Annotated in this window: 43 protein-coding genes and 1 pseudogene; 19 read left to right on the top strand and 25 right to left on the bottom strand. The window is 70.4% G+C overall.

The window, feature by feature from the left end; genetic code table 11:
* Positions 1-110 precede the first annotated feature (110 nt).
* The 5 genes from rbsD to EAO75_RS36415 all read right to left on the bottom strand — a co-directional run bounded on the left by rbsD (position 111) and on the right by EAO75_RS36415 (position 6,035).
* Positions 111-500 (bottom strand): D-ribose pyranase, encoded by a 390-nt coding sequence (gene rbsD / locus EAO75_RS36435; protein WP_147999409.1) that lies wholly within the window; start codon positions 498-500, stop codon positions 111-113.
* Positions 497-1,399 carry a ribokinase gene (locus EAO75_RS36430; protein ID WP_147999408.1) on the bottom strand — a complete coding sequence of 301 codons (903 nt, stop codon included), beginning with the start codon at positions 1,397-1,399 and terminating at the stop codon, positions 497-499. The genes rbsD and EAO75_RS36430 overlap by 4 nt, the downstream gene beginning before the upstream one ends.
* A gap of 133 nt (positions 1,400-1,532) precedes the next feature.
* Complete coding sequence (locus EAO75_RS36425; RefSeq protein WP_147999407.1) at positions 1,533-3,485, bottom strand: substrate-binding domain-containing protein; 1,953 nt, start codon at positions 3,483-3,485, stop codon at positions 1,533-1,535.
* Complete coding sequence (locus EAO75_RS36420) at positions 3,475-5,019, bottom strand: sugar ABC transporter ATP-binding protein (RefSeq protein ID WP_147999406.1); 1,545 nt, start codon at positions 5,017-5,019, stop codon at positions 3,475-3,477. The genes EAO75_RS36425 and EAO75_RS36420 overlap by 11 nt, the downstream gene beginning before the upstream one ends.
* The gene (locus tag EAO75_RS36415) at positions 5,016-6,035 is read right to left on the bottom strand and encodes a LacI family DNA-binding transcriptional regulator (protein WP_147999405.1); all 1,020 of its coding nucleotides are present in this window, start codon (positions 6,033-6,035) and stop codon (positions 5,016-5,018) included. The genes EAO75_RS36420 and EAO75_RS36415 overlap by 4 nt, the downstream gene beginning before the upstream one ends.
* A 231-nt stretch (positions 6,036-6,266) precedes the next feature.
* Between EAO75_RS36415 and EAO75_RS36410 the strand changes: the two genes are divergently transcribed.
* The 3 genes from EAO75_RS36410 to EAO75_RS36400 all read left to right on the top strand — a co-directional run bounded on the left by EAO75_RS36410 (position 6,267) and on the right by EAO75_RS36400 (position 10,508).
* Entirely contained in the window at positions 6,267-6,632 is a 366-nt protein-coding gene (locus EAO75_RS36410) for a hypothetical protein (RefSeq protein ID WP_147999404.1), read from the top strand.
* A gap of 64 nt (positions 6,633-6,696) precedes the next feature.
* The gene (locus EAO75_RS36405) at positions 6,697-8,952 is read left to right on the top strand and encodes an ATP-dependent RecD-like DNA helicase (protein WP_147999403.1); all 2,256 of its coding nucleotides are present in this window, start codon (positions 6,697-6,699) and stop codon (positions 8,950-8,952) included.
* Positions 8,953-9,218: 266 nt separating this feature from the next.
* Positions 9,219-10,508: a citrate synthase gene (locus EAO75_RS36400; protein ID WP_147999402.1), complete on the top strand. Its 1,290-nt coding sequence runs from the start codon at positions 9,219-9,221 to the stop codon at positions 10,506-10,508.
* 878 nt (positions 10,509-11,386) lie between these two features.
* On the opposite strand, the gene EAO75_RS36395 is transcribed toward EAO75_RS36400, so the two are convergent.
* From EAO75_RS36395 to EAO75_RS36385, 3 genes are all read right to left on the bottom strand, one after another.
* On the bottom strand, positions 11,387-13,687 hold the full coding sequence (locus EAO75_RS36395) for a heavy metal translocating P-type ATPase (RefSeq protein ID WP_147999401.1): 2,301 nt from the start codon (positions 13,685-13,687) through the stop codon (positions 11,387-11,389).
* 8 nt (positions 13,688-13,695) lie between these two features.
* A complete protein-coding gene (locus EAO75_RS36390) occupies positions 13,696-13,935 on the bottom strand; it encodes a heavy-metal-associated domain-containing protein (RefSeq protein WP_147999400.1) in 240 nt (79 codons plus the stop codon).
* Between the two features lie 240 nt (positions 13,936-14,175).
* The gene (locus EAO75_RS36385) at positions 14,176-14,868 is read right to left on the bottom strand and encodes a TetR/AcrR family transcriptional regulator (RefSeq protein ID WP_147999399.1); all 693 of its coding nucleotides are present in this window, start codon (positions 14,866-14,868) and stop codon (positions 14,176-14,178) included.
* A 160-nt stretch (positions 14,869-15,028) separates the two neighbouring features.
* On the opposite strand from EAO75_RS36385, the gene EAO75_RS36380 reads away from it, so the two are divergent.
* The gene (locus EAO75_RS36380) at positions 15,029-17,272 is read left to right on the top strand and encodes an MMPL family transporter (protein ID WP_147999398.1); all 2,244 of its coding nucleotides are present in this window, start codon (positions 15,029-15,031) and stop codon (positions 17,270-17,272) included.
* Between the two features lie 121 nt (positions 17,273-17,393).
* On the top strand, positions 17,394-18,437 hold the full coding sequence (locus EAO75_RS36375) for a zinc-dependent alcohol dehydrogenase family protein (RefSeq protein ID WP_147999397.1): 1,044 nt from the start codon (positions 17,394-17,396) through the stop codon (positions 18,435-18,437).
* Here the strand turns inward: EAO75_RS36375 and EAO75_RS36370 are convergent.
* Positions 18,418-18,984: a GNAT family N-acetyltransferase gene (locus EAO75_RS36370; RefSeq protein ID WP_147999396.1), complete on the bottom strand. Its 567-nt coding sequence runs from the start codon at positions 18,982-18,984 to the stop codon at positions 18,418-18,420. The two genes, EAO75_RS36375 and EAO75_RS36370, sit on opposite strands and share 20 nt — an antisense overlap.
* A 52-nt stretch (positions 18,985-19,036) precedes the next feature.
* Positions 19,037-19,237 (bottom strand): helix-turn-helix transcriptional regulator, encoded by a 201-nt coding sequence (locus EAO75_RS36365; RefSeq protein WP_147999395.1) that lies wholly within the window; start codon positions 19,235-19,237, stop codon positions 19,037-19,039.
* Positions 19,238-19,983: 746 nt separating this feature from the next.
* Here EAO75_RS36365 and iolC (EAO75_RS36360) point away from each other — a divergent pair.
* From iolC (EAO75_RS36360) to EAO75_RS36335, 6 genes are all read left to right on the top strand, one after another.
* Positions 19,984-20,934, top strand: coding sequence for a 5-dehydro-2-deoxygluconokinase (gene iolC / locus EAO75_RS36360; RefSeq protein ID WP_147999394.1), 951 nt, complete (start codon positions 19,984-19,986; stop codon positions 20,932-20,934).
* Entirely contained in the window at positions 20,931-21,812 is an 882-nt protein-coding gene (locus EAO75_RS36355) for a deoxyribose-phosphate aldolase (protein ID WP_147999393.1), read from the top strand. The genes iolC (EAO75_RS36360) and EAO75_RS36355 overlap by 4 nt, the downstream gene beginning before the upstream one ends.
* Before the next feature lie 7 nt (positions 21,813-21,819).
* Complete coding sequence (gene iolB / locus EAO75_RS36350) at positions 21,820-22,668, top strand: 5-deoxy-glucuronate isomerase (protein ID WP_147999392.1); 849 nt, start codon at positions 21,820-21,822, stop codon at positions 22,666-22,668.
* Positions 22,665-24,548: a 3D-(3,5/4)-trihydroxycyclohexane-1,2-dione acylhydrolase (decyclizing) gene (gene iolD, locus EAO75_RS36345; RefSeq protein ID WP_147999391.1), complete on the top strand. Its 1,884-nt coding sequence runs from the start codon at positions 22,665-22,667 to the stop codon at positions 24,546-24,548. The genes iolB (EAO75_RS36350) and iolD (EAO75_RS36345) overlap by 4 nt, the downstream gene beginning before the upstream one ends.
* Positions 24,549-24,562: 14 nt before the next feature.
* Positions 24,563-26,065 (top strand): CoA-acylating methylmalonate-semialdehyde dehydrogenase, encoded by a 1,503-nt coding sequence (gene mmsA / locus EAO75_RS36340; protein ID WP_147999390.1) that lies wholly within the window; start codon positions 24,563-24,565, stop codon positions 26,063-26,065.
* 204 nt (positions 26,066-26,269) lie between these two features.
* Entirely contained in the window at positions 26,270-27,667 is a 1,398-nt protein-coding gene (locus tag EAO75_RS36335) for an APC family permease (protein ID WP_147999389.1), read from the top strand.
* A gap of 156 nt (positions 27,668-27,823) precedes the next feature.
* Here the strand turns inward: EAO75_RS36335 and EAO75_RS47790 are convergent.
* Positions 27,824-28,030, bottom strand: a pseudogene (locus EAO75_RS47790) (amino acid permease); the annotation flags it as partial.
* Positions 28,031-28,530: 500 nt separating this feature from the next.
* Here EAO75_RS47790 and EAO75_RS36320 point away from each other — a divergent pair.
* Together EAO75_RS36320 and EAO75_RS36315 are read left to right on the top strand one after the other, a co-directional pair.
* On the top strand, positions 28,531-29,139 hold the full coding sequence (locus EAO75_RS36320) for a hypothetical protein (RefSeq protein WP_147999388.1): 609 nt from the start codon (positions 28,531-28,533) through the stop codon (positions 29,137-29,139).
* Positions 29,140-29,239: 100 nt separating this feature from the next.
* A complete protein-coding gene (locus tag EAO75_RS36315; RefSeq protein WP_261989569.1) occupies positions 29,240-29,806 on the top strand; it encodes a hypothetical protein in 567 nt (188 codons plus the stop codon).
* A gap of 87 nt (positions 29,807-29,893) precedes the next feature.
* On the opposite strand, the gene EAO75_RS36310 is transcribed toward EAO75_RS36315, so the two are convergent.
* From EAO75_RS36310 to EAO75_RS36250, 13 genes are all read right to left on the bottom strand, one after another.
* Positions 29,894-30,277: an SRPBCC domain-containing protein gene (locus tag EAO75_RS36310; protein WP_147999387.1), complete on the bottom strand. Its 384-nt coding sequence runs from the start codon at positions 30,275-30,277 to the stop codon at positions 29,894-29,896.
* A 36-nt stretch (positions 30,278-30,313) separates the two neighbouring features.
* A complete protein-coding gene (locus EAO75_RS36305) occupies positions 30,314-31,312 on the bottom strand; it encodes a pyridoxal-phosphate dependent enzyme (protein WP_147999386.1) in 999 nt (332 codons plus the stop codon).
* Between the two features lie 113 nt (positions 31,313-31,425).
* Positions 31,426-32,424, bottom strand: a complete 999-nt coding sequence (locus EAO75_RS36300; RefSeq protein ID WP_147999385.1) for a sugar phosphate isomerase/epimerase family protein — start codon at positions 32,422-32,424, stop codon at positions 31,426-31,428.
* 27 nt (positions 32,425-32,451) lie between these two features.
* The gene (locus EAO75_RS36295; RefSeq protein ID WP_147999384.1) at positions 32,452-33,648 is read right to left on the bottom strand and encodes a Gfo/Idh/MocA family protein; all 1,197 of its coding nucleotides are present in this window, start codon (positions 33,646-33,648) and stop codon (positions 32,452-32,454) included.
* 31 nt (positions 33,649-33,679) lie between these two features.
* A complete protein-coding gene (locus EAO75_RS36290; protein ID WP_147999383.1) occupies positions 33,680-35,176 on the bottom strand; it encodes a CoA-acylating methylmalonate-semialdehyde dehydrogenase in 1,497 nt (498 codons plus the stop codon).
* 13 nt (positions 35,177-35,189) lie between these two features.
* Positions 35,190-37,073 (bottom strand): 3D-(3,5/4)-trihydroxycyclohexane-1,2-dione acylhydrolase (decyclizing), encoded by a 1,884-nt coding sequence (gene iolD, locus EAO75_RS36285; RefSeq protein WP_147999382.1) that lies wholly within the window; start codon positions 37,071-37,073, stop codon positions 35,190-35,192.
* On the bottom strand, positions 37,070-37,945 hold the full coding sequence (gene iolB / locus EAO75_RS36280; protein WP_147999381.1) for a 5-deoxy-glucuronate isomerase: 876 nt from the start codon (positions 37,943-37,945) through the stop codon (positions 37,070-37,072). Before iolB (EAO75_RS36280) ends, iolD (EAO75_RS36285) begins: the two co-directional genes overlap by 4 nt.
* Entirely contained in the window at positions 37,942-38,814 is an 873-nt protein-coding gene (locus tag EAO75_RS36275) for an aldolase (protein ID WP_147999380.1), read from the bottom strand. The genes iolB (EAO75_RS36280) and EAO75_RS36275 overlap by 4 nt, the downstream gene beginning before the upstream one ends.
* A 4-nt stretch (positions 38,815-38,818) precedes the next feature.
* Positions 38,819-39,799, bottom strand: a complete 981-nt coding sequence (gene iolC / locus EAO75_RS36270; RefSeq protein ID WP_147999379.1) for a 5-dehydro-2-deoxygluconokinase — start codon at positions 39,797-39,799, stop codon at positions 38,819-38,821.
* Between the two features lie 83 nt (positions 39,800-39,882).
* On the bottom strand, positions 39,883-40,740 hold the full coding sequence (locus EAO75_RS36265; protein WP_147999378.1) for a sugar phosphate isomerase/epimerase family protein: 858 nt from the start codon (positions 40,738-40,740) through the stop codon (positions 39,883-39,885).
* A gap of 55 nt (positions 40,741-40,795) precedes the next feature.
* Positions 40,796-41,704: an ATP-binding cassette domain-containing protein gene (locus EAO75_RS36260; protein WP_147999377.1), complete on the bottom strand. Its 909-nt coding sequence runs from the start codon at positions 41,702-41,704 to the stop codon at positions 40,796-40,798.
* Between the two features lie 6 nt (positions 41,705-41,710).
* Complete coding sequence (locus EAO75_RS36255; RefSeq protein ID WP_147999376.1) at positions 41,711-42,790, bottom strand: ABC transporter permease; 1,080 nt, start codon at positions 42,788-42,790, stop codon at positions 41,711-41,713.
* Complete coding sequence (locus EAO75_RS36250) at positions 42,790-43,806, bottom strand: sugar ABC transporter substrate-binding protein (protein WP_147999375.1); 1,017 nt, start codon at positions 43,804-43,806, stop codon at positions 42,790-42,792. The genes EAO75_RS36255 and EAO75_RS36250 overlap by 1 nt, the downstream gene beginning before the upstream one ends.
* A gap of 310 nt (positions 43,807-44,116) precedes the next feature.
* Here EAO75_RS36250 and iolC (EAO75_RS36245) point away from each other — a divergent pair, with 310 nt between their 5' ends.
* The 6 genes from iolC (EAO75_RS36245) to EAO75_RS36220 are packed head-to-tail and all read left to right on the top strand — an operon-like array spanning position 44,117 to position 51,203.
* Complete coding sequence (gene iolC / locus EAO75_RS36245; RefSeq protein WP_147999374.1) at positions 44,117-45,076, top strand: 5-dehydro-2-deoxygluconokinase; 960 nt, start codon at positions 44,117-44,119, stop codon at positions 45,074-45,076.
* Between the two features lie 35 nt (positions 45,077-45,111).
* A complete protein-coding gene (locus EAO75_RS36240) occupies positions 45,112-45,999 on the top strand; it encodes a deoxyribose-phosphate aldolase (protein WP_187284731.1) in 888 nt (295 codons plus the stop codon).
* Between the two features lie 56 nt (positions 46,000-46,055).
* On the top strand, positions 46,056-46,943 hold the full coding sequence (iolB, locus tag EAO75_RS36235) for a 5-deoxy-glucuronate isomerase (protein ID WP_147999372.1): 888 nt from the start codon (positions 46,056-46,058) through the stop codon (positions 46,941-46,943).
* 8 nt (positions 46,944-46,951) lie between these two features.
* On the top strand, positions 46,952-48,829 hold the full coding sequence (iolD, locus tag EAO75_RS36230) for a 3D-(3,5/4)-trihydroxycyclohexane-1,2-dione acylhydrolase (decyclizing) (protein ID WP_147999371.1): 1,878 nt from the start codon (positions 46,952-46,954) through the stop codon (positions 48,827-48,829).
* A gap of 60 nt (positions 48,830-48,889) precedes the next feature.
* Positions 48,890-50,383 carry a CoA-acylating methylmalonate-semialdehyde dehydrogenase gene (locus tag EAO75_RS36225; protein WP_147999370.1) on the top strand — a complete coding sequence of 498 codons (1,494 nt, stop codon included), beginning with the start codon at positions 48,890-48,892 and terminating at the stop codon, positions 50,381-50,383.
* A 34-nt stretch (positions 50,384-50,417) separates the two neighbouring features.
* Positions 50,418-51,203 (top strand): GntR family transcriptional regulator, encoded by a 786-nt coding sequence (locus tag EAO75_RS36220; protein ID WP_147999369.1) that lies wholly within the window; start codon positions 50,418-50,420, stop codon positions 51,201-51,203.
* Here the strand turns inward: EAO75_RS36220 and EAO75_RS36215 are convergent.
* Positions 51,193-51,996 (bottom strand): DUF427 domain-containing protein, encoded by an 804-nt coding sequence (locus EAO75_RS36215; RefSeq protein ID WP_147999368.1) that lies wholly within the window; start codon positions 51,994-51,996, stop codon positions 51,193-51,195. The genes EAO75_RS36220 and EAO75_RS36215 overlap by 11 nt on opposite strands.
* Positions 51,997-52,189 lie beyond the last annotated feature (193 nt).

Here is a 52,189-nt window from a genome sequence, read left to right as displayed (position 1 = left end):
GGGGTTCTGATGGGAGGGGAAAACCCGAGGGGCTCGGTCGGCCGACCGAGCCCCTCGAAACGTTCCCGGCCCGCCGGGGACCGGGATGTCACCTGCCGGTGAGCGCGGTGTCAGAAGAACACCCCGCAGCGCAGCAGTACATTCGCGTACGGCCGTGCCTCGCCGGTCCGGACGATCAGCCGCGCCCCGGCCGACAGCTCCTTGAGCCGCTCGTGCGGGACCAGCTCCAGTTCGGGGAACTCCCCCTCCAGCAGCGCGGCCGCCGCGGGATTGGCGTCGCGGACCTCCTTCGCGGCCGTCGCGCCCTCCACCACCAGCTCGGCCAGCAGCCCGTCCAGCACCACGGCGAACGACGGCACGCCCGCCCGGAAGGCCAGGTCCACGACGCGGGGCCCGTCGGGTATCGGCATGCCCGCGTCGCAGACCAGGACGCCGTCGCCGTGGCCCAGCTCGGCGAGGGCGCCGCTGAGGTGGCGGTTCAGGATTCCGGCCCTCTTCACAGCGCGTCGACCTGCGCCGCCGTAGGGAAGGACACCTGCGCGCCCTGCCGGGTCACGGCCACCGCACCGACCCGCGCCGCGTACGCCGCCGCCTCGGCCAGGGGCGCGCCCGTGCCGAGCCGCCACGCCAGCGCGGCCGTGAACGCGTCGCCCGCGCCCGTCGTGTCCACCGCGTCCACCTTCACGGCCGCAATCCGCGTCATGCCCTGTGCGGTGGCCACCAGCGCGCCCTCGGCACCCAGGGTCACGACCACCGAGCGGGGGCCCTTGGCCAGCAGGATCCGCGCCCAGTCCTCGGGGGTCTCGCCCACCGCGGAGTCGCCGAGGATCACCTTCGCCTCGTGCTCGTTCACGATCAGCGGGTCGCAGGCCGTCAGCACCTCGGTGGGCAGCGGTCGGGGCGGGGACGGGTTCAGCACGAACCGGCTGCCCTCCGCCAGGCTGCGGACCACCTCGACGACCGTCTCCAGCGGGATCTCCAGCTGGGCCGAGACCACCCGGGAGGCGTGGAAGAGGCTCGCGGCGGCCCGGACGTCGCCCGGGGCGAGCCGGCCGTTCGCGCCCGGCGAGACGACGATGCTGTTGTCCCCGGACGGGTCCACGGTGATCAGCGCGACGCCGGTCGGCGCGCCGCCGACCAGGACGCCCACCGTGTCGACGCCGGACTCCCGCTGCGAGTCGAGCAGCAGCCTACCGTGCGCGTCGTCGCCGACGCGGGCCAGCAGGGCCGTGCGGGCACCGAGCCGGGCGGCCGCGACCGCCTGGTTCGCACCCTTGCCGCCCGGGTGGACGGCCAGATCGGAGCCGAGCACGGTCTCGCCGGCACCAGGCCGACGCTCGACGCCGATCACCAGGTCGGCGTTGGCCGACCCTACGACCAGAAGGTCGTAGTCGTACATGAGATCGCTCCCCTGATAGGTCCCCGTAGTGACGTGCGGCGGGCGGCCGCCGGCAGGTCCATGCTGCTCCAACGACCGCCCACCTGTTCGCCGTTCCCCGATGCCGGCCGGACAAGGCCGACGTCGGCGGATGTCAGCCGCTGAAGCCCGCCACGTTCTCCTTCGTGACCACCTTCACCGGCACCTTCACGGTCTGCTGGACCTTCTCGCCCTTCAGCGCCTTGAGCGCGTTGTCCACGGCGATCCTGCCCAGCTGGGTCGGCTGCTGGGCGACGGACGCGTACAGCGAGCCGCCCTCGACCGCCTTCAGGCCGTCCGGCGTGCCGTCGAAGCCGACCACCGAGACCGACTTGCCGGCCTTGGAGCCCAGCGCCTTGACCGCGCCGAGCGCCATCTCGTCGTTGGCGGCGATGACGCCCTGGACGTCCGGGTGGGCCTGGAGCAGGTTCGACATCACGTCGAGGCCCTTGGTGCGGTCGAAGTCGGCGGGCTGCTGGGCGACGACCTGGATGCCCGGGAAGGCCTTGAGGCCGTTGGCGAAGCCCTGGGCGCGCTCACGGGCGGCGGACGTGCCCGCCTGGCCCTGGAGGATCACGATCTTGCCCTTGCCGCCGAGCTTCTCGGCGATCGACTTGGCGGCGAGCTCACCACCGGCCACGTTGTCGGAGGCGACCAGGGCGCTCGTCTTCGCGTTGTTGACCACGCGGTCCACGGCGATGACCGGGATGTCCGCCTTGTCGGCGGCCTTCACGGAGTTGCTCGCGGCGTCCGAGTCCACCGGGTTGACGATGATCGCGCCGACGCCCGAACTGGTGAAGTTCTGCAGCTGGTTGGCCTGCTGGGAGGCGTCGTTCTGGGCGTCCGTGACGGTCAGGTCCACACCCAGCTTCTTCGCCTCGGCCTGGGCGCCCGCCCGGATCTGCACGAAGAAGGGGTTGTTGAGCGTCGACAGGGACAGGCCCATCTTCTGGTGGGACGACGCGGAGGAACCGTTGTGCAGGAAGGAGGTCGCCCCCACGATCGCCACGGTGACGACCGCCGCGAGCGCGTACGTCCCCGCCTGCTTGCCCTTGCCGCCCGCAGAAGCGCCGCCCGCCACCGGGGTCGCCCCGGCCTTGCGGCGCAGCGTGTCGAAGAGGACCGCCAGCGCGATCACGACACCGATGACGACCTGCTGCCAGAACGCGGACACGTTGAGCAGGTTCAGGCCGTTGCGCAGCACCGCCAGGATCAGCGCGCCGATCAGCGTGCCGGACGCCTTGCCGGTGCCGCCCGCGAGCGAGGCGCCGCCGATGACGACCGCAGCGATGGCGTCCAGCTCGTAGCCGTCGGCGGCCTGGGGCTGCGCCGAGGACAGGCGCGAGGCCAGCACGACGCCGGCGACGGCGGCGAACACGCCGGACAGGGCGTAGATGGCGAGCTTCTGCTTCTTCACCCGCAGCCCGGACAGCCGCGCGGCCTCCTCGTTGCCGCCGATCGCGTACATCGAGCGGCCGATGTAGGTCCGGCCGAGCACGAACGCGGCGATCAGGCCCATCACGATCATCACGAGGACCGGCACCGGCAGCCAGCCGCCGAGCGTGTCACCCAGGTGGGAGACGGAGTCGGGGAAGGCGATCGGGGAGCCCTCGGAGATCACCAGCGACAGACCGCGGGCCACCGAGAGCATCGCGAGCGTCGCGATGAACGGCGGGAGCTTGCCGTAGGCGATGAGGAAGCCGTTGACGAGACCGGCCGCGATGCCGGTCGCGACGGCCAGCAGCACCGCTATGACGACCGGCACGCCGTGTGACGTCGCCGTCCAGGCCAGGACGGTGGCCGACAGGGCCGCCACCGAGCCGACCGACAGGTCGATGCCCGCCGAGACGATGACGAAGGTGACGCCGAAGGCCAGGACGGCGGTCACGGCCGCCTGGACGCCGACGTTGAGCAGGTTGTCGGGGTCAAGGAAGTCGCCCGACAGCGCCGACATGGCGATGACGAGGACGATCAGCGCGGTGAGCGCGCCGTTGTCCAGGAGCAGACGGCGCAGGCCGTTCGTGGCGCCACCGGCGCCCGTAGTGCTCTTGAGCGTGTCAGTGGCCACGAGCGGCCTCCTTGTCGGACGTGGAGTTGCTGACGTCGGTCGTGGTGGGGTTGCTGACGGCGAGTGCCATCACGGAGTCCTGGGTGGCCTCGTCGGCGGACAGTTCGCCCGCGATCCGGCCCTGGGCCATCACCAGCACCCGGTCGCTCATGCCGAGCACCTCCGGCAGATCGCTGGAGATCATCAGTACGGCGGCTCCGGCGGCCGTGAGGCGGTTGATGAGCTGGTAGATCTCGACCTTGGCGCCGACGTCGATGCCGCGCGTCGGCTCGTCGAGGATGAGCACCTTGGTGTCGGCGAGCAGCCACTTGCCGATGACGACCTTCTGCTGGTTGCCGCCGGAGAGGGTGCGCACATGCTGGCCGAGCCCGGCCATCCGCACGCCCAGCTGCCCGGCGATCCTCGCGGCGGCCTCCCGCTGGCCCTTGAGGTCGACGAGCCCCGCGCGCGTGGCGGCCCGCATGGTCACCAGCCCGAGGTTCTCCTCGACGGACGCGTCCAGCACCAGGCCCTGGCCCTTGCGGTCCTCGGGGATCAGCCCGATGCCGGCCGCCATGGCGGCGTTGACGTCATGCCCCTTCAGGGCCGTCCCGGCGACCTTCACGGCACCCTTGTCGTACGGGTCCGCCCCGAACACGGCCCGCACGACCTCGGTGCGTCCGGCGCCGACGAGCCCGGCGATGCCGACGACCTCCCCGGCGTGCACCTCGAAGCCGACGTCGTGGAAGACACCGTCGCGGGTCAGCCCCTCGACCGAGAGCAAGGCGGCGCCCTTGTCGGCCCGTTCACGCGGGTACTGCTGCTCGATGGAGCGGCCCACCATGAGCCGTACGAGCTCGTCCTGCGGTGTGGAGGCGGGGACCTGTCCGACGCTCTTGCCGTCCCGGATGACCGTGACCCGGTCGCCCAGGGCGGCGATCTCCTCCAGGTGATGCGTGATGAAGACGATCCCGACCCCGTCCTCGCGCAGCTTGCGCACGATGGCGAAGAGCTTGTCGACCTCCTCGGAGGTGAGCACGGCGGTCGGCTCGTCCATGATGAGCACGCGCGCGTTCAGGCTGAGCGCCTTGGCGATCTCGACCATCTGCAGGCGCGCGATGCCGAGTTCACGCACACGCGCGCGTGGCGACACGTTGACGCCGACCCGCTTCAGCAGGACCTCGGCGTCGGCCTCCATCGACTTGCGGTCGATCATCCCGAAGCGGCGCGGCTGGCGCCCCAGAAAGATGTTCTCGGCGACCGTCAGATCCGGAACGAGGTTGAACTCCTGGTAGATGGTGGCGATCCCGAGGCGCCCGGAGTCCTGCGCACCGTGGATGCGCGTCTCCTCGCCGCCGACCAGGATGCGCCCGGCGTCCGGTGTGTAGGCGCCGGAGAGCATCTTGATGAGGGTGCTCTTGCCGGCACCGTTCTCACCGAGAAGGACGTGCACCTCGCCCCGGCGCAGATCGAAGTCGACGCCGTCCAGCGCGACCACGCCCGGGAAGGTCTTCCGTATGCCCTCGATACGCAGCAACTCGTCCTGGTTGCTCACGACGTGCTCCTTTGCACTGGGGTGGGGTTCTCGCCGCAGGAGCGGCGTACGACGAGGCGGGCGGGGAGCGTGACGGACTCGCCGGGCCGTCCCTCGATGCGGTCCACCAGGGCCCGTACGGCGGCCCGGCCCAACTCGCCCGTCGGCTGGGCGATGGCGGTGATCGGCGGATCGGTGTGCACGAACCACCGGATGTCGTCGAACGCGGCGAGCGCGAGGTCGTCCGGTACGCGCAGGCCACGCGCGCGTACGGCGTCCAGCGCGCCGAGCGCCATCAGGTTGTCGGCCGCGAAGACGACCTCGGGCGGCTCGGGCAGGTCGAGGAAGCCCTCGGTGACCTGCCGGCCGCTCTCGGCCTGGAAGTCGCCCTGGCCTATGTAGGCGTCGGGGAGTTCGAGGCCGTACGCGCCGAGTGCCTCCCGGAAGGCCTCCACGCGCTCGCGTCCGGTCGTGGTGGCGGCGGGCCCCGCGATGATCGCGAGCCGCCGGTGCCCGAGCCCGTGCAGATGAGCCACGAGATCCCGTACGGCACCGCGCCCGTCCGACCGGACCACCGGCACGTCCACGCCCGGGATCCATCGGTCCACGAACACCATGGGCGTCCCCGCCCGCGCCGCGTCCAGCATCAGCGGGGAGCCGCCGTCGGTGGGGGAGACGAGGAGTCCGTCGATGCGGCGGTCCAGCAGGGTCCGCACGTGATGGTCCTGGAGGTCCGGCCGCTCGTCGGCGTTGCCGATGATGACGCTGTAGCCGAGCGCGCGGGCCTCCTCCTCGACGGAGCGGGCCAGCTCGGTGAAGTAGGGGTTCATCACGTCGCTGATGACCAGGCCGAGGGTGCGGGTCTGGTCGGTGCGCAAGGAGCGGGCGACGGCGTTCGGGCGGTAGCCCAGGGTCTCGACGGCGGCCAGCACACGCGCGCGTGCCTCGGCGCTGACCGACGGATGGTCGTTCAGGACGCGCGAAACCGTGGCGACGGATACCCCCGCCTCGGCAGCGACGTCCTTGATGCTCGCCATCGCCGCTCCACCTCCTTGTGGATCGTTCGTGGTCGATGGTCGTGGAATCGATTACATCGACGTGTACGGAGGATTGGAATCGATTACACGGGCGTTAATCAACCCCTCAACCACATGCCGAGACCGGATCGTGATGTCGGCCCTGTGCTGTCGCGGCGCGCTCCGCGGCGGTCCAGCCTGGAAGTGCGGGGGCGTTTCCCCAGGGCCCTCGCGGGCCGGAGCGGAGGACTCATGACGGCAGCGACTCGCGATGACGTACCCGTCGTCGTCGGCGGCGACGGCGTGGAGGTGCGCACCAAGCCCCTCGGCGGCGGCCTGTCCGTCGGCTACATCAGCCTGCCCGAGGGCACGGACATGGGTCCCGCCCTCAAGGGCCTCGAAGGCGACGCCTGCCCATGCCCGCACTGGGGCTACCTGCTCAAGGGCCGGCTCCGGATGCTCACACCCCAGGGCGAGGAGTACTACGAGGCGGGCCAGGCGTACTACTGGGGTCCAGGCCATGTCCCCGTGGCCCTGGAGGACTGCGAGCTCGTGGAGTTCTCGCCGACGGAGGACTTCAGGAAGGTCATCGACCACGTGAAGTCGCAGGCGGGGTGACGGCTGCCGGCAGCCTTGTCCACACCCTTCCCGCATTGTCGTACCCGACCGGTAGCGTCGGATCATGTCCAATCAGGCGGGGACTTCCACGGGCGAGCGGCGACTGGCGGTGCTCGAAGGCGTCCTGGAGCGAATCACGTACGCCAACGAGGAGAACGGCTACACGGTCGCCCGCGTCGACACCGGCCGTGGCGGCGGCGACCTGCTCACGGTCGTCGGCGCGCTGCTCGGCGCCCAGGTCGGCGAGTCCCTGCGGATGGAGGGGCGTTGGGGCTCCCACCCGCAGTACGGCAAGCAGTTCACCGTCGAGAACTACACGACCCTCCTGCCGGCCACCGTCCAGGGCATCCGGCGCTACCTCGGCTCCGGCCTGGTCAAGGGCATCGGCCCGGTGTTCGCCGACCGGATCACCCAGCACTTCGGCCTGGACACCCTGAAGATCATCGAGGAGGAGCCCAAGCGCCTCATCGAGGTCCCCGGCCTCGGCCCGAAGCGGACCAAGAAGATCGCCGACGCCTGGGAGGAGCAGAAGGCGATCAAGGAGGTCATGCTCTTCCTGCAGACCGTCGAGGTGTCCACCTCCATCGCCGTACGGATCTACAAGAAGTACGGCGACGCCTCCATCTCCGTCGTGAAGAACCAGCCCTACCGGCTGGCGTCCGACGTCTGGGGCATCGGCTTCCTCACCGCCGACAAGATCGCCCAGTCCGTCGGCATCCCGCACGACAGCCCGGAGCGCGTGAAGGCCGGCCTCCAGTACGCCCTGTCGCAGGCCACCGACCAGGGCAACTGCTACCTCCCCGAGGAGCGGCTGATCGCGGACGCGGTCAAGCTGCTCCAGGTCGACACGGGCCTCGTCATCGAGTGCCTGGCCGAACTCGCCCAGGTCCCGCAGGACGGCGGCGACCCGGGGGTCGTACGGGAGAAGGTGCCCGGTCCCGACGGCCACGCGGAGCCCGTGACGGCCGTCTATCTCGTCCCCTTCCACCGCGCCGAACTCTCCCTCTCCGCCCAGCTCTTGCGGCTGCTGCGCACCGACGAGGACCGGATGCCGGGGTTCCATGACGTGGCCTGGGACAAGGCGTTGGGGTGGCTGAAGGGCCGTACGGGCACGGACCTCGCGCCCGAGCAGGAGGCCGCCGTCAAGCTGGCGCTGACGAAGAAGGTCGCCGTGCTGACCGGTGGCCCCGGCTGCGGCAAGTCCTTCACCGTGCGCTCGATCGTGGAGCTGGCCCGCGCGAAGAAGGCCAGGGTCGTGCTGGCCGCCCCCACCGGCCGCGCCGCCAAGCGCCTCGCCGAGCTGACCGGCGCCGAGGCCTCCACCGTCCACCGCCTGCTGGAGCTCAAGCCCGGCGGAGACGCGGCCTACGACAAGGACCGGCCGCTCCAGGCCGACCTGGTGGTGGTCGACGAGGCGTCCATGCTGGACCTGCTGCTGGCCAACAAGCTGGTCAAGGCCGTACCGCCGGGCGCCCATCTGCTCTTCGTGGGGGACGTGGACCAGCTGCCCAGCGTCGGCGCGGGGGAGGTCCTGCGGGACCTGCTCGCCGACGGCGGCCCGATCCCGGCGGTGCGCCTCACGCGCGTGTTCCGCCAGGCCCAGCAGTCCGGCGTGGTGACCAACGCGCACCGGATCAACGCCGGACAGCAGCCCGTCACCGACGGCATGAAGGACTTCTTTCTCTTCGTCGAGGACGACACGGAGGAGACCGGACGGCTCACCGTGGACGTGGCGGCGCGTCGGATTCCGGCCAAGTTCGGGCTGGACCCGCGCCGGGACGTCCAGGTGCTGGCTCCCATGCACCGCGGCCCGGCCGGCGCGGGCACGCTCAACGGCCTGCTCCAGCAGGCCATCACACCGGGACGCCCCGATCTCGCGGAGAAGCGGTTCGGCGGCCGGGTCTTCCGCGTCGGCGACAAGGTCACCCAGATTCGCAACAATTACGAGAAGGGAGAGAACGGCGTCTTCAACGGCACCGTGGGTGTCGTCACCTCGCTCGACCCGGTCGACCAGCGCCTCACCGTGCTGACGGACGAGGACGAGGAGGTGCCGTACGAATTCGACGAACTGGACGAACTGGCGCATGCGTACGCGGTGACGATCCACCGTTCACAGGGGAGTGAATATCCCGCTGTGGTGATCCCCGTCACCACGGGAGCATGGATGATGCTCCAGCGGAACCTGCTCTACACGGCGGTCACCCGGGCCAAGCAGCTGGTCGTCCTCGTGGGTTCGCGCAAGGCCATCGGCCAGGCGGTGCGCACGGTGTCGGCCGGGCGCCGCTGCACGGCGCTCGACTTCCGGCTCGCGGGCTCCTGAATCCTGCTTTTCGGCCCCCCGCCCGGCCCCCTTCTGACCTGCCGTTTCGTGAGGCAGTGAAAAAAATGATCGATCAAATGAGTCGTGAAGGTCACAGAGCACTTCCAGATGGGGAAAGCAGGGGGCAGGATGGCAGGTTGGCGGCACTCAGTGCCGCCAATAGGCCCAATGGTCGACCCCGAGTGCACTCTTCTGAGCCGAATGGGGGAGGCTAGAGACAGTCAGGGCAACCTCGAAGATGAGGCACAACGTCGGTGAGGGAAGACGTGAGCGACAACTCTGTAGTACTGCGGTACGGCGACGGCGAGTACACCTACCCGGTGATTGACAGCACCGTCGGCGACAAGGGCTTTGACATCGGCAAACTCCGGGCCCAGACCGGCCTGGTGACGCTGGACAGCGGTTATGGCAATACCGCCGCCTACAAATCCGCCATCACCTACCTCGACGGCGAGGCGGGCATCCTGCGGTACCGCGGCTACCCGATCGAGCAGCTGGCCGAGCGCTCCACCTTCCTGGAGGTGGCCTACCTGCTGATCAACGGTGAGCTGCCGTCCGTCGACGAGCTCTCGACCTTCAAGAACGACATTACGCAGCACACCCTGCTGCACGAGGACGTCAAGAACTTCTACAAGGGCTTCCCGCGCGACGCCCACCCGATGGCCATGCTGTCGTCGGTCGTCTCGGCGCTGTCGACCTTCTACCAGGACAGCCACAACCCGTTCGACGAGACGCAGCGCAACCTCTCGACGACCCGCCTGCTCGCGAAGCTCCCGACGATCGCGGCGTACGCGTACAAGAAGTCGATCGGCCACCCGTTCGTCTACCCGCGCAACGACCTCGGTTACGTCGAGAACTTCCTGCGGATGACCTTCTCGGTGCCGGCGCAGGAGTTCGAGCTGGACCCGGTCGTCGTGGCCGCCCTCGACAAGCTGCTGATCCTGCACGCGGACCACGAGCAGAACTGTTCGACGTCGACGGTCCGTCTGGTCGGCTCGTCGCAGGCGAACATGTTCGCGTCGATCTCCGCCGGTATCTCCGCGCTCTGGGGCCCGCTGCACGGCGGCGCCAACCAGTCCGTCCTGGAGATGCTGGAGGGCATCCAGGCGAGCGGCGGCGATGTCGACTCCTTCATCCGCAAGGTGAAGAACAAGGAGGACGGCGTCCGCCTGATGGGCTTCGGCCACCGGGTCTACAAGAACTTCGACCCGCGCGCCAAGATCATCAAGGCCGCCGCGCACGACGTCCTCTCCGCCCTCGGCAAGTCCGACGAGCTGCTGGACATCGCCCTGAAGCTGGAAGAGCACGCGCTCTCCGACGACTATTTCGTCTCGCGCAGCCTCTACCCGAACGTCGACTTCTACACCGGCCTGATCTACCGCGCCATGGGCTTCCCGACCGAGATGTTCACGGTCCTGTTCGCCCTGGGCCGCCTCCCGGGCTGGATCGCCCAGTGGCACGAGATGATCAAGGAGCCGGGTTCCCGCATCGGCCGCCCGCGCCAGATCTACACGGGCGTCGTCGAGCGCGACTTCGTGCCGGTCGAGGAGCGCTAGACGCTCCGCTGCGGGGGCGCCGCTTGTCGGTGTTCGGTCGGTGGCGGTGTGTTTTGGGCTTCGGCCGCGCGACGGCCGGGCTTCTTCGGGGTTGGGCCTCGTGGCCGCAGGGTTGCGAGGTCGGCCGGGGGTCCGGGGGGTTGCCCCCGGGCGGCACGGCCACGGGTGTTGTCGAGTGCGACTTCGTGCCGGTCGAGGAGTGCTGGACGCTCCGCTGAGGGGGCGCCGCTTGTCGGTGTTCGGGTCGCGCTCGCGCGGCCGGTAGCCGCATATCGATCGCTCGCGCGGCCGTAGCCGCGTATCGATGCAGTCCCGCGTCCCTTTGGGGCGCTGGGTGCCGCGTCCCAGGCAGAAAGAAGGAAGGCGCCCTGGCGCCGGTCCCCCCACGGGCCGACGTCCAGGGCGCCTTCCCATGTCCCGGTGCGGATTCCCCCCACGGGATCCGGCCGGGCGTCTGAGAGAGCAGCGCCTGAATCGCTGTCTTTCGGTATTGCGTTGAGCAGAACGAGCAAAACTCGTCGTACTCATGGTTGGTGCGGTCTGCCGGGACAGCGCACGGTCGGGAGGGCCGCTCAAAGCTTCCCGACGTACGTGCCCCGGCAACGCAACTCTGAGGAAGTCCCCCAAGACATCCTCAGATGCCAGTTGGCGCCCCCCAAGACGCTCCCTGACATCGTCAACTTAGACCTTCGAACCCCTTCGATGGTTACGTTCACTTCACTGTGATCTGCGTCTCTTGCATATGTCCGTTAGATACGCAAGAGACCCGATATGGCGATCGGGACTCAAGCGTAAGGATGATGCGCGAGCCTTGTGAAGAGCTTATGTGAGCCGGGCGTCGGACTCCAGAGGTGCCCAGCGGGGTTCTTACTACGAATTCACCGGAACGTCCGGAGTCGAAGGCTGTTCGACACCACGAACACCGAGGAGAACGCCATCGTGGCCCCCGCGATCATCGGGTTCAGCAAGCCCGCCGCGGCCAGTGGCAACGCGGCGACGTTGTACCCGAAGGCCCACACGAGGTTGCCCTTGATCGTGGCCAGCGTCCGCCGGGACAGCCGGATGGCGTCCGCCGCCACCCGTAGATCGCCGCGCACCAGCGTCAGATCGCTCGCCTCGATCGCCGCGTCCGTGCCCGTCCCCATGGCCAGACCCAGATCGGCGGTGGCGAGCGCGGCCGCGTCGTTGACGCCGTCGCCGACCATGGCCACGCAGCGCCCCTCGCTCCGCAGCCGCCGTACCGCCTCGACCTTCTCCTCCGGCAGGACCTCCGCGATCACCTGATCGATACCGACCGCGTCCGCCACCGCCTCGGCGACCAGCCGGTTGTCCCCGGTCAGCAGCACCGGCGTCAGCCCCAGTGCGCGCAGCTCGCGCACCGCCTCGGCGCTGGTTTCCTTGACGGTGTCCGCGACGGCCACGACACCTCGCGCCGCTCCGTCCCACCCGACCACGACAGCCGTACGACCGCCCCTCTCGGCCTCGTCCCGGGCCCGGGCCAGCTCCGTGGGCAGCGCGTCGAAGAGGCGCCCCACGGCCACGTCATGGCCTTCCACGCGCCCGCGAACGCCCCGGCCGGGGACGTTCTCGAACTCCTCGACCTCCGGCAGGGGGCCGAACCGGTGGTCGGCGCCGGCGGCGACCGCCCGGCCCACGGGATGCTCGGAGGCATGCTCCACGGCGCCCGCGAGCCGCAGCACCTGCTCCTCGTCGGCGCCCTCGGCGACGTACACCTTCTGGAGGGTCATACGGCCGGTGGTGACCGTGCCGGTCTTGTCCAGGACGACGGTGTCGACCCGGCGTGTGGACTCCAGCACCTCGGGGCCCTTGATGAGGATGCCGAGCTGCGCCCCGCGTCCGGTGCCGACCATGAGGGCCGTGGGGGTGGCCAGGCCCAGGGCGCACGGGCAGGCGATGATCAGTACCGCGACGGCCGCGGTGAACGCGGCGACCGTGTCGTCGGTGAGGCCGAGCCAGGCGCCGAAGGTGGCGACCGCGAGGACGATGACCGCCGGGACGAAGACCGCGGAGATCCGGTCGGCGAGCCGCTGCACCTCGGCCTTGCCGTTCTGCGCGTCCTCCACCAGCCTCGCCATCCGCGCGAGCTGGGTGTCGGCGCCGATCCGGGTCGCCTCGACGACGAGCCGCCCGCCCGCGTTGACCGTGGCCCCGGTGACCGCGTCCCCGACCGCGACGTCCACCGGCACCGACTCGCCGGTCAGCAGGGCGGCGTCCACCGCGGAGGCACCCTCGACGACGGTGCCGTCGGTGGCGATCTTCTCGCCGGGCCGTACGACGAACCGGTCCCCGACGGCCAGCCGGTCGACCGGAACGCGGACCTCGCGTCCGTCGCGCAGCACGGCGACGTCCTTCGCGCCCAGCTCCATCAGGGCGCGCAGGGCCGCACCCGCGCGGCGCTTGGAGCGGGCCTCCAGATAGCGGCCGAGGAGGATGAAAGTGATGACGCCGGAAGCCACTTCGAGGTAGATCTGCGAGGCGCCGTCCGTGCCCGAGACGGTGAACTCGAAGGTGTCGTGCATGCCGGGCATGCCCGCGTCGCCGAAGAAGAGCGCCCACAGCGACCAGCCGAACGCCGCCAGCGTGCCCATCGAGATCAGCGTGTCCATGGTGGCCGCGCCGTGCCGGGCGTTCGTGAACGCGGCCCGGTGGAAGGGCAGTCCGCCCCAGACGACGACCGGCGAGGCGAGGGTGAGCGCGAGCCACTGCCAGTTGTCGAACTGGAGGGCCGGGATCATCGACAGCGCGATCACGGGGGCGGCGAGCAGGGCGGAGACGGTGAGGCGTTGGCGGTAGTCCGTCAGTTCGGGGTCTTCCGGAGCCTGCTCCGGCCCGTGCGTCGCGGGTTGCGGGGGAGCGGGCTCCTCGGCGGTGTACCCCGTCTTCTCCACGACGGCGATCAGGTCGGCGACCTCGATGCCCGCGGGGTAGCTGACCTTGGCCTTCTCCGTCGCGTAGTTCACCGTGGCGGTCACGCCGTCCATGCGGTTGAGCTTCTTCTCGACGCGTGCCGCGCAGGAGGCGCAGGTCATCCCGCCGATGAGCAGCTCGACGTCCGAGGTGGCGGCGCTGTCGGCCGTGCCGGGCGCAGGTGTCGCTGCGGCCGTACCGGTCGCGCCGGCCGTCCTCGCTATCGGCGGTTCGTCCGTGGTGCTGGTCATGACCAGACTCAGGCCTTGGCGACCAGTTCGAAGCCGGCCTCGTCGACGGCCGCGCGCACGGCCTCCTCGTCGAGCGCGGCCGCGGAGACGACGGTGACCTCGCCGGTCGAGGCGACGGCCTTCACCGAGCTGACACCGGGGAGTTCGGAGATCTCGCCGGAAACGGCCCCTTCGCAGTGCCCGCAGCTCATGCCGCTCACCTTGTAGACGGCGGTGACGGAACCCGAGGTGTCGGTCTGGGCGGTCATGTGGTTCTCCTCGTCGAGGCATGTGGGGCTGAGGGGACCCGGGGGGTCCCTTCGCCTCAACGGTATACCCCTACGGGGTACTGCTCAAAGAGGGGTGGTCCCTGTCGGTACAGCACGCGCGTTCGGCGTGTACCGCGCTCTCGCCCGGGATGCGGGTGTGCCCGGGGCGGGAGACAGTGGGTCGCGGGGTCCCCCCCGAATCCGGGAGCTGATCCATGCACACCTATCGGTACCGGCCCATCACGTCGCGGTACGGGCCGCCTCGCCCTGGCCGAGGTTGTCGCCCACCAACGGGTCGAGGTAGCGGATCAGGGCGTTCTTCAGCTCTTGGACGTAGGCGTCGCGCTCCGCGCCCTCGTGGGCGAGCACCAGCTCCAGGCCCGCCTTGTACAGGCCCAGGCACATGTGGGCGGTCCGGGCGAGGACGGCCGGGTCGGCGTCCGGCAGGAACGACAGGAGCAGGCCCTCTATCCGGGACAGCAGGGTCGCGTGCAGGGCGTCGTGCTCCTCGGCCATGCGGCCGGGGATGTCGGGGCCGTGCATCAGCGCGAAGAACACCGGGTGCGCGCAGTTGAAGGCGATGAACCGGTCGACGGCCGCGCCGACGGCCTCATTCAGCGGGGTCGCGGGATCGACCGGAGCGAGCGCCTCGCCGTACATCTCACGCAACTCGTGCATGAGCCGGTCGCCGAGCTCGATGGCGATCGCTTCCTTGTTCGGGAAGAACTGGTACAGCGTGCCGGGTGAGACGCCGGCTTCGCGGGCGATGGCGTTGGTGCTGGCGGCGGTGTAGCCGGTGGTGCTGAAGACGGTGGCCGCGGCTTCGAGCAGCTGGGCGATACGGCGCTCACCGCGGGCCTGACGGCGGCGCGGCTGCTCCTTCTCCTGGCGGTCCTGGTTGCCCTGGCTGTCCTTCTCCCGGTTGGCGGACACGAGTTATCCCCAGCTTTCCGAACGCGATTGACAAACGCGAGTGGTCGCTCGCATTCTAGAGAAACGCGAGCGATGTCTCGTGTTTGCCAGTCTATGGCAGTGGCGGCTCCATGCCGCCTCGCTTGCACGGCACGGATCAGGGTGAAGGGGACACCGCACAATGACCGAAGTCAACAGGCCACCCCGAGTGGGAGGCTGGACCCGCTTCGTGACGGCACGCCCTCGGCTGTCGCTGCTGGTGGCCCTGGTGATCACCGCGCTCGCCGTGCTGGCCGGCAGCGGCGTCGCCGACCGTCTGGGGAGCGGCGGCTGGGAGGACCCGGACGCCGAGTCGACCTACGCGACCAAGGCGCTGGAGCGCGAGTTCCCCGCCTCCCAGCCCAATCTCCTGCTCCTCGTGGACGCGGGCGACGCGTCGGTGGACGACCCGGCGGTCGCCGCCGAGGCGCGGCGTCTCGTGGCCCGCCTGGCCGGCGAGAAGGGCGTCATAGGCGTCGGCTCCTACTGGCAGGCCGCCCCCTCGGCGGCCCCGGCCCTGCGTGCCGAGGACGGCCATGAGGCGCTGATCGCCGCCCGGATCACCGGCGAAGAGAAGCAGATGGGGGAGACCCTGGACCGCATCGCGCCCGAGTTCCGGGGCGCGCACGGCCCGGTGGAGGTGAGCGTCGGCGGCCCGGTCGCGGTGCGGCACGAGATGCAGACGACCATCCAGGAGGACCTGATTCGGGCCGAGGTGATCGCGCTGCCGGTCACTCTGGTGCTGCTGGTGATGGTCTTCGGCAGCGCGGTCGCGGCCCTGCTGCCGCTCGGCATCGGCATCGTCGCCATCCTCGGCACGAACGCGGTGCTGCGCGGCCTGACCGAGTTCACCGACGTGTCGGTCTTCGCGATGAACCTCACCACGGCCCTCGGCCTCGGCCTCGCCGTCGACTACGCACTGTTCATCGTCCGCCGCTTCCGGGAGGAACTCGCCACCGGCGCCGAACCCCTGCCGGCGGTCGGCACCACCTTGCGCACCGCCGGACGCACGGTCCTGTTCTCGGCCCTGACGGTCGCGGTGTCACTGGCGGCGATGCTGCTCTTCCCGCAGTACTTCCTGCGGTCCTTCGCCTACGCCGGGATCGCGGTGGTGCTGCTCGCCGCGGCGGCCGCACTGATTCTGCTGCCGGCGGCCCTGGTCCTGCTCGGCCACCGGGTCAACGCCCTGGACCTGCGGCGCCTGTTCCGGCGCGGGCGGGCGAAGGGCGCCGCTCAGCAGGACTCCGGTCAGGCGGCCGGTGCGACGGAGGGCAGGGCCTGGGCCCGCACGGCGAGCCTCGTCATGCGCCGCGCCCCCTTCTTCGCCCTCGGCACCACCGCCGTCCTGGTCCTGCTCGGACTGCCCTTCCTGGGCGTGAAGTTCGGCACGGCGGACGACCGCCAGCTGCCGTCGAGCGCCGAGTCCCATGTCGTGCAGCAGCACATCCGCGACGGCTTCCCGGGCAGCCCCGGCGGCGGCCTGGAGGTGCTCGCCGAGGGGCGGGCCACTCAGGCGCAGTACGCCGACTACAAGGAACGCATCGCCGCGCTCCCGGAGGTGCTCCGGGTCGACGGGCCGCTGGTGAAGGGCGAGTCGGCGTACTTCACGGTGCTGCCGAAGGGCGAGGCGGTGGACGACCCGGCCCAGGGCCTGGTCGACGATCTGCGCGCCACCGAGGCGCCGTTCGACACCAAGGTGACCGGCGCGGCGGCGGTCCTGGTCGACTCCAAGGACGCGATAGCCGAGCGTCTGCCGCTCGCGGCCGCGTTCATCGCGATCGTCACCCTGCTGCTGGTGTTCCTGCTGACTGGCAGCTTGCTGATCCCGATCCAGGCGGTGGTGCTCAACGCGCTCAGCCTGACGGCGATGTTCGGCGCGGTGGTCTGGGTCTTCCAGGACGGCCATCTCTCCGGCCTGCTCGGCTTCACCAGTCCCGGCTCCATCGAGACGACCCTGCCGGTGCTGATGTTCTGCGTCGCCTTCGGCCTGTCGATGGACTACGGCGTGTTCCTGCTGTCCCGCATCAAGGAGGAGTACGACGCGACGGGCGACCACGACCAGGCGGTGCGGCACGGCCTGCAGCGCACGGGCGGCCTGATCACCGCGGCCGCCGTGATCCTCGCGGTGGTGATGGTCGCGATAGGCACCTCCCGGGTGACCAACACCAAGATGCTCGGCCTCGGCATCGCCCTGGCGGTGGTCATGGACGCGATGATCGTCCGCAGCCTGCTGGTCCCGGCGGTGATGCGTCTGACGGGGCYGGCGACCTGGTGGGCGCCGGGACCGCTCAGGCGGCTCCATGACAGGTTCGGGCTGAGCGAGTCGGGCGGGGAGCCGGAGCCGGCGGATACGCAGGAGCGGGACAAGGTGGCGGTGCCCGGCTAGCGTTCCCGTCGGACGGGTGATCTCTGTGCCGGGCGGCGCGGGGATCACCCCCGGGCCGTACGGGGATCACCTCCGTGCGGTGCCGGGATTGCCGGGCGGGACGGAAGGTGAGGTGGGGCGGATGCGTGCCGTCGTGTTCGAGCGGTTCGGGGAGCCGGCCGAGGTGCGGGAGGTCACCGATCCGGAGCCGAAGGAGCACGGGGTCGTGGTCCGGGTCGAGGCGACGGGGCTGTGCCGCAGTGACTGGCACGGCTGGCAGGGGCACGACGCGGACATCACGCCGCCGCATGTGCCCGGCCATGAACTCGCCGGTGTCGTCGAGTCGGTGGGCAAGAGGGTGACCGGCTGGCGCCCCGGCGACCGGGTCACCGTGCCCTTCGTGTGCGCCTGTGGGAGCTGCGCGGCGTGTGCGGCGGGCGATCAGCAGGTGTGCGAGCGCCAGACCCAGCCCGGCTTCACCCACTGGGGCTCCTTCGCCCAGTACGTCGCGCTGGACCACGCCGACGTCAACCTCGTCGCCGTGCCGGAGGAGATGTCCTTCGCGACGGCGGCCTCGCTGGGCTGCCGGTTCGCCACCGCGTTCCGGGCGGTCGTGCAGCAGGGCCGGGTCGCGGCGGGGGAGTGGGTCGCGGTGCACGGCTGTGGCGGGGTGGGCCTGTCGGCGGTGATGATCGCGGCGGCCTCGGGCGCGCGGGTCGTCGCGGTGGACGTCTCACCCCGGGCCCTGGACCTGGCGCGGAAGTTCGGGGCCGCGCAGTGCGTGGACGCGTCGAGCGTGCCCGACACGGCGGCGGCGATCCACGACCTCACCGGCGGCGGAGCCCATCTCTCCCTGGACGCCCTCGGCTCGCCCGCCACCTGCGCCGCCTCCGTCAACGGGCTGCGCCGCCGGGGCCGGCACATCCAGGTCGGCCTGCTGCCCTCGGAGTCCGGCACGACCCCGGTCCCGATGGCCCGCGCGATCGCCCTGGAGCTCGAACTCCTGGGCAGCCACGGCATGGCCGCCCACACCTACCCGCCGATGCTGGAGCTGGTCCGGGCGGGGGTGCTGCGGCCGGATCTGCTGGTGACGTCGACGATCCCGTTGGACGCAGTGCCGGCTGCGCTGACCGCGCTCGGGACGGCGCCGGGGGCGGGGGTGACGGTCATCGAGCCGTGGAGCTGAGGGCGGCCCACTCGTGGTCGAGGAGCGCCATCATGACCTCGTCGACCCACTCGCCGTCCCTCAGCTCGATCTCCCGCCGTATCCCTTCCGTCGCGAACCCGACCTTCTCGTAGACGTGCAGGGCGCGGCGGTTGTAGGAGTACGCCTCCAACTGGATCCGATGCAGCCCGAGTTGACCGAAACCGTGGCCAATGATCAGGCGGGTCGCCTCGGTGCCGATTCCCCGCCCGCGACCGCCCGGGCCGATCAGGGTGCGGAAGGTGCAGCTGCGGGCCTGCGGATCCCACTCGTACAGCACGACCTCGCCGACGAGTTCGCCGGTGGCACGGTCGGTGACGGCGAGGTCGAGGCGGTCGGGCTGGGCGCTGCGGGATCCGTACCAGGCTCGCACCCGCTCGGGGGTGAGCTCGGCGGGCGACTCCCCGGTGAAGCGCTCCACCTCGGGGTCACCGATGATCTCCCACATCGTCTCGGCGTCGGCCTCGGTGAAGGGTCGCAGCACGGTCCGGTCGCCGGTGAGTACGGGCTTGACGGAGAAGTCGCTCATGGCACGACTGTGCCCCACACACCGGGTGGGGCACAGGTGGTTTTCCGGGAGGTCAATCCACTCTTCGGCCGCGGTTGCCGGGCCGGGAGGCCACCCAGGCGCGGACGGTGTCGGCGTACCAGAAGGGCTTGCCGCCCTCGACATGGTCCGGCGGCGGCAGCAGCCCGTGCTTGCGGTAGGACCGGACGGTGTCGGGCTGCACCTTGATGTGCGCGGCGATCTCCTTGTACGACCAGAGCATTCGGTCGGTCATCAGCTGCACCTCCCCGCGCGCGCCGCGGCGGCGACCGGGGGCTGGTCGTCGGGGGGACCGTGCGCTGCGCTGGCGATCACAAAGCCTGTGTCCGCTCAACGACGCACGGTGAGAAGGAGACCGGGGCTGTGCGCGGGTGTGACGCAACACCTGCGTACACGGGACATGTGTGACGAGAAACGCGCCTTTGTGACACAGGTGACGCATAGGCGCGCGCGGGCGCGAGGGCGCGGCGCGTTGACAACCAGCGCCTGACCGGAGGCAAGGCAACGGTGAGCCGGGGGGCGACGCAACGGTGGGCCGGACCCTTCCCCGAGCTCTCGACTTCGCTCGAGCAGGGGGTACCCCTATCGCCCCGATCGGCACTTCCAGTCGCTGTCGAGGCCGCGCCAACGCGAGCCTGATCCCGCGATAACTGATCACCCCGGGCCGCAACCGCACGGCACTTGTCATCCCCCCATGCTGCAACGCGCCCCACAGGGGCGCGGGGCTGTTGTGGATTTGCGGCTCCGCCGCGCGGGCGCGACAAGCCACACACAAACCCGCACCCGCCCACAAACGGAACCCGGCACCCCCCCTGGGCGCCCGGCCTCCCCCCGGAGGGCGCCGCGCTGGTTCGAATGTCTGGACAAAACATTGACAGGCCTCCCCGACCGGGGCTACAAAGCCGGAGAGACCCCGACGCACCGCGAGCGCGCGTGCCGGCGTCGGCGCAAGAGCCGTGACAAGGGAGACAAGGGAAGCCGATGGCGTACGACCTGATCACCATGGGGCGGATCGGAGTGGACCTCTACCCGTTGCAGACCGGCGTCCCGCTGCCGCAGGTCACGTCCTTCGGCAAGTTCCTCGGCGGCTCGGCGACGAACGTCGCGGTCGCGGCCGCCCGCCTGGGACGGCAGACCGCGGTGATCACCCGCACCGGCGACGACCCCTTCGGCACCTACCTCCACCAGGCCCTCCAGGGCTTCGGCGTCGACGACCGCTGGGTCACCCCGGTCCCCGGCCTGCCCACCCCGGTCACCTTCTGCGAGGTCTTCCCGCCGGACGACTTCCCGCTGTACTTCTACCGGCAGCCCAAGGCCCCGGACCTGGAGATCGACGCCCATGAGCTCGACCTGGACGCCATCCGCGACACCCGCGTCTTCTGGGTCACCGGCACCGGCCTGAGCGAGGAGCCCAGCCGAACGGCGACGCTCGCGGCCCTCGCCCACCGCGCCAAGTCCGGCATCACGGTCTTCGACCTCGACTGGCGCCCCATGTTCTGGAGTAACCCCGAGGCGGCCCGACCCTTCTACGCGGAAGCGCTCAAGCACACCACCGTCGCCGTCGGCAACCTCGACGAGGTGGAGGTCGCGACCGGCGTCCGCGAGCCCCACGCCGCCGCCCGTGCGCTCCTCGACGCCGGAGTCGAGATCGCCGTCGTCAAACAGGGTCCCAAGGGCGTCCTCGCCGTCAACAGCAAGGGCGACCAGGCCGAGGTGCCGCCGCTGCCCGTGAACGTCCTCAACGGTCTCGGCGCCGGTGACGCCTTCGGCGGCTCCCTCTGCCACGGGCTCCTCGAAGGCTGGGACCTGGAGAAGATCATGCGGCACGCCAACGCCGCCGGAGCCATCGTCGCCTCCCGCCTGGAGTGCTCCTCCGCGATGCCGACGCCCGACGAGATCGAGGCCGCGATCGCTGCGGGGGCCGTCAAGTGAGCGTCGACATCGCCGAACTGGTCCGCCTGCGCACCCAGCGCCCCGAGGCGGTCGCGGAGGCCGCCGCCCGCCGCCCGCGCCGGCCGTTCCTGGGCGACAACGGCCGCCTGATGATCGTCGCCGCCGACCACCCGGCCCGCGGCGCCCTCGGCGTCGGAGGCCGGGGGCTGGCCATGGCCAACCGCGCCGACCTGCTCGAACGCCTCTGCCTGGCGCTCGGCCGCCCCGGGGTCGACGGCGTCCTCGCCACCGCCGACATCCTCGACGACCTGCTGCTGCTCGGCGCCCTCGACGGCAAGGTCGTCATGGGCTCGATGAACCGCGGCGGCCTGCAGGGCGCGAGCTTCGAGCTCGACGACCGCTTCACCGGCCACCGCGCCGAGGACATCGAGCGGCTGCGCTTCGACGCCGGCAAGCTGCTGCTGCGCGTCGACTACGACGACCCGGGCTCCCTCACCACGCTGGAGTCCACCGCCCGCGCCATCGACGACATGGCCGCACGCCGACTCCCGGTCTTCGTCGAGCCCTTCATCAGCAGCCGCACCGCCGAGGGCAAGGTCAGGAACGACCTGTCCGCCGAGGCCGTGACCAGGTCCATCGCCATCGCCTCCGGCCTCGGCGGCACCTCGGCCTACACCTGGCTGAAGCTCCCGGTCACCGACAACCCCGACGACATGGCAGAGGTCATGCAGACCTCGACCCTCCCGGCCGTCCTCCTCGGCGGCGAGGTCGGCGACGACCAGGACGGGGCATACGAGAAGTGGCGGGGCGCTCTGCAACTGCCCACCGTGCGGGGCCTGGTGGTGGGCCGATCGTTGCTCTACCCGGCGGACGGGGATGTGGCCGCCGCCGTCGACACCGCCGTAGGACTGCTGTGAGGGCCTGATGACGAACCGCGAGCCGCGCACCGGGACGAGCAACGCACTGTATGTCCCGAGGGGCACCACCGCCGATGTCAACTACGTGCTCGACATCGACCCCAAGCGGGCCGGGTGGACCCACAGCAGCCTGCGGATCGTGGAACTGGAGCCCGGTGGCACCCATATGTTCACCACCGGCGACAGTGAATGGATCGTGCTTCCGCTGAACGGCGGATGCACCGTGGACATCGAGAACGAGAAATACCAACTCCTGGGCAGGGGCAGCGTATTCAGTGGAGTCACCGACTTCGCCTACGTGCCCCGTGACGCCCGGGCACAGATCGCCTCCGGCGCGGGTGGCCGCTTTGCTTTGGCAGGAGCGAAGTGCGAGCGAAGACTCCCCGCCCGCTACGGCCCCGCGCCGGAGGTACCCGTCGAGGAACGCGGCAGCGGCACCTGCCTGCGACGGGTCCGCAACTTCGCCTCCGCCGACGCGTTCGACTGCGACCGGCTGATCGCCGTCGAGGTGATCACTCCCGGCGGCAACTGGTCCTCTTACCCGCCGCACAAGCACGACGAGACGCGGCCCGGCGAGGAATCCGAGCTGGAGGAGATCTACTACTTCGAGATCGACGGCCCGAACGGTTTCGGCTATCAGCGCGTATTCCCCTCGCGTGAGGGCGGATCCGATGTCCTCGCGGAGGTCCGCTCCGGTGACGCCGTGCTCGTCCCCGACGGTTGGCACGGCCCGTCGATCGCTCAACCCGGCCACGACATGTACTACCTCAATGTCATGGCCGGTCCGGGGGAGACCCGGGAGTGGCGGATCTGCTTCCATCCGGACCACGTAGAGAGCACAGAGGGGTACCGATGACCTCAACGACGAGGCTCACGGTCGCACAGGCGCTCGTCCGCTTCCTGTCCGCCCAGTACACCGAGCGCGACGGCGTACGCCGGCGCCTGATCGACGCGACCTGGGGCATCTTCGGCCACGGCAACGTCGCCGGGATCGGCCAGGCGCTCATCGAGTACGGCGATGTCATGCCGTACCACCAGGGCCGCAACGAACAGGCGATGGTGTACGCGGCCGTCGGTTATGCCCGGCAGTCCAACCGGCTGTCCACCCACGCGGTGACCACGTCCATCGGCCCCGGCGCGACCAACCTCGTCACCGGCGCCGCCCTCGCCACCGTCAACCACCTCCCGGTCCTGCTCCTCCCCGGTGACGTCTTCGCCACCCGCCCCGCCGACCCGGTCCTCCAGCAGCTCGAAGTGCCGTACGCGGGCGACATCAGCGTCAACGACTGCCTGCGCCCCGTGTCGAGATACTTCGACCGGGTCACCCGTCCCGAAGCCTTGATCCCGTCGGCTCTCCAAGCCATGCGGGTGCTCACCGACCCCGTCGAGACCGGCGCCGTGACGCTGGCGCTCCCGCAGGACGTGCAGGCCGAGGCGTACGACTGGCCCGACGAGTTCTTCGCCGAGCGCACCTGGGTGGTCCGCCGGCCGGGCGCCGACCCGACCGAACTCGCCGAGGCCGTACGGGCGATCCGCGGCGCCCGTCGCCCGCTCGTCATCGCGGGCGGCGGTGTCCACCACAGCCGCGCCGAGGAGGCCCTCGCCGAGTTCGCCGAGGTCACCCGCATCCCCGTCGCCTCCACCCAGGCCGGCAAGGGCTCCCTGCGCTTCGACCACCCCCAGGACGTCGGCGGAGTCGGCCACACCGGCACCGCCACCGCCGACGAACTCGCCCGCACCGCCGACCTGGTGATCGGAGTGGGGACGAGGTACACCGACTTCACCACCGCCTCCGGCACCCTCTTCGCCGCCGACGGCGTCCGCTTCCTCAACCTCAACATCGCGCCCTTCGACGGCCACAAGCTCGCCGGTATGCCGCTGATCGCGGACGCCCGCAGCGGCCTGATGGAGCTGACCGCGGCCCTGGACATGCACGCGTACCGGGTCGCCGACAGCTACAGCGCCGAGTACACCGAGGACAAGGAACGCTGGGAGCAGCGCGTCGACGCCTGCTACGAGGCCGACGAGCCCGACGTACGGCCGACGCAGCCGCAGGTCCTGGGCGCGCTGGACGCCATCGTGGACGAGTCGGACGTGATCATCAACGCGGCCGGTTCCCTCCCCGGCGACCTGCACAAGATGTGGCGGGCACGCTCGCGGGACCAGTACCACCTGGAGTACGGCTACTCCTGCATGGGCTACGAGATCCCGGCCGCGATCGGCGTGAAGCTGGCCGCTCCCGAGCGCCACGTCTGGGCGCTGGTCGGCGACGGCACGTATCTGATGATGCCGACGGAGATCGTGACCGCCGTGCAGGAGGGCGTCGCGATCAAGGTGTTGCTCGTGCAGAACCATGGGTACGCGTCCATCGGCGGCCTGTCGGAGGAGACGGGCGCCGAGCGCTTCGGCACGGCGTACCGCCACCGCGCGGACGACGGCACGTTCACGGGCGCCCCGCTCCCCGTCGACCTGGCCGCCAACGCCGCCAGCCTGGGCATGCGGGTGCTGCGTGCGAAGACCGTGAGCGATCTGCGGGAGGCGCTCGCCGAGGCCCGCGCCGCGGACACTCCCACATGTGTCTACGTCGAGACCCAAACGGCAGACACAGTGTCGGGCCCGCCACCCGCGCAGGCCTGGTGGGATGTTCCTGTGGCCGAGACCGCGACGCGACCGTCGGCGGTCAAGGCACGGGAGCTGTACGAACGGCACGTCTCGACCCGACGCCGCCATCTGTGAAGGAGTAACCGGTCATGACGAAGATCGTCAACCACTGGATCGGCGGCAAGTCCGTCGAAGGCGCGTCGGGCACGTTCGGGCCGGTCACCGACCCGGCGACCGGCGCGGTCACCACGAAGGTCGCCTTCGCCTCGGTCGACGAGGTGGACGCGGCGGTCGCCGCCGCGAAGGACGCCTACCTCTCCTGGGGCCAGTCCTCGCTGGCCAGGCGCACCTCGATCCTGTTCAAGTTCCGGGCGCTGCTGGACGCGCACCGGGACGAGATCGCGGAGCTGATCACCGCCGAGCACGGCAAGGTGCACTCGGACGCGCTCGGTGAGGTCGCGCGCGGCCTGGAGATCGTCGACCTGGCGTGCGGGATCACCGTGCAGCTGAAGGGTGAGCTGTCGACCGAGGTCGCCTCGCGGGTGGACGTGTCCTCTCTCCGTCAGCCGCTCGGCGTCGTCGCTGGCATCACGCCGTTCAACTTCCCGGCCATGGTGCCGATGTGGATGTTCCCGCTGGCCATCGCGTGCGGCAACACCTTCGTGCTGAAGCCGTCCGAGAAGGACCCGTCGGCGTCGATGAAGCTCGCCGAGCTGCTCGCGGAGGCCGGTCTGCCGGACGGCGTCTTCAACGTCGTGCACGGCGACAAGGTGGCCGTCGACCGCCTCCTGGAGCACCCCGACGTCAAGGCCGTCTCCTTCGTCGGCTCGACCCCGATCGCCCGCTACATCCACACCACCGCCGCCGCGAACCACAAGCGCGTCCAGGCGCTCGGCGGCGCCAAGAACCACATGCTGGTCCTGCCCGACGCCGACCTGGACGCCGCGGCCGACGCCGCCGTGTCGGCCGCCTACGGCTCCGCGGGCGAGCGCTGCATGGCCATCTCCGCGGTCGTGGCCGTCGGTTCGATCGGCGACGAGCTGGTCGAGAAGATCCGCGAGCGCGCCGAGAAGATCAAGATCGGTCCCGGCAACGACCCGACCTCCGAGATGGGCCCGCTGATCACCAAGGTCCACCGCGACAAGGTGGCCTCCTACGTCACCGGCGCCGCGGCCGAGGGCGCCGAGGTGGTCCTGGACGGCACCGGCTACACCGTCGACGGCTTCGAGGACGGCCACTGGATCGGCCTCTCGCTCCTCGACAAGGTCCCGACCAGCGCGAAGGCGTACCAGGACGAGATCTTCGGCCCGGTGCTGTGCGTGCTGCGCGCCGAGACCTACGAGGAGGGTGTGGCCCTCATCAACGCCTCGCCGTTCGGCAACGGCACCGCGATCTTCACCCGGGACGGCGGCGCCGCCCGCCGCTTCCAGCTGGAGATCGAGGCCGGCATGGTCGGCGTGAACGTCCCGATCCCGGTCCCCGTCGGCTACCACAGCTTCGGTGGCTGGAAGGACTCGCTCTTCGGCGACCACCACATCTACGGCAACGACGGCACGCACTTCTACACCCGCGGCAAGGTCGTCACCACCCGCTGGCCCGACCCGGCCGACGCCCCCACCGGCGTCGACCTCGGGTTCCCGCGCAACCACTGACGCCCAGCCGACCGTCAGGGGCCGTCCGCATCGCGGACGGCCCCATTTTTTTGCGCGCCCGCGCTGCGGTTCCCGCACGCCCGGAAGGCGCCCAGTACGCAGCCTTGACGCGACGTTAACGCGTGCCAGGATGACCTCTCGCCACGAATTCCGTAGGTGAACACCCATTGACGCGATGGTTTCCGTCGATGTTGCATCCCCCTCGTGACCGACACCCTCACCCCCGTCGAGGGCGCCGTCGTCGAGGCGTCTCACGGCCCCCAGAAGCTCAAGCGCTCCATCGGCGTGGTCGGCGGCACCCTGCTCACGCTCTCCTGCGTGACCCCCGCCTCCACCCTCTTCGTGGTCGTCCCCGACCTGTTCGGCTCGCTCGGCACCGCCACCGCCCTCACCATCGCCATCGGTTCCCTGCTCTGTATCGCCGTGGCGTTCTGCTACTCGGAGCTGGGCACCCTCATCCCCAGCGCGGGCGGCGAGTACGCGATGGTCTCCACGCTGGCCGGACGGCTCGCGGGCTGGCTCGTGTTCGTGCTGTCGCTGCTGGTCGTCATGGTCGTCCCGCCGGTGATCGCGATGGGCACGGCCGACTACCTCGCCCCGATCGTCCACCTCGACCCGGCCATGACCGGGGCCGGCGTCATGCTCCTCGCCACCCTCGCCGGCCTGTTGGACCTGCGCGCCAACGCCTGGATCACCGGCGTCTTCCTGGTCCTGGAGGTCATCGCCGCGGCCGTCGTGGCGGTGCTGGGCTTCGCCCACGCCGAGCGTGGTCCCGGCAGCCTGGTCTCGATGGACGTGGCCGGCGCGGACGGCCGTACGGACGCCGTGACGGCTCTGCTGATCGTCTCCGGGCTCGCCATCGCCCTCTTCGTCACCCAGGGCTTCTCGACCGCCGTCTACCTCTCGGAGGAGATGGAGAACCCGCGCCGCAACGTCGCCCGCACGGTGCTGGCCACCCTCGGCATCTCCGCCGTGATCATCCTGGTCCCGGTCGTCGCCATCACCCTCGGCGCGTCGAACCTTCAGGAGCTGACCGGCGGGGACATCTCCGGCATGGTCACCGCCTGGTCCAACTCCGCGGTCGGCACCTTCGTCAGCCTCTGCGTGGCCCTCGCGATCATCAACGCCGGCATCGTGATGGTCATCCAGAACTCCCGCGTGCTGTTCGCCTCGGCCCGCGACAAGGCCTGGCCCGAGCCGGTCAACAACGTCCTGGCCAAGCTCGGTCGCTTCGGCTCCCCGTGGGTCGCCACCCTCGCGGTCGGCGTGCCCGGCGCGGCCCTGTGCTTCGTCAACCTCGACACCCTGTACGGCGTCACGGGGGTCTCGGTGACCGGCATGTACCTGCTCGTCGCGGTCGCCGCGCTGCTCTCCCGGCGCGGCACGCACCGGCACACCCGCGCCTGGCGGATGCCGCTGTGGCCGGCGATGCCCGTCCTGCTGATCGTGGTCCTCGGCTACATCCTCACCCAGCAGGAGACGGCGCATCTGCTGTGGACCGGCGGCATCACGGCCGCGGCCACCGTCTACTGGGCCCTGTACCTGCGCCCGCGCCGCGAGACGCGCTGGCTGGTGACGGTCCCGCAGGACGGGCGGGACTGACCGCCGGCGGATGGCCGCCCGGCCGTCAGCCGAAGTCCCACGTCACCACCGAGCACGACCCGTCGTCCTTGCCGCCCGCACTCCGGTAGGTGGCGAGGGCGGCGTCGTTGTCGGAGTCGACCAGCACCCACATCCCGTAGCACCCCAGCTCCCGCCCCAGCGCGTCTCGCGGCGCGGGCGCAGGTACAGGGCCCAGTAGACGGTGGCCGCGGCCGTGATGCCGCCGGTCCACAGCAGATGCGCCGTCTCCTGCTGGGTGAGGATGTAGCCGAGGACCACGATCAGCAGGACGGGCATCGCCGGCCACAGCGGCATCCGCCAGGCGCGGGTGTGCCGGTGCGTGCCGCGCCGGGAGAGCAGCGCGTGTCGGGCAGAGCGCCGTCGGCCCAGCGGGGCGTGACCGTGCTCGGCCCGATCGCCCAGGCCAGCAGCGCGGGGGCATTTTCGTGTGGAGCTATGTGGCGTGGCTGTTCGTGGCCCTGGTGTCCGCGACGGTGACCGCGGCCGGGGTAGCAGGAGCGAGAAGCGGTCCCCACCGGCTGCTCGGCACGCTGATCGCGGCTGAGACGGCGGCTCTGGTGGGACTCGCGGGGATGCTTCTGCTCGTCTCTTCGGACGGATGCGTGGCACCGCTGAACACCCTTGAATCCGGCTGTACTTGGACACCTGCCTGGCAGCTGCTCGGGCCGGTGTTCCTGACCTTGGTGAACGGCACGCTGGTACTCGCTGCCGTCCTGGCCGTGCCCGTGGCCGCTGTCGGATCAATCTGCCGGCGCGCACTGCCGTCCCCGCCACGGTGGTCGGCACGGACATCCCTTCCCCTCAGGAATGACCCGCGGGCGGTTCGCGCTCTGCGGATCAGCGTGAGCGTGCTCTGCGTGGCGGCGGTGGGGATCGCCGCGGCGGACACCGCCAGGCAGGCGCGGCAGAAGGTCCGGGTCGTCACCCCGGTGGCCGCACAACGATCCACGCAGCAGTGGGGAGGGGTCGCCGATGCGCCGGTGCCCGCCGACACACGAGCGCGACAGGTGTACGCCTGGTACCGCCTCGGTGGGCATTACCTGATCTGGCACGCCAACGCCCACTCCACCTATCTCGTCACCCAGCTGCGGACCATCGCGGCTGCCAAGGACGTGAGCATGACCTCCCTGCGCCGGGTCCGCCCCACCTGCACCAACCTGAGCAACGTCGCGCGGTGGGCGAACGGCTCCTACTTCCGGATCCCCGATCCGCAGGCTCGGCTGCTCTGGCAGCAGTTCGGCGCCCAGGCGTCCAAGGGCAGCCAGGACTGCCAGAAGGCCTTGGACGAGCAGAACCTCGACCTCTTCGTCACCGCCGCAGGGGAACTCGGCCATGCGAGGAGAAGCGCGACAGCGGTCAAGAAGAGGGTCGACAAGGTGCTGCTGGACGCGGACTACTCAGCCCCCAGACATCCCGACCGGTACTTTGCCGTCCCGCCCGGTGCTCGATGACGTCGGCTCCGTACCGCGCCCTCGGTCGGGTCGTCAGGCGGCCGGCAACACGCCCTGACATGGCGTCAGACCTCCCGCACCGAACACCTACGCTCACCCCATGGGCCACGACGACTCCGAGGGCGCCGGGCGCCCGCCCCTCCCGGCCGGCGGGCCCGCGGGCGTAGCCGGCAACGACCCGCGGACCACGGCCGATTGGCTGGGCTGGCTCAAGGAGCGGCTGTACGCGACCATCACCATGATCTCCGTGGTGATCGGCGTCTCGGCGGCCGAGCACCCCAGCCCCGCCGGGGCAGCGGTCAGTGTGGCGACCGCGGCGGTCGGGCTCTGGCTGGCGTCGCTCGTCGCCGACGAGCAGGCCCACCGCACGGTGCACGGCAGGGTCGCCACGGGCTCGGAGCTGCGCCGGATGCTGTGGGTCAGCAGCCCGCTGCTGCTTTCAGCGGTCGGCCCGCTCGTCCTCATCGGCTCCGCGGCCCTGGACGTGATGGACCTGGAGACCGCGCTGTTCGCCGCGGCCGGGGTCAGCGTGGCCGGTCTGTTCGGCTGGGGCTGCTACGGCGGCATCCGGATGGGCAACGGCACCACGGTCGCCCTGCTGGCGGGCGCCGTCGACGCGGCGATCGGAGTGGCTGTCGCTCTGGTCAAAGCCGCCGCCGGCCACTGAGGCTTGGGGGCTACGAGCCGGTTCTGTGGACCTGGGCCCGGCGGCCCGCCCGGTGGCCTCGGCGGCCCCGGCGGCGGTGCGGCGCGATCACCGCTGTTGGGCCTGGGCGAGCTCGCTGAGCAGCGAGAGGGAGTTCCTCCAGGCCATGGCGCTGGTGGCGGCGTCATCCAGCGCGCCGCTCTCGGTGATCCGTACCAACGTTCCGGCGTCTTCAGCCGAGAGGGTGATCTCGACGAGGTCGCCCGGTTCCGGCAGCCACCGGAAGGCGAAGCGGTGGCCGGGGTCCACGGCCTCCACCCTCGCGGGAAACGCTCCGTGCTCGTCCCAGCGCAGGAGCATCGCACCGCCGGGCACCAACTCGATGTCCGCGCCGCCGAATGCGTACCACTGCTGGACGTACTGAGGATCGGTGACGAGCCGCCAGGTGCGGTCGGGGTCGGCCGGGACGAGGGTCTCTTCGGAGATCTCCATGCCCCGACCATAGGACTGACCCGTCGCTCCGTCTCCTCAGTCCTCCCAGGTGAGTGCGGCCTGAGCTCTCGTGAGTGTGGCCTGGTGACCGAACAGCCCCGGCAGGCCGCCCGTGTGCAGGAAGACGGTGCGCTGCCCGGGCCGGATGTCGCCGTCCTCCGCCGCTGCGGCGAGGCCGGCCATCGCACGCCCCGTGTAGACGGGGTCGAGCACGATGCCTTCGGTACGGGCGGTGAGGGTCAGGGCGGACATGACCGGCTCGGTCAGAGCGCCGTATCCGTCGCCCACCTGGTCGAGCCTCAGGCGCAGGGCCTCCGGGGCGGCCTGATGTGCGTCGGACAGTCCGGAGACGAGCTTGGACACCGATCCGGCAGGGTCGGAGACGGCCCCGCAGTGGACGCCGAGGACGCGCCCGGCACCCAGTGCGCCGACCAGGCCGGCCATGGTCCCGCCGGAGCCCAGCGCGACGACGACGGTGGTCAAGTCCGGGGCCTGCGTGAGGAGTTCACGCCCACACTCCGCATAGCCGCGTGCACCGGTCACGCTCGAACCGCCGAAGGGGATCAGTGCCGGGACCTCGCCCTGACCCCGCAGCCGCTCCGCCTCCTGAGCCGCCGTGGCAACGAGCGCATCGCCACCGGCGGAACCCGCCCAGACGACCCTGGCGCCGAAGAGCCCGTCCAGCGCGAGGTTGCCGGGAGCCGACGATGCCGACGATCCGGGTGTGCCGGCGAGCACGAGCACGGCCCGCAGGCTCAGTCGGGCCGCGGCCGCAGCTGTCAGTCGCGCGTGGTTGCTCTGTGGCGCGCCCGTGGTCACAAGGGTCGTCGCGCCGTCGGCCAGGGCCGCGCCGCACAGCCACTCCAGCTTGCGGATCTTGTTCCCGCCGCCGCCCAGTCCGGTGAGATCGTCCCGTTTGATCCACAGGTCGTCCGGGCCGAGACCGAGCGCACGGGCAAGGCGCGGCGCGGGTTCGAGCGGGGTGGGCCAGGTGCCGAGTGAGGCGCGCTCTGGGGTACGGCCGTCGGAGGTCATGGTCACCACCTTGTCAGACCGTCGTCGGCCGGCCGAGGGCGTTGAACACCGCCACCGGGTCGAGGTGGTCGCGCCAGTGCGTGACTTCGCGGTCCCGGTGGACGATCAGTTCGTCAGAGCGCCGCCGCCGCGCTGTGCAGGTTCTTCGCCGCCAGGGCGAGCCCCTCGGTCTGGGAGTACGCGGCGTCCTCGTGCTCGATGTTCACGGCCATGTCCGGGTCGATCTCGGCGAGGGCCCGCAGGAACTGCGTCCAGAAGGGGATGTCGTTGCCGAGGCCGACGGCGACGAACTTCCACGCCGGGTTTTCCGGCCAGGCGTTGCACCAGAAGCCGTAGCCGGTGGGCACCTTGCCGTCGGCGTCGGCCGGGACACGGGTGAACGAAGTATCGAGCACGCCGCGGATGTCGGCGCCGGGGCACAGCGTCGCGTCCTTCGCGGCGGCGTGGAAGACCAGCGGGCCCAGCCACTTGATGGACGCGATGACGTCCATGCCCTGCCACATCAGGTGGGACGGGTCCATCTCCGCGCCGACGTTCGTCAGGCCGCCCTCGTCGACCAGACGCTTCAGCGTGACCGGGGAGAAGACGAGGTTGTGCGGGTGCATCTCGATGGCCACCCGGACGTCGTTCTCCCGGGCGAGAGCGTCCATCTCCCTCCAGAACTCGACGGCCACGCCCCACTGGTAGTCCAGGACGTCCATGTAGACGCCGTCCCAGGGGTTGACGACCCAGGAGGGGTACCTGGCGTCCGGGTCCGAGCCGGGGGTGCCGGACATGGTCACCACGTGCTTGATGCCGAGCAGGCCGGCCAGGCGGATGGTGCGGCGCAGGTCGTCGGCGTGCTTCGGGCCCACCCCGGGGAGCGGGTTGAGCGGGTTGCCGTTGCAGTTGAGGCCGGTCAGTTCCATGCCGCGGTCGGCGAAGGTCGCCAGGTACTCCTCGCGCGCCTTCGCGGAGGACAGCAGCAGGTCCACGGGGCAGTGCGGGGAGGGGATGAAGCCGCCGGTGTTGACCTCGACCGAGGTCAGACCGTTCTCCTTGAGGATGTCGAGGGCGTCGGTGAGGGTGCGGTCGTGCAGACAGGCGGTGTAGGCGCCGAGCTTGAGGGCCATGAGTCTCTTCCTTCTGAAAAGCGGGAGTCAGGCGACGGGCGGTACGGCGACGGCGGCGCCGTCCTTGCGGGAGGACTCGACGACGGCCTGGATGATCTCCATGGTCCGCAGCGCGTCGGCGAAGGTGGCGCACGGCGGCAGCGGCTCGGAGACCCCCGCGACCTGGTCGAGGAACGCCCGTGCCTGGTAGGTGAAGTTGTCGCCATTGCTTGCGCCCACACCCGGCGCCTCCATCGGGACACCACCCGCGAAGTACGGCATCTGCGGACCGGCGATGACCTGACGGGCGCCGCGCGTACGGGCCTGCGGCTGGGCGTCGTCGAAGAGGTACTCGGCGGGCCGGTGCTGGTCGAACGCGGCCCGGCCGCCGACGCCCAGGACGTCGAAGAAGAGGCCGTTGGGCAGACCGAAACCTGTCCGCGTCACCGAGAACGTGCCGATGAGCCCCGACTCGAAGCGGGCGGTGAAGGTCGCGGTGTCCTCGTTCTCCACCTCACCGAACTCGTCCGACACAGGCGCCGCGTTGTGCCCGACGACCGCGCCCAGCGGCAGCGGCCGCTTGGTGATCTGCGTCGAGAGGGAGGCGCCGGAGACCGAGGCGATGGGCCCCGCGACGTACTCGGCGACGTCGATGACGTGTGAACCGACGTCCCCGAGCGCGCCGGAACCCGCACCGCCCTTGAACCGCCAGCTCAGCGGCCCGTTCGGGTCGGTGGCGTAGTCGCACCAGTAGCGCCCGCTGAACAGGGTCGGGTCACCCAGCTCACCGGCGCGCACATGCTCGCGGATCGCGGCGATGCCGGGCGCACGGCGGAAGGTGTAGCCGACCGCGGTCACGACGTCGGCCGTGCGCTCCAACTCGGCCATCGCACGCGCGTCCTCCATCGAGCCGGCCAGCGGCTTCTCGCACAGCACGTGCTTGCCCGCGGCGACCAGCGCCTCGGCGATCGGCCGGTGCAGGGAATTGCCGACGACGATGCTGACGGCGTCGATCGTCGGGTCCTCGACGACGGCCTCCCAGCTGGGCAGCGCCTTCTCGAACCCGTAGCGGCGGGCGGCGTCCTCGCCCAGTTCGGCATGGGCGTCGGCGATCGCGGCCAGGCGGACCGGCGGCAGTCCGGCGCCGAAGACCGTGTTGACGTTGCGATATCCGGCGGCGTGGCTGCGGCCGGCCATACCGGCTCCGACGACCGCGACGGAGATCGGCTTGCTGGACGAGGTCATGGCATGTCCTTCGGGAAAGGATCGGGAGATCTCAGCTGGAGGTGGGGAAGTCGAAGCCGGCGTTCACCTGCTGGGCCTGCTGCGGCCAGCGCGTGGTGACGACCTTCGGCCGGGTGTAGAAACGGATGCCCTCGGGACCGTGGATGGGGGAGTCGCCGATGAGGGAGTCCTTCCAGCCGCCGAAGGAGTAGTACGACATCGGGACCGGGACGGGCACGTTGATGCCGATCATGCCGACCGTGACCCGGCGCTGGAACCGGCGGGCGGCCTCGCCGGAGGCGGTGAACAGGGCGGTGCCGTTGCCGTACGGATTGGCGTTGATCAGGTCGATCGCCGCGTCGAGGGTGTCGACGCGGACGACGGCGAGGACCGGGCCGAACAGCTCCTCCCGGTACGCCTCCATCCCGGTGGTGACGTGGTCCAGGAGGGACGGACCGGTGAAGAAGCCCCCGGCGTACGCGGGGTCGTCGATCTTCAGGCCACGGCCGTCGACGACAACCGTCGCGCCCTGCGCCTGAGCCGTGCCGACCGCGTTCTCGACGCGCTCCTGCGCCGCCTTGGTGACCAGCGGCCCCATCTCGGTGCCGGGGGCGTCACCGGGACCGACCTTGACCTCGCGGGCCTTGCGTTGAAGCACCTCGACCAGCCGGTCGGCCGCGTCACCCACGGCGACGGCGACGGACAGCGCCATGCAGCGCTCACCGGCCGAGCCGTATGCGCCCGCCGTGATGTGGTCGGCGGCGAACTCCAGGTCGGCGTCGGGCAGGACGACGGCGTGGTTCTTGGCGCCGCCGAGGGCCTGGACGCGCTTCCCGGCCGAAGTGGCCTTCTCGTGCACGTACTTGGCGATCGGCGTCGACCCGACGAAGGACACCGCCCGGATACCGGGGTGGGTGAGGATCGCGTCGACGGCGTCCTTGCCGCCGTGCACGACGTTGAACACGCCGTCCGGCAGCCCGGCCCTCTGGTACAGCCCGGCGACGAAGTTGGCCGCGGACGGGTCGCGCTCGCTGGGCTTCAACAGGAACGTGTTGCCGGTCGCGATGGCGATGGGATGCATCCACAGCGGCACCATCGCCGGGAAGTTGAACGGCGTGATGCCCGCCACCACGCCCAGCGGCTGACGGAAGTTGTGCACGTCGATGCCGCGCGAGACCTGGTCGGAGAAGCCGCCCTTGAGCACGTCGCCCAGCCCGCAGGCGAACTCCACGACCTCCCGGCCGCGCACGATCTCGCCGCGCGCGTCGTCGACCGTCTTGCCGTGCTCGGCGGAGATGATCCGGCCCAGTTCCTCCTCGTGCTCCACGAGGAGCTGCCGGAAGGCGAACATCACCTGGGTGCGCTGGGTGAGGGAGGACTCCGACCAGGTCTCGAAGGCGCGCGCGGCGGCCGCCACGGCGGCGTCCACGTCGGCCGCGCCGCCCAGGACCACCTGGGCCCGCTCGGCGCCGGTGGCCGGGTTGAACACCGGCTGCGTGGCGGTGCCGGGGACGGCCGAGCCGTCGATCCAGTGCTGAATGGTCTTCACGGGGAACGCGTCCTTACAGGTAGTGGCGCTGGGCCTGCTTGTGGGCGGCGTACGTCTCGTACGCGGCCCGCGTGGAGTCGAGGGCGGAGGTCTCGCTGACGGGGACGTCCCACCAGCCGTGGCCCGGCGGGTTGGGCCCGTAGAGGTCGGTCTCGACGTGCACGACCGTCGTGTGGGCCGATGCCTTCGCCTTCTCCATCGCGGTACGGAACTCCGCCACGCTCGTGGCGTGCAGGACGTCCGCGCCGAGGGAGGCGGCGTTGGCGGCCAGGTCGACGGGGAGGACACCGCCGTCGAGGAGGCCCGAATCGTCGTCGCGGTAGCGGTACTTCGTGCCGAACCGCTGCGAGCCGAGCGACTGCGACAGCGAGCCGATCGAGGCGAAGCCGTGGTTCTGCACCAGGACGACGATGACCTTCAGACCCTCCGCAACCATGGTCACGATCTCCTGAGCCATCATCAGATACGACCCGTCGCCCACGAGCACGACGACCTCGCGCGAGGGATCGGCCATCTTCGCGCCGACGCCGGCGGCGACCTCGTAGCCCATGCAGGAGTAGGCGTACTCCACGTGGTAGGCCTTCGGATCCCGCGCCCGCCACAGCTGCTGGAGGTCTCCGGGCATCGAGCCGGCCGCGTTGATCACGACGTCACGGTCGCCGAGGACCTCGTTCAGCGCGCCGAGCACCTGTGTCTGGGCGGGCAGTTCGCCGGTGCTGCGGTGGGGCGCGAAGCACTCGTCCTCGATCTCCCGGGTGCGGGCGACGAGTTGACGTGAGCGCGCGCGGTACGCCGGTTCCACCTCCCACTGCGTCAGCGCTCCCGCGAGGGCCTGGATGCCGAGCCGGGCGTCGGCCACCAGCGGCTCGGCCGAGTGCTTCACGGCGTCCAGCCGGGCGACGTTGAGATTGACGAACGTGACGTCCGGGTTGCCGAAGACGGTGTGGCTGGCAGTGGTGAAGTCGCTGTACCGGGTGCCGATACCGAGGACGACATCGGCGTCCCTGGCCAGCTCGTTCGCCGCGTACGACCCGGTCGAGCCGATGCCGCCGACCGCGTACGGGTGGTCCCAGGGCACCGCGCCCTTGCCGGCGTGCGTGTCCGCGACCGGGATGCCCGTGGCCTCGGCGAAGGCGCGCAGCGCGGTCTCGGCGCCGGAGTACACGACACCTCCGCCGGCCACGATCAGGGGCCTGCGCGCGCCCCGCAGCAGCGCGGCGGCGCGCTCCACGGCGGCCGGCTCCGGCACCGGGCGGCCCACGTGCCACACCCGGCGCCGGAAGAAGGCCACCGGCCAGTCGTACGCCTCGGCCTGCACGTCCTGCGGCAGCGCCAGCGTCACGGCACCCGTCTCCACGGGATCGGTCAGCACCCGCATCGCGGCCAGCGCGGCCGGGATCAGCTGCTCGGGGCGCGAGACGCGGTCGAAGTACTTGGATACGGCACGGAAGGCGTCGTTGACCGTGACGTCCCCGCCGCGGTTGTCCTCCAGCTGCTGGAGCACCGGGTCGGCGGCGCGGGTGGCGAACATGTCGGAGGGCAGGAGGAGGACCGGCAGCCGGTTGGTGGTCGCCAGTGCCGCGCCGGTGATCATGTTCGTGGAGCCGGGGCCGGTCGAGGCGGTGCAGGCGAAGGTCGCCAGCCGGTCGCGCATCTTGGCGTAGGCCACGGAGGCGTGCACCATGCCCTGTTCGTTGCGGGCGAGGTAGTAGGGCAGTTCAGCCTCTTGGGTCACCGCGGCCTGGAGCAGCGCCTGGCCGATGCCGGCCACGTTGCCGTGGCCGAAGATGCCCCAGACGCCGGGGATCAGCCGCTGTTCCTGGCCGTCGCGCTCGCTGTACTGGTTGGCCAGGAAGCGCACCAGGGCCTGAGCGGTGGTCAGTCGGACGGTGTTCATCGCTCGTCGGGTCCTTCGAAGGGAAGCCGGTCGTCGACGTCCTGGGAGTCCCAGGTGCCGCGCACCCAGCCGTGGGCGGGGTCGTCGCAGATCAGCCAGGCGCGGTCCTGGCCCGGACCCGCCATGACGTTGAGGTAGTACAGGTCGTAGCCGGGCGCGGCGATCGACGGCCCGTGCCAGCCGTGCGGGATCAGCACGGTGTCGCCGGAGCGGATCTCGGCGAGCACGTCGATCGGCCGCTCGGGAGTGCCGTAGACGCGCTGGTAGCCGAAGCCGTTCTCGCCGCCGGAGACCTCGAAGTAGTAGATCTCCTCCAGCTCCGACTCCTCGCCGGGCCGGGCCTCGTCGTGCTTGTGCGGCGGGTACGAGGACCAGTTGCCGCCGGGCGTGAGCACCTCGCACACCAGCAGCTGCTCGGCGTCGAAGGTCCCGGGCAGGCAGTAGTTGTTGACCTGCCGGGAGCACGCGCCCGCCCCGCGCAGCTCGACGGGGACGTCCTCCTTGCGCCCGTACCGAGCCGGTTGACCTCCCCGCTCGGTACGGGCGGAGGGCAGCGCGAACCGTCCACCGGACGCGCTGCTGATCAGAGCCTGCGACTCGCGCGGGAGGTACGCGAAGTCGGTGGCGGAGGCGAACACGCCTGTCCGGCCGGTGAGTTGGAGGGCCCTGTCGTCCGTGGTGACGGTGCAGGAGCCCGTCAGCGGCAGGACCAGGAACTCGGACTCCTCGGTGGACAGGGCGTGCGCCTCCCCGGGCCGCAGGGTCAGGATCCTGAGCCCGGAGTATCCCCAGCCCGCCGACTCGGGCGTGACCAGGAGGTCGTAGGGGCCGTCGGCCGAACTCCCCCTGGGAAGGTGGTACTTGGAGGTCACAGCAGGCTCACCGCCCGGTCCACCGCGCCGGCGACATCGCCGTGCGAGGGGTACAGAAGGGACCGGCCGACGACCAGGCCGCGTGCGGTGGGCTGCTTGAGGGCCTTGCCCCAGGAGGCGAAGGCCGCGTCGGCGTCCTTGACCTCGCCGCCCAGCAGCAGCGCCGGCAGCGTGGAGGAGGCGAGCACGCGCTCCATGTCGTCGACGACCGGCAGCTTGAGCCACGTGTAGGCGGTCCGCCGCCCCAAACCCGAAGCGATGGTGACCGACTTGATGACGGCGTCGGTCGACAGGTCGTTGCGGATCCTGCCGTCCTGCCACACCGAGATGAACGGCTCGACCATGGCGATGAGCCGACGGTCGTTCAGCTCGTCCACGGCACGGGCGGTGTTCTCCAGGACGGACGGGGTCGCGGGGTCGCCCAGGGCGATACGGGTCAGCGTCTTGCCGCCGTCGAAGCCCATCGCGGCGATGGTCTCGGCGTCGTAGCCGGTGAAGCGGTCGTCGATCTCGAAGACGGAGCCCGCGAGACCGGCGCGGTTCATCGAGCCGAAGACGCTCTTGCCGTCCAGGACACCGAGCAGCAGCAGGTCCTCCAGGATGTCGGCGGTGCCCAGCACGCCCGTCACACCCGGCCGCTCCAGGGCGACGCACAGGCGGTCAAGCAACTCGAAGCGGTCCGCCATGGCGTTGGGGTCTCGGCCGACGCCGTTGGCGCCGCGCGCGGGGTGGTCGGCGGCGATGATCATCGCCTTGCCGTGCTCGCCCAGCAGCGAGCCGGCCTTCACGCGGCGTGCGGCGGCGGCCGCGATGGCGCCGGGGTCGTTGACCCGGGCGTCCACGATCCGGCTCACGTTGTTGGAGGGCACGTCGTCACGCCTTTCGTTCGAGAGGGGCGGTGGTGGGGGAGAGGCTCGCCGCGTGGAGCTTGGTCTCGACCTCGGACTCGGTCGGCATCGCGTCGGAGCAGGACAGCCGGCCCGCGACGATGGCACCGGCGGCGTTGGCGAAGGTGACCGTGCGGCGGGTGTCCCAGCCGGACAGCAGGCCGTGGCAGAGCGCGCCGCCGAAGGCGTCACCGGCACCGAGGCCGTTGACGACGTCCACAGGGACCGGCGGGATCTCCGCGGTCGAGCCGTCCCGGTCCATGGCCAGGACGCCCCGCGGCCCCTGCTTGACCACGGCCWGCTCGACTCCGGCGGCGAGCAGTGCCTTGGCCGCGGCGTAAGGCTCCCGCTCACCGGTGGCGACCTCGCACTCGTCGAGGTTGCCGACCGCGACCGTGGTGTGCCGCAGGGCCTCGGCGTAGTAGATACGGGCCTGTTCGGGATGGGCCCAGAACATGGGCCGCCAGTCGAGGTCGAAGACCGTCGTGCCCGTCTCGGCCCGCTGGGCGAGGGCGGCGAGGGTGGCCGAGCGGCTCGGCTCCTCGCTCAGCCCCGTGCCGGTGATCCACAGGATCCGTGCGCCGCGGACGGCGTCCGCATCCAGTTCCTCCGGGCGGATGTCCAGGTCGGGAGCCTTGGGCAGGCGGTAGAAGTACAGCGGGAAGTCGTCCGGCGGGAAGATCTCGCAGAACGTCACCGGCGTCGGCGCGATGTCCGACGTACCGACGAAGCGGGTGTCGACGCCGTAGCCCTCCAGGGCCGTACGGACGAAGTCCCCGAACGGGTCGCGGCCCGTCTTGGTGATCACGGCGGAGGAGTGCCCGTAACGGGCGGCGGCGACGGCGACGTTGGTGGGGCTGCCACCGAGGTACTTGCCGAACGAGGTGACTTCGGCCAGCCCCACGCCTGTCTGAAGCGGGTACACATCCACTCCTACGCGGCCCATGGTGAGCACTTCGAACGGCATGAGGCTGGTGTCCCTTCGCGATCTAAAGCGCTTTAAATCCTGGCAGTACGATGCCCTGCGCTAAATGTCATGTCAATAGGTTGTCAGGGCTGAATGGCCAGATGGTCGGCGATCTTCTCGCGCATGAACAGGGACGACTCCTTCGCCCGCTCCTCCCAGGCGAAGACACAGGCCGTCAGGGTGCCGTCGAAGCCGTGCGTCCTCAGCTCGCGAAAGAGCTCGTCGAAGTCGACCTCGCCCTGGCCGATGTCGAGGTGCTGGTGGATGCGGGCCGGCGTGCCCGGAGGGTTGAGGATGTACCGGTTGCCGGAGGACGCCGTGTGGTCGAAGGCGTCGGCGAGATGGACGTGCGTGAGCAGGTCGCCCACGTACTCGATGATCCCGGGGGCGTCGTTGCCGATGTGGAACGTGTGCGGCGCGCAGTAGAGGAAGCTGACGTTCGGGTGGTTGATGCCCCGGATCAGGTTGATGGCGTCGTAGCCGTTCTCGATGAAGTCGTCAGGGTGCGGCTCCAGCGTGAGCGTGATGCCCTCGCGTTCGAAGAGCGGGAGCAACTCGTCCATCGAGCGCCAGAACTGGGCCTCGCTGCGGTCCGGGTCCTCGGGGCGGCCGTTGAACTCGGAGATCATGCTGTCCACGCCGAGGTCCGCGCAGATCTGGATGGAGCGCTTCCAGTAGCGCACGGCGGCCTGTCGGGCGTCCTCGTCCGGTCCTGACCAGCGGAACAGCGGCAGCAGGGAGGAGATGCCGACACCCGCCGAGTCCAGTGCCTTGCGGAACTTCCGCACGGTGGCGTCGTCCACGCGCGGGTGCCGGAAGAACGGAATGAAATCCTCGCGGGGAGAGAGCTCGATCCACTCGTAGCCCAACTCCGCTACCACGGCCGGGAGTTCGAGCAACGGCACATCGCGGATCATGTACGGGTCGAGGGCGATCTTCATCAGGGAATGCCTTCGTCAGTAGGTGCGTGTGGAGCGGGTGCGGCGCGCGGTGTGGTCAGCCGGAGGCTTCGGGCGCGCTCGCCACGGGTGCGGTGAGGTCTGCGGCTTCGGGGAGTTCTTCGACGTCGACGCCGCGGACCTGGGACAGCTCGTGTTTGAGTGCGGCGAGTTCGGTGCCGCCGGCCATGTGGTTGGTGAGCTCTTCGAGGCTCACTTCGTCGCGGGAGGCGTTGAGTTCCATGGTGCCCAGGCGCAGGACGCTGAAGTGGTCGCCGACCATGTAGGCGTGGTGGGGGTTGTGGGTGATGAAGATGACGCCGAGGCCGCGGTCGCGGGCGGCGGCGATGTACTTCAGGACGACGCCGGACTGTTTGACGCCGAGGGCGGCGGTCGGCTCGTCSAGGATSAGGACGCGGGCGCCGAAGTAGACGGCGCGGGCGATSGCGACGCACTGGCGCTGGCCGCCGGAGAGGGTGCCGATGGGCTGTTCGAGGTCGTCGAGGATGATGCCCATGTTGCGCAGTTCCTCGTCGGCGGTCTTCTTCATCTTCTCGATGTCGAGGCGGCGCACGGGCCAGGGGCCCTTGGTCATCTCGGAGCCGAGGAAGAAGTTCCGCCAYACCGGCATCAGGGGGACGACGGCGAGGTCCTGGTAGACCGTGGCGATGCCCTTGTCGAGGGCCTCGCGGGGGGTGGAGAACCGCACGGGCGCGCCGTCGACGAGGAACTCGCCCTCGGTGTGCTGGTGCAGACCCGAGATGATCTTGATGAGGGTCGACTTGCCGGCGCCGTTGTCGCCGAGCACGCAGGTGACCTGGCTGGGGAACACCTTCAGATCGACGCCGTGCAGCGCACGGATATTGCCGTACGACTTGCCGGCGTTGCGGAGTTCGACGACGGGGCTGTCGTCCTCGGGCGCGGTGTCCGTGAGGATGGCGCCGTGAGTGCCTTGGGTGGTCGTCATTTCAGGTCACCTCCTGGTCGCCGTACGGCTGACCCACAGATTGATCAGGGTGGCGCCGAGGAGCATCACGCCGAGGAACGCCTTGAACCAGTCCGGGTTCCAGCCGGCGTAGACGATGCCCTGCTGGACCATGCCGAACATGAACGCGCCGAAGACCGGGCCGATCGCGGAACCCGCACCGCCGGTCAGCAGACAGCCGCCGATGACGGCCGCGGCGATGTAGATGAGCTCCTGGCCCACGCCCTCGCCCGACTGCACGGTGTTGAACGAGAACAGCTGGTGCATGCCGACGAACCAGGCGCCGAAGCCGACCAGCATGAACAGCGAGATCTTGGTGAAGGTCACCGGGACACCGACCGCCCGCGCGGACTGCTGGTTGCCGCCGACCGCGAAGATCCAGTTGCCGTACTTCGTACGCAGCAGCACCCACGTCGCGATGGCGGCGAAGACCAGCCACCACACCACGGTGATCTTCACGTTGACCCCGCCGACGTCGAAGGACGACGCGAAGACCGCCTTGGCCTGCTCGAACCCGTCCATGTCGCTGATGTCGTCGGTCGCGACGTTGCCGGTGACCAGCTTGGTCACCGCCAGGTTCACGCCCTGCAGGATCAGAAAGGTGCCCAGGGTGACGAGGAAGCTCGGCAGCCCGGTCTTGACCAGCAGCCACCCGTTGAACAGACCGACCGCGAGGGAGACGATCAGGGCGACGATCACACCGACCCAGACGTTCATGGTCAGTTGGTAGCTGACCATGCTCGCGGTCAGGGCCGAGGTGATCACGGCGACACCGGCGGACAGGTCGAACTCGCCGCCGATCATCAGCAGCGCGACCGGCAGGGCCATGATCCCGATGGTCGACGACTGGTACAGGATGTTCGCCATCGAGCTGCCGTCACGCACGGCCGGAGCCGTGATGAGGAAGAAGACCAGCACCGCGACCGCACCGAGGAATACACCGACCTCGGGACGGGCGAGGAGGCGCAGCGCCAGAGGTCGCTGCCGGGTCCGCCCGTCGGATTCCTTGCCGGGGCCGGAGGCCGGCGGTGTGGTCACCGCCGGCTCAGCCTGTTGGGTCATGCTCATCACCGAGTGCCCTTCGAGGCGAACGCGTCGATCTTCTCGACGTTCGTCTTGTCGACGAAGGCCGGACCGGTCAGCACCGGGGCCTCGCCGCCGCCCATGTAGTTGCCGTTGTTCTTGTAGAGCCACAGGGAGTCGATCGCCAGGTAGCCCTGGAGGTAGGGCTGCTGGTCGACGGCGAACTCGATGTCGCCCTTGCTGATCGCTCCGGTCAGTTCCTTGTTCAGGTCGAAGGTCGCGACCTTCGCCTTGCTGCCCGCCTCGTCCACCGACTGTGCGGCCGTCAGCGCGAACGGGGCGCCGAGGGCGACGACGTAGTCGATGTCGCTGTCCGTCTTGAGCTTGGCGGTGATCGTGGACTTCACGGACGGCATGTCCGTGCCGTTGACGTTCAGGGTCTCGGTCGTGCCCTCGAACGTCTTCTTCACGCCGTCACAGCGCTGGGTGAGGCCGATGTTGCCCTGTTCCTGGATGACACAGACGGCCTTCTTGGCACCGGCCTCGTTCAGGCGCTTGCCGAGCGCCTCGCCGGCCACCGTCTCGTCCTGGCCGAAGAACTCCATCAGGCCGAGCTTCTGCCATTCGCTGACGCCGGAGTTGAGACCGACGACCGGAATGTTCTCCGCCTTCGCCTTGCCGACGACGTCCTTCAGGGCGTCCGGCTTGGCGAGGGTGATCGCGATGCCGTCGACCTTCTGGTCGATCGCGTTCTGCACCAGGTTGGCCTGGTTGCCCGCGTTCGGGTCGGCGGAGTAGATCAGCTTGATGTTGTCCTTGGCGGCGGCCGCCTCGGCGCCCTTGCGGACGATGTCCCAGAAGGTGTCACCGGGCGACTGGTGGGTCACCAGGGCGACGGTCATCCGGGGAGTGTTGGCCTTGCCCGCGGAGGCGCCTTCCGCGCTCTCCTCGGATTCCTTGCCACCAGAGCTGCTGGAGCAGCCTGCGAGGGTCAACGCGGCCGCGGCGGCCATGGCCACCAGGGGGACCAGCTTGCGGGAGCGGGGGTAAGAGCGGTCCATCTTTCCAGCACCTCACTGTGCGACGGGGTGTGCGACGGGGAAAGGGTGGTGATCAGTGACGATCACTTGGATCCCGGCCCGGACCTGTGCGCTGTCCGGGCCATGTGTGCCGTGGAACACGGCGGCTTCGCTGGGACGGGATCCAATCCCTAGATGCGCCCGCTGTCAATACTTTGTTAAGACATCATTTCACACTCAGGTCCGAATGTAAGTACAAAGTATTGACAGCGTCGGCCTTCACGTCCTACACCTGGGAGGCGGCAGGCCCCTGGGGACCTGCAACCCCTGTCCAGCTCTAGGAGCGTCACGCATGGCCGAGTCAGCCAAGTCCTTCGACTTGATCACGATGGGAAGAATAGGAGTCGACCTCTACCCCTTGCAGTCCGGCCTCCCTCTGACGCAGGTGGAGACGTTCGGCAAATTCCTCGGAGGCTCCGCCGCGAACGTCGCCGTCGCCGCCGCCCGGCTCGGTCGCACCACCGCCGTGATCACGCGCACCGGCGACGATCCCTTCGGCGCCTACCTGCACGAGGCCCTGGGGGACTTCGGCGTCGACGACCGCTGGGTGACGCCGGTCGCCGCGTATCCGACGCCGGTGACGTTCTGCGAGATCTTCCCGCCGGACGACTTCCCGCTGTACTTCTACCGGCAGCCTAAGGCGCCTGACCTGGAGATACACTCCGACGAACTGGACTACTGGGCGATCCGCGCGGCCCGTGTCTTCTGGATCACCGGCACCGGCCTGAGCGAGGAACCGAGCCGCTCCGCCACCCTCGCGGCCCTCAAGGCACGCGACAAAGCGGGCACCACGGTCTTCGACCTCGACTGGCGCCCCATGTTCTGGCGCGACCCGGACCAGGCCCGCCCGTACTACGCCGAGGCGCTGCGGCACGCCACGGTCGCCGTCGGCAACCTCGACGAGTGCGAGGTCGCCACCGGGGTCCGTGAGCCGCGTGCCTGCGCCGAGGCGCTCCTGGCGGCCGGCGTGGAGCTGGCGGTCGTCAAGCAGGGCCCCAAGGGCGTGCTGGCGGTGCACCGGGACGGCACGGAGGCCGAGGTGCCGCCGGTTCCGGTCGAGGTCGCCAACGGGCTCGGCGCGGGCGACGCCTTCGGCGGCTCGCTGGTCCACGGGCTGCTGTCCGGCTGGGATCTGGCCGAAACCATGCGGTACGCCAACGCCGCCGGCGCGCTCGTCGCCTCCCGCCTCGCCTGCTCCTCCGCGATGCCCACCGAGTCCGAGGTCGAGGACCTCCTCGCGCGGGCGTCATGACGGCCGGCCGAGCCACCCCTGAAACGGAGCTTCCTTTGAGCATCACCATCCCCGACCTCACCGCGATCAGAGCCCGGCACCCCGAGGCGATCGCCGAGGCCGCGGCCCGCCGGGTGCGCCGCCCGCTGATCGGCGACAGCGGCCGCCTGATGATCGTGGCCGCCGATCACCCGGCCCGCGGCGCCCTCGGTGTCGGCGACCGGCGCCTGGCCATGGCCGACCGGGCCGATCTGCTGGAACGCCTGTGCACCGCACTGTCCCGGCCCGGCGTGGACGGAGTGCTGGCCACCGCCGACATACTGGAGGACCTGCTGCTCCTCGGCGTGCTGGACGACAAGGTTGTCATGGGCTCCATGAACCGCGGGGGCCTGGCCGGCGCGTGCTTCGAGATGGACGACCGCTTCACCGGCCACCGCGCCGAGGACATCGCGAGGCTCGGCTTCGACGCGGGCAAGCTGCTGGTCCGTATCGACTACGACGACCCGGGCTCGCTGACCACCCTGGAGTCCACGGCCCGCGCCATCGACGCCATGGCGGCGCTGCGGCTGCCGCTGTTCGTCGAGCCGTTCCTCTCCCGGCGGATCGACGGCAAGGTGCGCAACGACCTGTCCGCGGAGGCCGTCACCAAGTCGATCGCCATCGCGTCGGGGCTCGGCGGCACCTCGGCCTACACCTGGCTGAAACTGCCCGTCACCGACGACCCCGACGACATGGCCGAGGTCCTGGAGACGTCCACGCTCCCCGTCGTTCTGCTGGGCGGCGATGTCGGGGGTTCCGCTGAAGAACAGGCGGGGGCGTACGAGCGCTGGCGCAAGGCGCTCAGGCTGCCCACCGTCCAGGGCATGGTCGTCGGCCGCTCGCTGCTCTACCCGGCCGAGGGCAGTGTGGAGACGGCGGTGGACACGGCCGTCGGTCTGCTGTGACCCGCCTGTTGTGACCCACCTGTTGTGACCTGCCTGTCGTGACCCGGAGGAACACGATGACGTATCACCTTCCCGCGGGAAAGGCGCTCGGCGGCCCGTACGTCGTGGACGTCACGCCCGAGAAGGCCGGCTGGGGCTACTCCAGCCTGAAGGTCCTGGAGCTGCCGCCCGGCGGCTCGCACAGCTTCGACACCGGTGACAGCGAGTGGATCGTGCTGCCGCTGAACGGCGGCTGCACGGTCGAGGCCACCGACGACTTCGGCCATGACACGTTTCAACTCACCGGCCGCGACAGCGTGTTCAGCGCGGTCAGCGACTTCGCCTACGTGCCGCGGGACGCCCGTACGACCGTCTCGTCGCCCGGCGGCGGACGGTTCGCGCTGACCGGCGCGCGCTGCTCGCGGCGGCTGCCCGCCCGCTACGGACCGGCGTCGTCGGTGCCGGTGGAGCTGCGCGGCACGGGGAACTCCTCCCGCCAGGTGAACAACTTCGGCGCGGCAGGGGTCTTCGAGTGCGACAAGCTCATCGCGGTCGAGGTCATCACGCCGGGCGGCAACTGGTCGTCCTTCCCGCCGCACAAGCACGACGAGCACCGCCCCGGCGAGGAGTCGGTCCTCGAAGAGATCTACTACTTCGAGTTCGCCGCCCACGAAGGCACCCCCGGCCTCGGATACCAGCGTGTCTCCCCGTCCGGCCACGGCCGGAACACCGACGTCCTGGCCGAGGTCCGCGGCGGCGACGTCGTGCTGATCCCCGACGGCTGGCACGGGCCCTCCATGGCGGTGCCCGGCCACCACATGTACTACCTCAACGTCATGGCGGGCCCCGAGGCCGAGCGCGCCTGGCTGATCTGCGACCACCCCGATCACGCCTGGATCCGCGGCACCTGGCCGGACCAGCCCGTCGACCCCCGTCTGCCCCTCTACACCGCTCCGTCCCAGTGAGGTCCCCGATGAGCCCATCCACCGTCCGCCTGACCGTCGCCCAGGCGCTGGTGCGGTTCCTGTCCGCCCAGTACACCGAGCGCGACGGCGTACGGCACCGGCTGGTCGCCGGCACCTGGGGCATCTTCGGCCACGGCAACGTGGCCGGCCTCGGCCAGGCTCTCCTCCAGGCCGGCGAGGACGTCATGCCCTACCACCAGGGCCGTAACGAGCAGTCCATGGTGCACGCGGCCGTCGGCTACGCCCGCCAGCTCAACCGGCTCTCCGCGCAGGCGGTGACGACGTCGATCGGTCCCGGCGCGACGAACCTGGTGACCGGTGCGGCCCTGGCGACGATCAACCGTCTCCCCGTCCTCCTGCTCCCCGGCGACTACTTCGCCTCGCACGCCCCCGACCCGCTGCTCCAGCAGCTGGAGCACCCGACCGAGGCGGACGTGTCGGTCAACGACACCCTGCGGCCGGTGTCGAAGTACTTCGACCGGATCACGCGCCCCGAGGCCCTGATCCCGTCCGCGCTGAACGCCATGCGCGTGCTCGCCGACCCGGCCGAGACCGGCGCGGTGACGCTGGCCCTCCCCCAGGACGTGCAGGCGGAGGCATACGACTGGCCTCAGGAGTTCTTCGCCGAGCGCGTCTGGTACGTACGGCGTCCCGCGCCGGACCCGGTCGAGCTGGCGGCGGCCGTCGAGGCGATCCGGGCCGCCGAGCGCCCCCTGATCGTCGCGGGCGGCGGCGTCCACCACAGCGAGGCCGAGGACGCGTTGAAGGCGTTCGTCGAGGCCACCGGCATCCCGGTCGCCTCCACCCAGGCGGGCAAGGGCTCGCTGCGGTACGACCACCCCGCCGACCTCGGCGGCATCGGCCACACCGGCACGTCGGTCAGTGACGACATCGCGCGCACCGCCGACCTCGTGATCGGCATGGGGACGAGGTACACGGACTTCACGACCGCGTCCGGCACCCTCTTCCAGCAGCCGGGCGTGCGTTTCCTCAACCTCAACATCACCGGCTTCGACGCGCACAAGCTGGCCGCCCGGACGCTGGTCTGCGACGCGCGGGCCGGGCTCACGGCCTTGGCGGAGGCGCTTTCCGGCCACCGCGTGGACGCCGCGTACGAGGCCGAGTACCGCGCCGGCAAGGAGCGTTGGGACGCGGTCGTCGAGGCCGCCTACCGAGCCGACGACGAGACGGCCGTACCGACGCAGACCCAGGTGCTGGGCGCGCTGGACGCGGTCGTCGGCGACGACGACGTGGTGATCAACGCGGCCGGCTCGCTCCCGGGCGACCTGCACAAGCTGTGGCGGTCCCGCTCGCCGCGCCAGTACCACCTGGAGTACGGCTACTCCTGCATGGGCTACGAGATCCCGGCCGGGATCGGCATCCAGCAGGCCGCCCCGGACACTGCGGTGTGGTCGCTGGTCGGCGACGGCACCTATCTGATGATGCCGACGGAGATCGTGACCGCGGTCCAGGAGGGACTGCCGGTCAACATCGTGCTGATCCAGAACCACGGTTACGCCTCCATCGGCGGACTGTCGGCCGAGACCGGCGGCGAGCGCTTCGGCACCGACTACCGCTACCGCGCCGCCGACGGCACCTTCAGCGGCGCCCCGCTCCCCGTCGACCTCGCCGCCAACGCGGCCAGCCTCGGCATGGACGTCCTGCGCGCCAAAACGGTGCTCGAACTGCGCGAGGCGCTGGCCACGGCCCGCGCCTCCGACCGGCCGACCTGCGTGTACGTCGAGACGGACATCATGAACCCGGGCTCGCCGGGCGCCGAGGCCTGGTGGGACGTGCCCGTGGCCGAGGTCGCCTCGCGTGAGGCCGCCGTCGAGGCCCGCGAACGCTATGACCAGCACGTCACCGGACGCCGCCACCACCTGTGATCGCCGTCGCCACCTCTGAACTCCCCCTCCGCACGCCCTCATGAAAGGCCCTTCCGCACCATGAAGACCATCACCCACTGGATAGACGGCAAGCCCGTCGAGGGCGGCTCCGGCCGCTTCGCCCCCGTCTACAACCCGGCCACCGGCGCCCAGGAGAAGCAGGTCGCCTTCGCGACCGTGGACGAGGTGGACGCCGCTGTCGCCTCCGCCAAGGCCGCGTTCGAGAGCTGGGGCCAGTCCTCCCTGGCCAAGCGCACGGCGATCCTCTTCAAGTACCGCGAGCTGCTGGACGCCCACCGCGACGAGATCGCCGAGCTGATCACCGCCGAGCACGGCAAGGTGCACTCCGACGCGCTCGGCGAGGTCGCGCGCGGCATGGAGATCGTGGAGCTGGCCTGCGGGATCAGCGTGCAGTTGAAGGGCGAGCTGTCGACGCAGGTGTCGTCCCGCGTGGACGTGGCCTCGATCCGCCAGCCGCTGGGCGTGGTCGCCGGCATCACGCCGTTCAACTTCCCCGCCATGGTGCCGATGTGGATGTTCCCGCTGGCCATCGCGTGCGGCAACACCTTCGTGCTGAAGCCGAGCGAGAAGGACCCGTCGGCGTCGTACCGGCTGGCCGAGCTGGCCTCCGAGGCCGGCCTGCCGGAGGGTGTGCTGAACGTCGTCCAGGGCGACAAGGTGGCCGTGGACCGGCTTCTTGAGCACCCGGACATCGAGGCGGTGTCCTTCGTCGGCTCGACGCCGATCGCGAAGTACATCCAGCTCAAGGCGGTCGAGCACGGCAAGCGCGTGCAGGCCCTGGGCGGCGCCAAGAACCACATGCTGGTCCTGCCCGACGCCGATCTGGACTTCGCCGCCGACCAGGCGATCAACGCCGCTTACGGCTCGGCGGGCGAGCGCTGCATGGCCGTGTCGGTCGTGGTCGCGGTCGGTGACACGGGCGACGAGCTGGTCGGCAAGATCGCCGAGCGTGCGAAGAACCTGAAGATCGGCCCCGGCAATGACCCGGCCTCCGAGATGGGGCCGCTGATCACGCGCGAGCACCGCGACAAGGTGGCGTCGTACGTGTCGTCGGCCGCCGGGCAGGGCGCCGAGGTCGTCGTCGACGGCACCGGTTACAGCGTTGAGGGCCACGAGGACGGCTTCTTCCTCGGCGTCTCCCTCCTCGACCGGGTGCCGCTGACGGCGGACGCGTACCGGGACGAGATCTTCGGTCCGGTGCTGGCGGTGGTGCGTGCGGAGACGTACGAGGAGGCCATCAAGCTGATCAACGGCTCCCGTTGGGGCAACGGCACCGCGATCTTCACCCGGGACGGCGGCGCCGCCCGCCGCTTCCAGCTGGAGGTCAAGGCGGGCATGGTGGGCGTGAACGTGCCGATCCCGGTGCCCGTCGGCTACCACTCCTTCGGTGGCTGGAAGGACTCGCTCTTCGGCGACCTGCACATCTACGGCAACGACGGCATCGCCTTCTACACCCAGGGGAAGGTGATCACCACACGCTGGCCGGACCCGTCCGACGGCGGCATCAACCTCGGTTTCCCCAGCAACTCCTGAGCAATTCCTGACACCCTGACCGGGAGGTCGTCCCATGGCGAAGACCCGCGGCTCCGCACGTGCCGGCTCCGCCTCCGCGCTGGACTCGCTGGACTTCGCCCTGGACCGGGGCAGTCCCGTACCGCTGTACTACCAGCTCGCCCAGCAGCTGGAGGCGGCGATCGAGCACGGGGCCCTCGCCCCGGGCAACCTCCTGGGCAACGAGGTCGACCTGTCGGTGCGGCTGGGCCTGTCCCGGCCCACCGTCCGCCAAGCCATCCAGTCGCTCGTCGACAAGGGGCTGCTGGTGCGGCGGCGCGGGGTGGGCACCCAGGTGGTGCACAGCCAGGTGAAGCGCCCGCTGGAGCTGAGCAGCCTCTACGACGACCTGGAGGCGGCGGGGCAGGGGCCGACCACGCAGGTCGTGCGCAACGAGCGCGTCCCGGCGGCCGCCGACGTCGCGGCCGCGCTCGGCATCGCGGAGGGCGCGGAGGTCACGGTGCTGGAGCGGCTGCGCTGCACACACGGCCAGCCCGTGGCCATCCTCTGCAACTACCTGCCCGCGAGCCTGCTCGACCTCGACACGGCCCGGCTGGAGTCGACCGGCCTGTACCGGATGATGCGGGCGGTCGGCATCACCCTGCACAGCGCCCGCCAGACCATCGGCGCCCGCTGCGCCACGGCCGAGGAGGCGCAGCGGCTGGACGAGAAGGAGGGCGCCGCGCTGCTGACCATGCAGCGCACGGCGTACGACGACACGGGGCGGCCGGTCGAGTACGGGACGCACACCTACCGCGCGTCCCGGTACGCGTTCGACTTCCGGCTGCTGGTCAGGCCTTGAGGCTCGCGGTGAACGGCGTGACCGGCCGCTGGAGCCGTTCACCGTCCACGCGGATGTCGACGGCCTCGTTGTAGAAGGCCAGGAGCCCCTTGACGGGGCCCACCGCGGGCAGCGGCTCGGCGTAGCTCCACAGGATGTTCGGCGGGACCTCGCCCTCGCCGCTCCAGGTCCAGTACTGGGCGGTGCCCTTGTACGGGCACCCGGTGCTGTGGTCGGTGGGCTCGAACAGGTCGAGCCGGACGTCCTCGCGGGGCATGTAGTACCGCGTCGGCAGACCCGTCTCGAACAGCAGCACGGGGCGGTGCGTGTCCGCCACTACGGTGCCGCCGATCTCCACCTGGACATGACGGCTGCTGGGCATGGCATCCACCCGGCTGTGCGGGTCGCGCGGGTGGATGAAGATCTCTTCGTCCTCCTCGTACCAGTGGTCGAGGCCMCTCCCCCGGTGCCAGAACCACTCGAAGGCGATGTGCCCGGCGAGGTCGGCGCCGGGGAAGGTCCACGCCGCGTTCTCCAGCAGTTCTCCGTCGACTTCGAGGTCGTAGAAGATCTGCGACCCCGTGTGCTTGCCCGGCGACGGGTTCTTGGCCGGCCGGAGAAGGTCCGTGCGGACCTCCTCGCGCGGGAACGCGTAGCACGGCACGGGCCGGTCGGGTTCCCAGACCAGGACGGGGTGCCGGCTGTCGACGACGGTGACGTCACCCTTGAGGCCGCGCACCCAGCGCTCGCTGGGTTCCCACAGGAGGCCTTCGGGGGTCGTACGGACGTTCCGCTCCTTGGGGAACACAGGCATGGCCCACTCTCCTTCGGCTCCTCTTCGGAGCGTACTCCGGGGGTTGCGGGCGGGCCGGGTCGAGCCGGGGCTTGACCTAACGGTCAGATTGGGGCAAACATGTACATATACATCGTAAACATATGACGTCGACATAAGGCGTCACGGAGATACCCGTCGGATCGATTCCCGGAGACTCCAGCACCATGAACGC

It is taken from the genome of Streptomyces sp. UW30 (genome assembly GCF_008042075.1).
Taxonomy (GTDB): domain Bacteria; phylum Actinomycetota; class Actinomycetes; order Streptomycetales; family Streptomycetaceae; genus Streptomyces.
The sequence above is the reverse complement of the archived record's forward strand: the minus strand, read 5'-3'. Positions and strand labels throughout refer to the sequence as shown.

Bases quoted from the DNA above. Each gene is read 5' to 3' on its own strand.
- EAO75_RS36430 (WP_147999408.1), bottom strand. From the start codon at position 1,399: ATGTACGACTACGACCTTCTGGTCGTAGGGTCGGCCAACGCCGACCTG.
- EAO75_RS36415 (WP_147999405.1), bottom strand. From the start codon at position 6,035: ATGGCGAGCATCAAGGACGTCGCTGCCGAGGCGGGGGTATCCGTCGCC.
- EAO75_RS36410 (WP_147999404.1), top strand. From the start codon at position 6,267: ATGACGGCAGCGACTCGCGATGACGTACCCGTCGTCGTCGGCGGCGAC.
- EAO75_RS36405 (WP_147999403.1), top strand. From the start codon at position 6,697: ATGTCCAATCAGGCGGGGACTTCCACGGGCGAGCGGCGACTGGCGGTG.
- EAO75_RS36395 (WP_147999401.1), bottom strand. From the start codon at position 13,687: ATGACCAGCACCACGGACGAACCGCCGATAGCGAGGACGGCCGGCGCG.
- EAO75_RS36390 (WP_147999400.1), bottom strand. From the start codon at position 13,935: ATGACCGCCCAGACCGACACCTCGGGTTCCGTCACCGCCGTCTACAAG.
- EAO75_RS36375 (WP_147999397.1), top strand. From the start codon at position 17,394: ATGCGTGCCGTCGTGTTCGAGCGGTTCGGGGAGCCGGCCGAGGTGCGG.
- EAO75_RS36370 (WP_147999396.1), bottom strand. From the start codon at position 18,984: ATGAGCGACTTCTCCGTCAAGCCCGTACTCACCGGCGACCGGACCGTG.
- EAO75_RS36365 (WP_147999395.1), bottom strand. From the start codon at position 19,237: ATGACCGACCGAATGCTCTGGTCGTACAAGGAGATCGCCGCGCACATC.
- iolC (WP_147999394.1), top strand. From the start codon at position 19,984: ATGGCGTACGACCTGATCACCATGGGGCGGATCGGAGTGGACCTCTAC.
- iolB (WP_147999392.1), top strand. From the start codon at position 21,820: ATGACGAACCGCGAGCCGCGCACCGGGACGAGCAACGCACTGTATGTC.
- iolD (WP_147999391.1), top strand. From the start codon at position 22,665: ATGACCTCAACGACGAGGCTCACGGTCGCACAGGCGCTCGTCCGCTTC.
- mmsA (WP_147999390.1), top strand. From the start codon at position 24,563: ATGACGAAGATCGTCAACCACTGGATCGGCGGCAAGTCCGTCGAAGGC.
- EAO75_RS36315 (WP_261989569.1), top strand. From the start codon at position 29,240: ATGGGCCACGACGACTCCGAGGGCGCCGGGCGCCCGCCCCTCCCGGCC.
- EAO75_RS36310 (WP_147999387.1), bottom strand. From the start codon at position 30,277: ATGGAGATCTCCGAAGAGACCCTCGTCCCGGCCGACCCCGACCGCACC.
- EAO75_RS36305 (WP_147999386.1), bottom strand. From the start codon at position 31,312: ATGACCTCCGACGGCCGTACCCCAGAGCGCGCCTCACTCGGCACCTGG.
- EAO75_RS36300 (WP_147999385.1), bottom strand. From the start codon at position 32,424: ATGGCCCTCAAGCTCGGCGCCTACACCGCCTGTCTGCACGACCGCACC.
- EAO75_RS36295 (WP_147999384.1), bottom strand. From the start codon at position 33,648: ATGACCTCGTCCAGCAAGCCGATCTCCGTCGCGGTCGTCGGAGCCGGT.
- iolD (WP_147999382.1), bottom strand. From the start codon at position 37,073: ATGAACACCGTCCGACTGACCACCGCTCAGGCCCTGGTGCGCTTCCTG.
- EAO75_RS36265 (WP_147999378.1), bottom strand. From the start codon at position 40,740: ATGAAGATCGCCCTCGACCCGTACATGATCCGCGATGTGCCGTTGCTC.
- EAO75_RS36255 (WP_147999376.1), bottom strand. From the start codon at position 42,790: ATGAGCATGACCCAACAGGCTGAGCCGGCGGTGACCACACCGCCGGCC.
- EAO75_RS36250 (WP_147999375.1), bottom strand. From the start codon at position 43,806: ATGGACCGCTCTTACCCCCGCTCCCGCAAGCTGGTCCCCCTGGTGGCC.
- iolC (WP_147999374.1), top strand. From the start codon at position 44,117: ATGGCCGAGTCAGCCAAGTCCTTCGACTTGATCACGATGGGAAGAATA.
- iolB (WP_147999372.1), top strand. From the start codon at position 46,056: ATGACGTATCACCTTCCCGCGGGAAAGGCGCTCGGCGGCCCGTACGTC.
- iolD (WP_147999371.1), top strand. From the start codon at position 46,952: ATGAGCCCATCCACCGTCCGCCTGACCGTCGCCCAGGCGCTGGTGCGG.
- EAO75_RS36225 (WP_147999370.1), top strand. From the start codon at position 48,890: ATGAAGACCATCACCCACTGGATAGACGGCAAGCCCGTCGAGGGCGGC.
- EAO75_RS36220 (WP_147999369.1), top strand. From the start codon at position 50,418: ATGGCGAAGACCCGCGGCTCCGCACGTGCCGGCTCCGCCTCCGCGCTG.